Annotated in this window: 50 protein-coding genes, 1 tRNA gene and 2 riboswitches (2 of these 53 only partly in view); of the genes, 28 read left to right on the top strand and 23 right to left on the bottom strand. The window is 60.8% G+C overall.

Features of this window, described 5'->3' with window-relative positions:
* From bcpA to R9B84_RS00955, 4 genes are all read right to left on the bottom strand, one after another.
* A protein-coding gene (gene bcpA / locus R9B84_RS00970) for a contact-dependent inhibition toxin BcpA (protein ID WP_423758930.1) crosses the window boundary here: on the bottom strand, positions 1 to 7,306 show its 5' portion. It extends 2,018 nt beyond the left edge of the window; 7,306 of the gene's 9,324 nt are visible here — the first part of the coding sequence; the start codon lies at positions 7,304 to 7,306; its stop codon lies off the left edge, out of view.
* 690 nt (positions 7,307 to 7,996) lie between these two features.
* A complete protein-coding gene (locus R9B84_RS00965; protein WP_423758929.1) occupies positions 7,997 to 8,917 on the bottom strand; it encodes a plasmid partitioning protein RepB C-terminal domain-containing protein in 921 nt (306 codons plus the stop codon).
* Positions 8,917 to 9,804: a plasmid partitioning protein RepB C-terminal domain-containing protein gene (locus tag R9B84_RS00960; protein ID WP_423758928.1), complete on the bottom strand. Its 888-nt coding sequence runs from the start codon at positions 9,802 to 9,804 to the stop codon at positions 8,917 to 8,919. Before R9B84_RS00960 ends, R9B84_RS00965 begins: the two co-directional genes overlap by 1 nt.
* Positions 9,801 to 11,363, bottom strand: a complete 1,563-nt coding sequence (locus R9B84_RS00955; protein WP_423758927.1) for a recombinase family protein — start codon at positions 11,361 to 11,363, stop codon at positions 9,801 to 9,803. The genes R9B84_RS00960 and R9B84_RS00955 overlap by 4 nt, the downstream gene beginning before the upstream one ends.
* A 605-nt stretch (positions 11,364 to 11,968) precedes the next feature.
* Here R9B84_RS00955 and R9B84_RS00950 point away from each other — a divergent pair.
* The 8 genes from R9B84_RS00950 (at position 11,969) to R9B84_RS00915 (ending at position 18,388) form a co-directional block, all read left to right on the top strand.
* On the top strand, positions 11,969 to 12,445 hold the full coding sequence (locus R9B84_RS00950) for a hypothetical protein (RefSeq protein WP_423758926.1): 477 nt from the start codon (positions 11,969 to 11,971) through the stop codon (positions 12,443 to 12,445).
* Between the two features lie 98 nt (positions 12,446 to 12,543).
* A complete protein-coding gene (locus R9B84_RS00945; RefSeq protein WP_423758925.1) occupies positions 12,544 to 13,512 on the top strand; it encodes a DUF932 domain-containing protein in 969 nt (322 codons plus the stop codon).
* Between the two features lie 272 nt (positions 13,513 to 13,784).
* Positions 13,785 to 14,780 (top strand): YqaJ viral recombinase family protein, encoded by a 996-nt coding sequence (locus tag R9B84_RS00940; protein WP_423758924.1) that lies wholly within the window; start codon positions 13,785 to 13,787, stop codon positions 14,778 to 14,780.
* Positions 14,781 to 14,792: 12 nt separating this feature from the next.
* Positions 14,793 to 15,020: a hypothetical protein gene (locus R9B84_RS00935; RefSeq protein WP_423758923.1), complete on the top strand. Its 228-nt coding sequence runs from the start codon at positions 14,793 to 14,795 to the stop codon at positions 15,018 to 15,020.
* Between the two features lie 54 nt (positions 15,021 to 15,074).
* Positions 15,075 to 15,980 carry a phage capsid protein gene (locus R9B84_RS00930; protein WP_423758922.1) on the top strand — a complete coding sequence of 302 codons (906 nt, stop codon included), beginning with the start codon at positions 15,075 to 15,077 and terminating at the stop codon, positions 15,978 to 15,980.
* On the top strand, positions 15,977 to 17,104 hold the full coding sequence (locus R9B84_RS00925) for a hypothetical protein (RefSeq protein ID WP_423758921.1): 1,128 nt from the start codon (positions 15,977 to 15,979) through the stop codon (positions 17,102 to 17,104). The genes R9B84_RS00930 and R9B84_RS00925 overlap by 4 nt, the downstream gene beginning before the upstream one ends.
* A 65-nt stretch (positions 17,105 to 17,169) precedes the next feature.
* A complete protein-coding gene (locus tag R9B84_RS00920; protein ID WP_423758920.1) occupies positions 17,170 to 17,976 on the top strand; it encodes a DUF4942 domain-containing protein in 807 nt (268 codons plus the stop codon).
* 112 nt (positions 17,977 to 18,088) lie between these two features.
* Positions 18,089 to 18,388, top strand: a complete 300-nt coding sequence (locus R9B84_RS00915; protein WP_423758919.1) for a hypothetical protein — start codon at positions 18,089 to 18,091, stop codon at positions 18,386 to 18,388.
* Between the two features lie 3 nt (positions 18,389 to 18,391).
* Here the strand turns inward: R9B84_RS00915 and R9B84_RS00910 are convergent, their stop codons facing one another.
* Entirely contained in the window at positions 18,392 to 18,649 is a 258-nt protein-coding gene (locus R9B84_RS00910) for a helix-turn-helix domain-containing protein (protein WP_113046623.1), read from the bottom strand.
* A 66-nt stretch (positions 18,650 to 18,715) separates the two neighbouring features.
* On the opposite strand from R9B84_RS00910, the gene R9B84_RS00905 reads away from it, so the two are divergent.
* From R9B84_RS00905 to R9B84_RS00895, 3 genes are all read left to right on the top strand, one after another.
* Positions 18,716 to 19,111 carry a hypothetical protein gene (locus R9B84_RS00905; protein WP_423758918.1) on the top strand — a complete coding sequence of 132 codons (396 nt, stop codon included), beginning with the start codon at positions 18,716 to 18,718 and terminating at the stop codon, positions 19,109 to 19,111.
* Positions 19,112 to 19,330: 219 nt separating this feature from the next.
* On the top strand, positions 19,331 to 19,990 hold the full coding sequence (locus tag R9B84_RS00900; protein ID WP_423758917.1) for a hypothetical protein: 660 nt from the start codon (positions 19,331 to 19,333) through the stop codon (positions 19,988 to 19,990).
* A gap of 76 nt (positions 19,991 to 20,066) precedes the next feature.
* Entirely contained in the window at positions 20,067 to 20,414 is a 348-nt protein-coding gene (locus R9B84_RS00895) for a hypothetical protein (protein ID WP_423758916.1), read from the top strand.
* 267 nt (positions 20,415 to 20,681) lie between these two features.
* On the opposite strand, the gene R9B84_RS00890 is transcribed toward R9B84_RS00895, so the two are convergent.
* From R9B84_RS00890 to R9B84_RS00880, 3 genes are read right to left on the bottom strand one after another with little or no spacing between them, the layout of a single operon-like run.
* On the bottom strand, positions 20,682 to 23,309 hold the full coding sequence (locus R9B84_RS00890; protein WP_423758915.1) for a DEAD/DEAH box helicase: 2,628 nt from the start codon (positions 23,307 to 23,309) through the stop codon (positions 20,682 to 20,684).
* Positions 23,300 to 25,033, bottom strand: a complete 1,734-nt coding sequence (locus R9B84_RS00885; protein ID WP_423758914.1) for a site-specific DNA-methyltransferase — start codon at positions 25,031 to 25,033, stop codon at positions 23,300 to 23,302. Before R9B84_RS00885 ends, R9B84_RS00890 begins: the two co-directional genes overlap by 10 nt.
* A gap of 8 nt (positions 25,034 to 25,041) precedes the next feature.
* Positions 25,042 to 25,236 (bottom strand): DUF1778 domain-containing protein, encoded by a 195-nt coding sequence (locus R9B84_RS00880; RefSeq protein WP_423758913.1) that lies wholly within the window; start codon positions 25,234 to 25,236, stop codon positions 25,042 to 25,044.
* Between the two features lie 473 nt (positions 25,237 to 25,709).
* On the opposite strand from R9B84_RS00880, the gene R9B84_RS00875 reads away from it, so the two are divergent.
* The gene (locus R9B84_RS00875; RefSeq protein WP_423758912.1) at positions 25,710 to 25,901 is read left to right on the top strand and encodes a hypothetical protein; all 192 of its coding nucleotides are present in this window, start codon (positions 25,710 to 25,712) and stop codon (positions 25,899 to 25,901) included.
* A gap of 153 nt (positions 25,902 to 26,054) precedes the next feature.
* The gene (locus R9B84_RS00870; RefSeq protein ID WP_423758911.1) at positions 26,055 to 26,381 is read left to right on the top strand and encodes an H-NS family nucleoid-associated regulatory protein; all 327 of its coding nucleotides are present in this window, start codon (positions 26,055 to 26,057) and stop codon (positions 26,379 to 26,381) included.
* Positions 26,382 to 26,385: 4 nt separating this feature from the next.
* Here the strand turns inward: R9B84_RS00870 and R9B84_RS00865 are convergent, their stop codons facing one another.
* Complete coding sequence (locus R9B84_RS00865; protein WP_423758910.1) at positions 26,386 to 27,117, bottom strand: hypothetical protein; 732 nt, start codon at positions 27,115 to 27,117, stop codon at positions 26,386 to 26,388.
* A gap of 171 nt (positions 27,118 to 27,288) precedes the next feature.
* Between R9B84_RS00865 and R9B84_RS00860 the strand changes: the two genes are divergently transcribed.
* Together R9B84_RS00860 and R9B84_RS00855 are read left to right on the top strand one after the other, a co-directional pair.
* Complete coding sequence (locus R9B84_RS00860; RefSeq protein ID WP_423758909.1) at positions 27,289 to 28,038, top strand: DNA/RNA non-specific endonuclease; 750 nt, start codon at positions 27,289 to 27,291, stop codon at positions 28,036 to 28,038.
* Positions 28,028 to 28,294: a hypothetical protein gene (locus R9B84_RS00855; RefSeq protein WP_423758908.1), complete on the top strand. Its 267-nt coding sequence runs from the start codon at positions 28,028 to 28,030 to the stop codon at positions 28,292 to 28,294. The genes R9B84_RS00860 and R9B84_RS00855 overlap by 11 nt, the downstream gene beginning before the upstream one ends.
* Positions 28,295 to 28,384: 90 nt before the next feature.
* Here the strand turns inward: R9B84_RS00855 and R9B84_RS00850 are convergent, their stop codons facing one another.
* Positions 28,385 to 28,537, bottom strand: a complete 153-nt coding sequence (locus R9B84_RS00850) for a hypothetical protein (protein ID WP_423758907.1) — start codon at positions 28,535 to 28,537, stop codon at positions 28,385 to 28,387.
* Here R9B84_RS00850 and R9B84_RS00845 point away from each other — a divergent pair.
* Positions 28,511 to 28,597 carry a hypothetical protein gene (locus tag R9B84_RS00845; RefSeq protein WP_423759937.1) on the top strand — a complete coding sequence of 29 codons (87 nt, stop codon included), beginning with the start codon at positions 28,511 to 28,513 and terminating at the stop codon, positions 28,595 to 28,597. The genes R9B84_RS00850 and R9B84_RS00845 overlap by 27 nt on opposite strands.
* Before the next feature lie 28 nt (positions 28,598 to 28,625).
* Here R9B84_RS00845 and R9B84_RS00840 read toward each other — a convergent pair whose 3' ends face one another.
* From R9B84_RS00840 to R9B84_RS00820, 5 genes are all read right to left on the bottom strand, one after another.
* Entirely contained in the window at positions 28,626 to 29,261 is a 636-nt protein-coding gene (locus tag R9B84_RS00840; protein ID WP_423758906.1) for a GIY-YIG nuclease family protein, read from the bottom strand.
* Between the two features lie 349 nt (positions 29,262 to 29,610).
* A complete protein-coding gene (locus R9B84_RS00835; protein ID WP_423758905.1) occupies positions 29,611 to 30,582 on the bottom strand; it encodes a DUF2971 domain-containing protein in 972 nt (323 codons plus the stop codon).
* Between the two features lie 129 nt (positions 30,583 to 30,711).
* Complete coding sequence (locus R9B84_RS00830) at positions 30,712 to 31,923, bottom strand: SIR2 family protein (protein ID WP_423758904.1); 1,212 nt, start codon at positions 31,921 to 31,923, stop codon at positions 30,712 to 30,714.
* Positions 31,924 to 32,098: 175 nt separating this feature from the next.
* A complete protein-coding gene (locus R9B84_RS00825) occupies positions 32,099 to 32,668 on the bottom strand; it encodes a hypothetical protein (RefSeq protein ID WP_423758903.1) in 570 nt (189 codons plus the stop codon).
* A 40-nt stretch (positions 32,669 to 32,708) separates the two neighbouring features.
* Positions 32,709 to 33,362 (bottom strand): hypothetical protein, encoded by a 654-nt coding sequence (locus tag R9B84_RS00820; protein WP_152865198.1) that lies wholly within the window; start codon positions 33,360 to 33,362, stop codon positions 32,709 to 32,711.
* 583 nt (positions 33,363 to 33,945) lie between these two features.
* On the opposite strand from R9B84_RS00820, the gene R9B84_RS00815 reads away from it, so the two are divergent.
* Positions 33,946 to 34,179, top strand: coding sequence for a hypothetical protein (locus R9B84_RS00815; protein WP_423758902.1), 234 nt, complete (start codon positions 33,946 to 33,948; stop codon positions 34,177 to 34,179).
* A 75-nt stretch (positions 34,180 to 34,254) separates the two neighbouring features.
* Here R9B84_RS00815 and R9B84_RS00810 read toward each other — a convergent pair whose 3' ends face one another.
* Positions 34,255 to 34,569 carry a hypothetical protein gene (locus R9B84_RS00810; RefSeq protein ID WP_423758901.1) on the bottom strand — a complete coding sequence of 105 codons (315 nt, stop codon included), beginning with the start codon at positions 34,567 to 34,569 and terminating at the stop codon, positions 34,255 to 34,257.
* Between the two features lie 289 nt (positions 34,570 to 34,858).
* On the opposite strand from R9B84_RS00810, the gene R9B84_RS00805 reads away from it, so the two are divergent.
* Positions 34,859 to 35,851: a hypothetical protein gene (locus R9B84_RS00805; protein ID WP_423758900.1), complete on the top strand. Its 993-nt coding sequence runs from the start codon at positions 34,859 to 34,861 to the stop codon at positions 35,849 to 35,851.
* A gap of 230 nt (positions 35,852 to 36,081) precedes the next feature.
* On the opposite strand, the gene R9B84_RS00800 is transcribed toward R9B84_RS00805, so the two are convergent.
* From R9B84_RS00800 to R9B84_RS00780, 5 genes are all read right to left on the bottom strand, one after another.
* Positions 36,082 to 37,254 (bottom strand): hypothetical protein, encoded by a 1,173-nt coding sequence (locus tag R9B84_RS00800; RefSeq protein ID WP_423758899.1) that lies wholly within the window; start codon positions 37,252 to 37,254, stop codon positions 36,082 to 36,084.
* A gap of 875 nt (positions 37,255 to 38,129) precedes the next feature.
* Positions 38,130 to 39,344, bottom strand: a complete 1,215-nt coding sequence (locus R9B84_RS00795) for a hypothetical protein (RefSeq protein WP_423758898.1) — start codon at positions 39,342 to 39,344, stop codon at positions 38,130 to 38,132.
* 11 nt (positions 39,345 to 39,355) lie between these two features.
* Positions 39,356 to 40,420 carry a hypothetical protein gene (locus tag R9B84_RS00790; protein WP_423758897.1) on the bottom strand — a complete coding sequence of 355 codons (1,065 nt, stop codon included), beginning with the start codon at positions 40,418 to 40,420 and terminating at the stop codon, positions 39,356 to 39,358.
* Between the two features lie 157 nt (positions 40,421 to 40,577).
* On the bottom strand, positions 40,578 to 42,389 hold the full coding sequence (locus tag R9B84_RS00785; RefSeq protein ID WP_423758896.1) for a DUF3987 domain-containing protein: 1,812 nt from the start codon (positions 42,387 to 42,389) through the stop codon (positions 40,578 to 40,580).
* 11 nt (positions 42,390 to 42,400) lie between these two features.
* Positions 42,401 to 42,679 carry a helix-turn-helix transcriptional regulator gene (locus R9B84_RS00780; protein WP_423758895.1) on the bottom strand — a complete coding sequence of 93 codons (279 nt, stop codon included), beginning with the start codon at positions 42,677 to 42,679 and terminating at the stop codon, positions 42,401 to 42,403.
* Positions 42,680 to 42,909: 230 nt separating this feature from the next.
* Between R9B84_RS00780 and R9B84_RS00775 the strand changes: the two genes are divergently transcribed.
* A complete protein-coding gene (locus R9B84_RS00775; RefSeq protein WP_423758894.1) occupies positions 42,910 to 43,659 on the top strand; it encodes a hypothetical protein in 750 nt (249 codons plus the stop codon).
* A gap of 165 nt (positions 43,660 to 43,824) precedes the next feature.
* Here the strand turns inward: R9B84_RS00775 and R9B84_RS00770 are convergent.
* A tRNA-Arg gene (locus R9B84_RS00770) sits at positions 43,825 to 43,900 on the bottom strand.
* Positions 43,901 to 44,152: 252 nt separating this feature from the next.
* On the opposite strand from R9B84_RS00770, the gene R9B84_RS00765 reads away from it, so the two are divergent.
* On the top strand, positions 44,153 to 45,055 hold the full coding sequence (locus R9B84_RS00765; RefSeq protein ID WP_423758893.1) for a c-type cytochrome: 903 nt from the start codon (positions 44,153 to 44,155) through the stop codon (positions 45,053 to 45,055).
* Between the two features lie 99 nt (positions 45,056 to 45,154).
* Here the strand turns inward: R9B84_RS00765 and R9B84_RS00760 are convergent, their stop codons facing one another.
* Positions 45,155 to 47,242: a UvrD-helicase domain-containing protein gene (locus R9B84_RS00760; protein ID WP_423758892.1), complete on the bottom strand. Its 2,088-nt coding sequence runs from the start codon at positions 47,240 to 47,242 to the stop codon at positions 45,155 to 45,157.
* A gap of 275 nt (positions 47,243 to 47,517) precedes the next feature.
* On the opposite strand from R9B84_RS00760, the gene R9B84_RS00755 reads away from it, so the two are divergent.
* The 8 genes from R9B84_RS00755 to R9B84_RS00720 all read left to right on the top strand — a co-directional run.
* The gene (locus R9B84_RS00755; protein ID WP_423758891.1) at positions 47,518 to 48,225 is read left to right on the top strand and encodes an SGNH/GDSL hydrolase family protein; all 708 of its coding nucleotides are present in this window, start codon (positions 47,518 to 47,520) and stop codon (positions 48,223 to 48,225) included.
* A 222-nt stretch (positions 48,226 to 48,447) separates the two neighbouring features.
* Positions 48,448 to 49,500, top strand: a complete 1,053-nt coding sequence (locus R9B84_RS00750) for an oxidoreductase (protein ID WP_423758890.1) — start codon at positions 48,448 to 48,450, stop codon at positions 49,498 to 49,500.
* A gap of 160 nt (positions 49,501 to 49,660) precedes the next feature.
* Complete coding sequence (locus tag R9B84_RS00745) at positions 49,661 to 50,023, top strand: hypothetical protein (RefSeq protein ID WP_047901111.1); 363 nt, start codon at positions 49,661 to 49,663, stop codon at positions 50,021 to 50,023.
* Between the two features lie 113 nt (positions 50,024 to 50,136).
* Positions 50,137 to 50,239, top strand: a riboswitch (glycine riboswitch).
* Positions 50,240 to 50,271: 32 nt separating this feature from the next.
* A riboswitch (glycine riboswitch) is annotated at positions 50,272 to 50,405 on the top strand.
* A gap of 84 nt (positions 50,406 to 50,489) precedes the next feature.
* Positions 50,490 to 51,608, top strand: coding sequence for a glycine cleavage system aminomethyltransferase GcvT (gcvT, locus tag R9B84_RS00740; protein ID WP_423758889.1), 1,119 nt, complete (start codon positions 50,490 to 50,492; stop codon positions 51,606 to 51,608).
* Between the two features lie 117 nt (positions 51,609 to 51,725).
* A complete protein-coding gene (gene gcvH, locus R9B84_RS00735; RefSeq protein ID WP_175947367.1) occupies positions 51,726 to 52,106 on the top strand; it encodes a glycine cleavage system protein GcvH in 381 nt (126 codons plus the stop codon).
* Between the two features lie 65 nt (positions 52,107 to 52,171).
* Complete coding sequence (gcvP, locus tag R9B84_RS00730; RefSeq protein ID WP_423758888.1) at positions 52,172 to 55,099, top strand: aminomethyl-transferring glycine dehydrogenase; 2,928 nt, start codon at positions 52,172 to 52,174, stop codon at positions 55,097 to 55,099.
* A 151-nt stretch (positions 55,100 to 55,250) separates the two neighbouring features.
* The gene (locus R9B84_RS00725; protein WP_423758887.1) at positions 55,251 to 56,387 is read left to right on the top strand and encodes an alginate lyase family protein; all 1,137 of its coding nucleotides are present in this window, start codon (positions 55,251 to 55,253) and stop codon (positions 56,385 to 56,387) included.
* Positions 56,388 to 56,417: 30 nt separating this feature from the next.
* On the top strand, positions 56,418 to 57,671 hold the 5' portion of the coding sequence (locus R9B84_RS00720; RefSeq protein ID WP_423758886.1) for an L-serine ammonia-lyase. 135 nt of this gene lie beyond the right edge of the window; only the first 1,254 of its 1,389 coding nucleotides appear in the window; its start codon is at positions 56,418 to 56,420; its stop codon lies beyond the right edge, outside the window.

Here is a 57,671-nt window from a genome sequence, read left to right as displayed (position 1 = left end):
TCAGCGTGTTGCCCGCCGCGATGGTCGTGTTGGTCTGCGTCACGGCACTGCCGTTTCCTTGGCCGTGCGAGTTCGTGCCGTTCGCAAAAATACTGATCCCGGTCTGCTTGCCGACGCCGATCCCAACGCCCGCGTTCCAGCCCGATGAACTATTCGAACTCGTGTCCTGCTCCGTGCTCTGTGCGCTTTGCAGCGTGATCGCATTGTTCGCATTGAGCGACACGTTCTTACCTAGCACGTTTGCGCCGGTCATCGTGATATCGCCGGTTCCAGCTTGTGCGTTGCCGTTCGCGTCGGGCGTGCCCGTCGCTGTCACATGCACGTTGCCGTTACCAATCAGCGATGAATTCTTTGCCTGCGTGATGGATGTCGTCTCGTTGCTGCTGCTGTGGCTCGATCCGATACTGAGCTGAACCTGAACACCGTTCGCGGCTTCGCTGACGTTGCCCTTCGACAGGGCAGTCGCCGCATTCTTCAATCCATCTCGGCTCTGATAAGCCTGCTCGGCTGCCGCCACCCCTTGTACTGCTACCAAGCGCGAATCGCCGGACTGTACGCCCTGACGAACCGTGCTCGCCATCGACTGAGCGAGCCCCACCACACCGCCGTTCACACCGACGCTCAGGCCCGATTGGCTGAAGTGCTGCGACTGCGCGTCGTTGTACGTGTCATAGGCCGAATTCACAACAACGTTTTGGCCGGTCACGTCGAGGTTTTGACCGGCGACCACGGTACTACCGGTGATGGTTGCGTCCTTGCCCGCGCTGATCGACACGTTGCCAGACGATGCGCCGACGACGCTTGCGTTGTTCGTCACCTGCTTGGTCTGATCCGTGTTGCCCATCGCGCGGCTACCGAAGGTCACGGACAGCCCGCCATTGGTCAGCAAGCCGCTTTCTTTCTTGTCGTAATACGACGACGATTGCACCGTGTCCTGCGTCGTGGTGATATTTACGTTGCGCGCCGCATCAAGGCTCACGTTGTCCGTGCCGACAATGTTGCTGCCCGCTACGTTGATATCCCGGCCGCTTCCGATCGTCACCCCGTCCGCTGAAATCGTGCTGCCTTGACTATAGGTCGCCGTCTGGTCCGTACCGCTTGCAACCTTCACGCCGCTAACCACGTTGCTATGGCTATGCGTCTCGTGCGAGTCGAACGTATGCGTTTCGGTCGCCGCGCCGACATTCACATCCCCCTTTGCCAGCAGGTTTGCATTGCCTTTGTCGAGGCTGATCGAACTACCGATCACATTGATATCCTTGCCAGAGGCAACCGTAAGCGTATCGCCACTATGCACAGACGTGCCAAGCAGCGTATCGTCCGCGCTGTGTTGCTGCTCTGCATAGCTGCCGTGGTGATCGCTGCCGGAGCTGTTACTGTTGACGGTCGACGTCGCGCTCGCCGCGCCGAGCGTCACATTGCCCTTGGCTGCAATCGTGCCACCCTGGCCAAGATCGATCTGCGCTCCCTTCGCGGTAAGATCTCCGCCGACGCCGATACTCGATTGCCCGCCGACCGTCACTGAGCTGCCGGTGACCTTATTGATGTCGGTGTTCGACACACCGTTCGCGCGCTGCACGATCTTGTGCTCGCCCGTCTGAACCGCACCGAGATCCCAGTTACCCCCAACATTCATCCCGAGATTGCCGCCAACCGACAGGTTGCCCGCGTTCTGCTGGAAGTTGCCGCCCGTCTTGATCGCCGCATCACCCGTGACGTCGAGTTGCGCCACCGGTCCGAGTGTTGTCGTGACGCTCGTCGCACCATCGCGGCTCACCCGGGTATCGGTCTTCACCGCGCTATTGAGAATGAGGTCACCGCCTGCGTTCAGGTTCAGGCTGCCTGCCTTGACCTTGGCCGAGGTCAAATCAACATTGCCGGTCGTCGTCAGCGACATCAGGCCGCCGCTTTGCAGCGCACCGAACGCGTTATCAATCTGCTTGCCCTGAATCGACAGCGTGTTGTCCGCCTTCACCGTGCCGCTGTTCGTGAAGTTCTGTGCGTCCTTCAGGTCGATGTCGGTGGCCGTAATCAGCGGACCGTTGATATTCTGCTGATTGGCCTTCGCGAGATACACGACCGGCACCAGCACCGACTGCCCGTCAACAACGCGCGTCTCCATCATGATCACGTTGCTCGTGAGCTGCGACACCTGCTCGGCCGACAGGCTCGCGCCCAACGGAAGGTTGAGCGACTTCTCCAGCGAAGCGCCTGCCGCCATCAGCGACTGGTACATCGACTGGAGATCCGTGTACGGACCGAGCACCGCACGGCCCGTCAGCGACGTGACTTGGTTGCGAACCAATTGCTGCTCGTAGAAGCCGTCACCCAGCCTCTTCGGAATGTGGGTAAGGTCGACACCGATCTGACCGAAGAAGTAGTCGCTCGAAATGAAACTCTTCTGATTCGTGAACGCCGGATTCGTCTCGATCACGTAGCTCGCGTTCGGCGACGGGTTCGGTTTGAACAAGCCGCCCTGCGGAATGGTCAGGTTGTTCAGCACGTTCGACGCAGTCGCGCTCGCGATGACCGGATCGACCGTGGTCACACCACCATGCACCACCGACGCACCCGACTTCGTGCCGCTCGCGCTACCGCTCAGTCCACCGATCGTCAGGCCGGGTACGGCTTGCCCGGGCAGCAGGCCCAGCGACGGGATCGAGGCGTTGCCCGCGGTGTTGTTGATGCTCACGCCGGTTCCGGAAATCGTCCCGTTCGAACCCAACGTCGAATGGTAGTCCGGCAGCGAGTACTGCTTGACCGACGCCGGCGCAGCCTGCGTATAACCGCCCGGACGAGAGGTAACGAACGGGGCATTGCCGAACGGCAACTGCCAGTTGTATTCGCTGTTGTCGTAGTTGTTGTAGTGGTACTGCCCGGAGTACGACACGGTCACGCTCGGCGCCTGTTGTCCGGTGGCAGCCCACCCGTTGGCATCGTAGCTCTTCGGCATCTGGACATTGCCAACGGCCGTGATGCTGCTCCAGTAGTTTTGCAGGCTGGCGACCGTTGATGCATTGATACTGCCGCCCGACACGATTTGAGCAGCCGGGCTGATGCTGGTCACGGTCGTCGCGGTCGCGCTATCCGCGTAGTAGGTCGTGTATTGATACGTACTGTTCCACTGACCGCCGTGGGGCGGATCGGTATACACGCCGCCGATGCTCGTCGGGTCCTTAACACCGATCTGCCCCGTTTGGCCCTTGATCGGTACGCCGAACTGCGCCAGCGTCGCGGGATCGACCGAGCCCGTCGAAGTCGTCATCACGCGATGCGTGTTCGTGATCTTGTCGGCATGCAATTCCATGCCGCCGCCGGACTGGATCAACGCCGACGAATTGTTGATCAGGGCCGCATTCGTGTAGTTGCCGCTGGCGTCCTTACCACCGGCCAGTACAACCTTGCCCATACCGAAGATGGCCGTCGTCGCCATCGTGTCGGTCGCCGTCGTATCGTCACGGTTCTCGATGTCATTCGCGAGAATTTCGAGCGTGCCGTTACTGTCCGATGCGCCAATCAGCGCCGTCGGTCCAAGGTTTGAGACCGTGCCCGTTGCATTGAGCGACACGCTGCCGCCGACGATCGCACCCGTGTTGGTCAGATTGCCCGATTGCGTTTGCAGCAGCCCACCGGCCGACAACGCGCCCGAGTTGACGATGTTGCCCGCACTGACGTTCAGGTTGTTGACCGATTGCACATTGCCGCTATTGTTGAACGTGCCGGGCAATGTGAACGCAAGATTGTGACCGACGTTGAACTGATAGTCGGGCGTCACCGAGAAATCGCCCTGCAGGTTCACGTTGGCGTCGTGCGCTGCGCTGTACGTGCCGCCGCCTTGCAGCGTTGGGGCCGTTACCGTCAGGTCATGCGTGGAGCTGATCTGCCCGTTCGTGTTCGTGACCGTGCCGGTCGTCGTCACGTCCACGTCGCCACTCGAATTCGCGACGTTACCGATCTGCCCACCGCTGTTGTCCAGGGTCGTCCCTTGAACGTGGAGGCTCGCACCGCTCAGCTGGCCGCCCTGCGTGTTCGAAATCGATACTGCGCTGACCGTCACGTCGCCGTTACCGGTGATCGCGCCCATGCCCGTGACGCCGCCCGCGTGACTGTTGGTGATCTGGCTGCCGCCCTGCACGGTCATCTTGCCAGCGCCGAGGTCAGCAATCGAGCCATCAGCATTGTTGATCGATGCCGACTGGATGCTGAGCGTGCTCGCATCGCCCGCCGCCGTCTGGCCGGCCTGAATGTGTCCGCCCTGGTTCACCAGCGCGCCGCCGTTCGTCAACGACAGGGATGCGCCTGCACGGACCAGCCCTTGCGCGTTGTTCACGTCGCCCGCGATCGTGCCGGTGATGCTGCCCTGTGCGGCGAGGATACCGCCCGAGTTGTCCCAGGTGCTCGCGTCAACCACCGCTTGGCCCTTGGTGACGATGGTGCCGCCTGCATTGTTCAGCGCGCTAGCGCCGTTGCCGGGCTTGACCGTCAGCGTGCCCGTGCCGGCATGCGTGATCGTGCCGCCCGCATTGTTCAGTTGGGCCGGAGCGAGCGTGAGGTCCGTGCTGTTCGTCTGAATCACGCCGCCCGCTGAGTTGTCCAGCGTGCCGCTCACATTGACACCCATCGCGGACGATCCAAACTGCGTGATCGTCCCGCCGTGGTTCGTCAAGTTCGGCGTGGTCAGTACCATCTGGTTCGCTTCGAGCGTACCGCCGCTGTTGTCGAGTGTCGAATTGGCGGTCACCGACAAGTTCGGCGCGACAATCGTTCCGCCCTGATTGGTCATCGAGCCGGTATGTATTACCGCATTCGTGCTCGCGCCGATCTGTCCGCCGTCATTCGTCAGCGTGCCGCTGGTGATGCCCAGGTCCGTATTGGACAGCAGCTTACCGTTGGTGTTGTTCAACACGCCGCCAACCGCAGCGGTCAACCCGGCCTGGGCATTGATCGAACCCGACGTGTTGTTCAGCGAACCGCTTTGTGCCGTGATACGTCCATTGCTGGCGATCTTGCCGCCGATGTTCGACACCGAGCCCGATCCATTGCCGAGCGTCAACGTACCGGTGCCGGCGTGCGTGATCGTACCGCCGTCGTTCGCAAGTGTCGCGGGCGCGAGCGTCAGATCGGTGCTGTTGGTCTGCAGCGTGCCGCCGCTCGAGTTGTCGAGCGTACCCGTGACATTGACGGCCATCGTGCCGGTTCCGGTCTGCGTAATCGTGCCGCCGTGGTTCACCACGTTGGTTGCGGTCAACGAAACCTGATCCGCCTGCACGGTACCGGAACTGTTGTCGAGCGTGGTGCCGCTCAACGCGGCCGTCTGGCCGACGATGCTGCCGCCGCTATTGGCGAGGTGCGTGCCGGCATCGACCGTCACGCCCTGGGCAGCTTGAAGCGCTCCGCCGCTGTTGTCGACCGATTGCCCGGACACGTGAAGATTCGTGTTCGACGTAATCGTCGCGTGGTTGGCGATATTGCCGCCTTGGACGGTCACATCGCCGTTGCCGCCGATCACGCCGCCTTGCGCGCCGTTCGCGGTCGTGCCCGCCACGTTAGTGAGCTGGCCGGTTGCCGTCAACACCATTCCATCGGTATTGAGCGATGTGATGCGGCCGGCCGTGTTGTCGATCGTCACGCCGTCGACAGTCGCATGGCCGGCGCTCTGGATCGTGCCTTGATTATTCGCGACGGTGCTGCCGCGCAGCGCCATCGTGCCTTCCGACACGAGCACACCAGCCTGGTTGGCGATCTGACCGGCGACCGTCACGGACAACGGTCCTTGCGACGACACTGTGCCGCCCTGGTTCGATACGTTGCCGCCCGTCAGCGTCGTACTACCTCCGCTCGTCAGGTTGCCGTGGTCGTTGATGACCGTTCCTGCGGCGTTGGCCGTCACCGCGCCCTGGGCGCTCGTCGTCGCATTCGTGAGATTCACGTCGCCGCCCGTCGCGTTCAGCGACAGGTTGCCGTTCGCGGCCGTCGTACTGCCGGCGAGGTTCACGCCGTAACCGGTCGCCGACACGTTGCCGCCCGCGACGTTCTTGCCGGTCGCGTTCAGTTGGCCCGTCGTCGTGACTTGCAGGTCGCCGACTTGCGTGACGGTACCGTCGCTGTTCACGCCCGCGCCCAGCAGGCCCGTCGAATTCAGCGAACCCGCCGTCACGCCGACGTTATGTTGCGCCGCCACCGTTCCGGTATTCGTCACATCGGCGCCAGTATTCAGCGATACCGACTGCTGACCGTAGGTCGTGCCGCTGTTCTCGATTCCACCCGCAGCCGATACCGCGACGTTACCGACCGAACTGATCTTGCCCGACTGCACCAACCTACCATCTGTGGTCAACGTCAGGCCCATCGCATCAGCCGCGATCGTACCTGCGTTCCGGACCCCGACACCCCCCTCGGTTCCCACCAGAAAAATTCGATTACTGTACATACCGCCCAATTGACCCACGTCAATTGCAACGGCGGGGGCTGCACCATCCCCCTGAATTCGAGTCGCCTGGAGCGTGTCGTGACTGACCTGATTCGCGCCAGCGATCACGTTCAGGTTCGAGGCATAGATGGCTGCATTCGCCTGTACGGCTCTGGAAATGAGGTCGACCTGATCCACATTCGTGGCGGTCAAGCCGGCGCCTTGTACCGTGATGAGGCCGCGTGTCACGCTGAAACTACCCAGCGACCCGTCCGCATTCAGGTTTGGCGTGCCAGTCGTCAGGATTGCTCTCGAGGTGTTGATAAAGCCACCACCATCGATCACCAATCCCGACGGATTGGAAATGATCATCTCGGCGCGTTGGCCGGCGATCTCGACAAAACCTTTCAGTTGTGAAGGGTTGTTGCTGTTGACCTGGTTGATGATGATCTTGGCTGAACCGTTCGGGCTGAGGTTCGGGTTGCCGTTGATGTAACCCGCCTGCTGTGTGTTCGTCAGCGTGGGTGAGTTATTGACGATAACGCCTTGTTTGGGTACGTCGAACTGCGAATAGGTGTTCAGCGACACGCCCGCCCCAGAGGGCTTGGTGATGTTGACTTGCTGGAGACCGTTTTGCGTCTGGATGACTGACGGCGCGTTGGCCCCGGCGCCCACGACCTGAGCGCTCGCCCAAGTCGGTGCGCCGCCGGCTGCAACCAGTACCGCGAAAGTGGCATGGCGCAAGGCGAAGCTCGCCAAAGCACTCGACGCGCGATTGGCAACGGCACGCGGTGCCTCTCCCTTGCTGACTTTCCCCGTTGCGTGAGCGGTCTCCTCGACCGCCACCAGCATGCCGCGCACGCGGCTGAATACCAGACGATATTGGTTCTTGTTCATGGATACGGCAAACGCTTTTTAGACGTCAAGCAAATGGATCGGAACGCCTTGCACAAGTACAGAGACGCTCTCTAACGTCGAAAGCAACGCTGCCGAACATTTGTCGGTACTTCAACACTTGTGGTTGCGGCGAAATGGCGGCCCCTCAAGCCGCAATCTACCGAAAGGTTCGCCCTCACAATGTCAGAGATTGCCAAGCACGAGTCCGTTCGAGCGAGTCAATGCCCACGTCCCGGTTCGAGAACGAGTCCGATCTAAAATTAGAGCGCTAACCGACAATAAAAATCATTTGACAATTAAAAACATTACTGCAAATACAACCTCACTCAGTCGACATTTCGACAATAAACGCTTGCGCATCCGCCTCAGCGTAGTTCCGGCGTCGAATCGACCTCGATCTTCGCCGAAAATTACCAATTCCCACTATCGAGCGCGGTCCGATTCAGCCCATCTATATTTGTTGGAAAAGCTTTCAATCCGCGAAATTAAAGTCGCCAGATAAGTAACGGGGATGCTCTTCATTGACATTTCGACGCATTCTGCAGCGGCGCCGAAGCACGCTCAACGCTACGATCGCGTTGATCTTGAATGTGTCGGATATGCAACAGTCTCGCGACGCGAATTGCGCTAGCCACGTGCCGACGTGTGGGCGTCTTGCTTACTAAGCTCGCACAAGCTTGCTTCGCGCAATCAGGCCGCCTTGTCGCTTGCGCTCACCGGAGCCAGTGACTTCACTTCGGCAATTGTCTGCAATTGCTTCAGGTAGTCCGGCCGAAACTGAGCCATCCACCGAACAACCCGGGCGTTGTCGAGGAGACTCGTGAGGTAGCTCTTGATGACAACCAGTTTCAGACTGTCGGGGCCGTAATTTTCCTCAATGACCTTGGTATCGGCCTGCAGGACAGCCAACTCCCGCTCGAGACGCTGGATCGCTTCGACCGTTCCGCTCTTCGTCGCGCGCTCCCGCGGCCCATCTACCAACTGATCATCTGGCGTCGTTTCCAGCATCGCCAGCGCAAACTTCCCCGAGTAGTTATCGAGGTTGTTCATCGCATGCGCGACATCGATCTGGCGAAACGGTTTCATCTGCCGCAGGATTGCAAAAACACGGCACGGCACACGTTTATCGGCGAGTAGCCTGATCGCTTCTTCACAAACCCCATCCAACATTCGGAAGCGGGCCCGGATCGTTCCCGCCGATAATCCGAGAGCGGCAGCCAAGCGGTCGATCGGCACACCGCTTTCGTATACCTTGAGGATCATGTTGTGCTCTTGAATCGCCGCAACGCGACTGACTCTCTTGTTGTACGTGAGCCCCTCATCGTCCTTAGCGACCAAGCACCGGGCGTATGCCTTTCCGAGATCCTTCAACGCCTCAACGCGAAGATGGCCGTCGAGAATTGAGAAATGACCGGGGATAGACGAATGCGGGATCGCGACGACAGGCTCGACGAGACCGATCACCTCCACCGATGACCTAATTTGGGCGTATTTGGCGCTCTCTTTGACTTTGGCCGGTAGCGTTTTCGACGGGTGTAGCACCGCAAGCGGGACATCGAACCATTCATGATTGAATCCGCTTTCCACGGCTCTAGTACGTGACTTATCCATTAGATGAGCCCTCCACGATTGGCGGCCTCGGCCAATGGCTGCGGCACCGTCAACAACCCCTCATTCTTCACCAAGCTGACGAAGTCCGAGTCGGCGAAAAGTTCCTTGAATATCTCGTTAACGACGAGCAACGAGGTGCTCACGCGTTCAGCCTTAAGCTGGATCAGTTTGTGTCTATCTGCGTCGCGTTGATACAGGCGCATCAAATCGTCCGGGCTGAGCTTCTTGCGCTTGGCAGGGCGACCCGCTTGTTCGTGGGTTGCTTTACCGATCCGGGCACGCTGCTCGAGAATGCGGCGAATTGCCGAAACCTTTTTCCCTTTGATTTCGCCGCTGTTGACAGCGTCGAGCAACAAGTTCTGCGCCTCTGAGTCAGACGCGCGCGAAATGTCGGCCGCGAGATGCAGGGGAATATGTCCGGCCTCCGCTGCTGCGAGCAGGCGCTTCTCTCCCCTTTCCAGCAGCGTTCCGACCATGTTGACCCAAGACGCGGTGTAGCCGATCTTCTTACCTATTTCGGCATCCGAGTAGCCCTTTTTGCGTAGCGTGTCGACCTGGGCCAGCATTTCGCTTGCAAGAGGATTGCGTCGAGCGACGTTCTCTACGACGCTCATAATCAGACCAGTGTCTTCATCCACATCGAGCACGATCGCGGGTATCTCAGTCTGACCCAGAATTTTGAACGACTCCAACCGGCCCTGACCACACACGAGCGCGTACTTGTCAGGTTCGCCTGCCATGCGCCTCACTTCGATCGGCCGCTTCAGCCCCACGCGCTGAATGTTCTCGGTGATTTCGCGATGCGTTTTTTTGTTTCGGATTCTCGGATTGACAACGACGATCGCATGGACGGGAATCATCACAACCTGCCCCGATTCGCTGTTCATATTGCCTCCTCGAGCGGCACCCGTGCCGCAAGCAGATAGAACACATCAAGCGTCTCGAACTGGTACGCATCGAGCGCGAAACCGTTGCGCTCTGCGTATGGAAGCAGCGCCGACGTGAAATCGATCGCAGGAAGGAGATAAAAATCGTACGGTCCGGTGTTGTCGTGGTTCATACGAACCACAACCGTGATGTCGGGTGCCAAACTTGTATCGAGCCGGATACGCCATCGATAGCTTCCAGCCGGCGTCGGTTTGCAGCGCGCAATAACGAGCGATGCCGTGAACTCGCCATTGACGTCGAGCAGATCGGTTTCACCGTCCCGACGCGAGAACCCGCCAGCCTGATCGATACCCCTCTGGATCTCGTCGAGCACTTCCGGATGTCGTTGACGAAGTGCGCGGTTTATCTCCAGATATGAGTAGTCGCGTCGCGGCAAGAAGCCAACGAGGTTATACGCGCGCAGGAGACTACCAAAGCGGGACCGATATGCTGCGCTCGACGGTACACCGTCTTCCTCGTCGATGATCAAGCCAGACAGTGCGCCGTATTTGTTCAGGATACTCACGAGTACCTTGAGCATTTCGCCGTCGTCCAGGTGGCGGGAGCGATTCGCAATGATCGCTTGCACCTTCAGGTACCAGTCGGTGGGGACAATAGCATCAAACGCACCATCCTTCCGAATCCATTGCTCCGGCGGATTCCGCACATGCTGCATCTTCAGCTTGAACGAGGTCCGGTTGTATACGTTGTTTCCGATGTACTTTTCGTTCGTCAGAATCTGATGAATCGTTCCCCGCGTCCATGGCCGGCCGCAGTGGTTCAATACGCCCTCCCGGTTCAGGAACGATGCAATCACGCGTTCGGGCATGCCTTGCTCGAGAAAGAGTCGATAGATGCGATGCACCGTAGCGACCTCTTCCGCTGGACCCGGCACGAGCACAACACGATCGGTCTGAATGCTCTTTTTCTCACCGTGATGCAGGCGGCCCTTGACGATGTGGTTCTCGTCGATCAATTGCCGTTGTAGTCCGAAACCTGGCATGCCGCCCTGTCGGTAGCCGCGTTGGACAAGATTGCGATGACCGGCGAACACCTTGACGGAAAGCTCGCGGCTGTATTCCGCCGCCATGCTCCGTTTCAAGCTCTTGAGCAACGTGGAACCGAGCGATGTATCGCTTCCGAACTGTTCGGCGCAGTATATGACCTGGACGCCATTGCGCTTGCACGTCTGTTCGTAGACAGCCGCTTCATCCGGGTCGGGGAAGCGCCCCCAGCGACTGACGTCGTAGACGAGCACGGCGACAAAGTCGGTCTTTCCGCTCTGTACGTCCTGAAGCAAATTCCTGAGCCCCTGCCTTCCCTCGAGGTTCAGTCCGCTTTTCCCATCATCCTGGTACGACTGCACGATTTCCATGCCGTGAGTACTGGCGAACTCGGCAATGAACTGCGACTGATTTTCGGTCGAGTAGCGCTGATGCTCTGTCGACATGCGCGTGTACTGCGCGACGGGAATCTTCTTGCCACCATTTTCTTCTTCAACCGTTATCGAGTGCCGCATGATCGCGCTCCAACGACCGACGTTGAATGGCAATCGTTCGCCGAATACATGACAGATTGATGGCAGTGGAAATCAATTATTGAGGTCCCGATACATCGGTTTCCAGAACTATTGGGGTCTATTCCAATAAATTTCGGATCTCTATCACTCTCCTGAGCACGGCCGACGACGGCCGATCCTGCCGATGCAATCTCGCGCCGGTGCATTTCATTCAGGAGTTCACGTGATGCCCCGTCCCACCCCATACAACGCTCAGATGCGATAGTCCGCTGCCCGCGTTGCCGCTCGTTGTAAATCGACATTCTCACCTTCAGCGCATCACACGAGTGATGCCCATTCGCATGCTCTTTGGTCGATTCAAAAAAATTTGAGACACATATGACTGCTGCGAGCCCGGGCCCTTCCTGCGGCTTCGCCAGTACAGCCGCGTGCTGGCGTCGTCATCCTTCTCAGGAGTCAAACGATGCTCCCTCCTTCTCCACTCGACTATCTTGCCGCTTTCGCACTCGCCTTCCTTGGCGGTGTGCTGGTGGCAGCATGTCACTGCCGGTACGTCGGTAAGGTCCGGCGAGATACCTGGACCCGCGCATACGAGGTCCCCGTCCATGCGTGAACGTCCCTCGTTCGATCCATACGAGGACGATGACGGGGACGATACGTGGCAGCAACGTCTGTATGGACTGCGCCAGCCATTGGAGCCCGAGTCGGGCGAAGACGATTCGCCGCGCTATCGGCCCGACCAAGGAGGCCTAGCATGGCCGTGCCCGTCGTGCGAATCGTTCCGCACCGAGCAACGGCACATTGCACAGCGCATTTGCAGCGCGATCGGCGCCGCAGCCGGAGCGACGAGCGGTACCGCTGCAGCGCTATCCGGTGTGGAAACCGGCGCAGCCGTTGGTGCGCTCGGCGGTCCCGCTGGCGTGCTATGTGGCGGCATAGCCGGAGCCATCCTGGCCGGACTCGTCGCGGGTGCCGCTGGCTGCGCAACGGGTGCAGTTCTCGGCGAAGCGCTGGACCAGAAAGTTCTCGACAACATGCTGTGTCTGGCGTGTGGTAGGACATTTACTGTTCGTTCGCGCTGAAGTTGCGCACGAACGCCCTTCCTATCGTCCTCCCATTCTTTCATTCATCTCGCCCGGCACAAGCCGGGCTTTATGCCTCTTTCATAAGGAATCCTCTCATGCATCTCGTCGAAAGCATGGCCTGGACCGGCCAAGAACCGTGGCACGGCCTCGGCAACCAACTCGCCCCGAAACAACCACTCGAAGTCTGGAGGCGCGCTGCCGGCATGAACTGGAGCATCGAAGAGGCCGAAGTGCGCTTCGTCGCCGCCGGCAACAAAAGCCTCGGCTCGATCCACGCCTTCCCCGAACAGAAGGTGCTCTACCGCAGCGATACGAAGATGCCGCTGTCCGTCGTGTCGGCCCGCTATCAGGTCGTGCAGCCCGAACAGGTACTTGAGTTCTATCGAGACCTGACGGAGGTTGGCGGTTTTCAACTCGAAACGGCCGGTGTGCTGAAAGAAGGTCGCAAGCTCTGGGCGCTCGCCCGTACCGGTCAGTCCGGGATGCTCAAGGGCAAAGACGAAGTGAACGGCTATCTGTTGTTGGCGACCGCCTGCGACGGCACACTCGCTACCACCGCGCAGTTCACGTCGGTACGTGTCGTCTGTGCGAATACGCTTGCGATCGCGCTGGATCACAACGTTGGCGCGGTCAAGGTACCCCATCGCTCGCAGTTCGATGCGGCTGCCGTGAAACGTCAGCTCGGTATCGCCGTGTCGTCGTGGGATGCATTCATGGTACGGACCAAGGCGCTCGCCGAACGTAAGATCACCGACTCCACGGCTGAAGCGTTTCTGCGACGCATACTGACGTACTCGACCGCCAACAACACCGACCGCGAAGCCATCGCCGTCAACGAGCGCGCGATCAAGGCGGTCAGCCAACTCTACGCCGGTCGCGGCAAGGGTGCGGATCTGCCTTCCGCATCGGGTACGGCGTGGGGTTTGCTGAATGCGGTGACCGAGTTCGTAGATCACCATCGCCGCGCCCGTACCGACGATCACCGTCTCGATGCGGCCTGGTTCGGCGCGGGCGCGGCGCTCAAGCAACGGGCATGGGATGCGGCAATGCAACTTGTCGCATGACCAAGCCCATACCGCGTCTGGCCGTCGACATGCGGATTCAGATCCCGCGCGGAGTCGGATTACGGTTCGGTGGCCGTTACGCCACGATCCTGCAAATCAAACCCCAAGGCACGACTGCCCACCTCGGAAACGGAAAACTCGTGACCTTCGCCTACGACGCGTTGCAAGACGCATTGCGGCGCTCCAACTCAACGTAGCGCCCTTCCCCCGTATCGACTCACCTTCGGCCCGATCAGATTCGTCTGCCGGGCCGCTTTGTTTCTGGAGGTCTCTTGAACACCCCTCACGCTGAGCCGCCGCGCACACGAAAGCCTGCGCTGAAGCTCGTCAAGACCAGCGAACTGTCGCGCGACGACTGGCTCGCCGTTCGCCGTACCGGCATTGGCGGTTCCGACGCCGCCGCTGCTGTCAACCTCAATCCCTACATGAGCGCGCTGGAGTTGTGGCTCGACAAAACCGGACGCGCAGAAGGCATGCCCCGTCCCGATCCTGCCGATACGACTTCACCCACGTATTGGGGCACGTTGCTGGAGCCGATCGTTGCGGCCGTCTATACCCAGCAGACCGGCAACAAGGTTCGCAAGGTCAATGCCGTGCTCCGTCATAGCTCGATTCCGTGGATGTTGGCAAACATCGATCGCGAGATTGTCGGTGCGCACGACGTTCAGATCCTTGAATGTAAGACCGCTGGAGAGTATGGCGCCCGACTCTGGCGGGACGGCGTGCCGGAATACGTACAGATACAAGTACAGCATCAGTTGGCCGTTACCGGCAAGACGGCGGCGCATGTCGCGGTCCTGCTTTGCGGTCAAGCACTCGAAGTTCACCGAATCGAGCGCGACGACGCACTGATTGGGCGGCTCATCGAGCTGGAAGCGCGGTTCTGGCGGTTCGTGGAATCTGATACACCGCCGCCCGCTGACGGATCTGAATCGGCCGATCGCGCGCTACGCCATCTGTATCCCGGCAACGGCGGAGCGATTGATTTTACCGACGACCGCGGCCTGTCATCCGTGTTTGCCGATCTGGTCGCCGTGCGGGCCGAGATCGAAGCGCGTCAGCAGCTCGAAGCGCAGTTCAAGCAGACCATTCAGCAGGCAATGGGTGACGCAATCCGGGCTGTATTCGAGACCGGCTCCGTGTCGTTCAAGCGCAGCAAGGATTCGTCGTCGGTCAATCTCGATCGTCTGTTGGCCGATCACCCGTCGTTCGAACAGCAGTACGCCATCTCCAAGCCGGGTTCCCGGCGCTTTCTCGTTTCCACCTGACTCCCACCCACCATGACGAATCTCGAGTGTCTGTCGGACATCATGACTTTTTCGCGATACGGCGCGCTCGCACAGGCGTTCGTGATGGACGCACTCAGCAAGCACGCCGAGCGCGTTGCCACTATACCGCTCGAAAAGCTGCAAGAGCAGTTCGGCGTTCATCCGCTCATCAGCGCTCGCGCCTGGCACGGCGTCGCCCAGGAAATCCACACGAAGCTCGAAGCGCACTTCGCGCGGTAGTCAGCGCAGTTCGGTGCTCGCCATTCCCCTCCCCTTTTCTATTCAGAGGACCACATGCTCAAAGGCCTTGCTATTACTCCGCCTGTTGTTGGTCGTATCGCAATTGGCAAAATTGTCGAAAAAAACGGTAAGCGTCTCCCGGAAAAAGACGACGCTTTCACCCTCACCACCCAAGTCCAGCAGCGTGGCGAGTGGATGCTCCACCCGCTGAACGAAACACTGCGCAAGGCGACAGCCGGCAAGTTGCGCGCGATTCCGGTTCGGGTGCTGTTCAACGATCCCGACTTGAACCTGCGGGCCGAATACTCACTGTTCGACCGCGATACCGGGCGACCTGTCTGTGTCGGCAATGGAGAACAATGTCGACGCGTCACCGATACTGGTATCGAAGCCCTTCCCTGTCCGTCGCCGGACGGTTGCGTGTTCGGTCGTCAGGGCGGCTGCAAGCCCTACGGTAGGCTGAACGTGATCGTAGGTGACGACGACGAACTTGGCTCGTTCATCTTCCGCACCACGTCGTATAACAGTATCCGGACGCTCGCCGCACGCCTGCACTACTTCCGTGCGGTGTCCGGCAATCTGCTGGCCTGTTTGCCGCTGGAACTGAAGTTGCGCGGCAAGTCGACCACGCAGAGCTACCGATCGGCCATCTATTACGTCGACCTGGGCGTACGTTCGGGAAGCAAGCTCGAACAAGCGTTGATCGAGGCGAAGGAACTGGACACTCGCCGCCGGGATGCCGGATTCGATCAAGCCGCGCTCGATGCCGCCGCACGGCTCGGGTTCGCCAACGGTGCATTCGAGGATAGTCCGGACGAACGGGCCGCCGTTACCGAGGAATTTTATCCACCGGATGCGCCGCAATCGGACACCGGCGATGGTGGTCCCACCGACACACCTGCCACGCTTCGCCAGAAACTCGAACGCAAAGCCGTCCTGCTCGGCGGCAAAGCAGCATGAGCGTTCGACGCTGGGCGCTCGCGCTGGCGACGCTGGCAACGGTGACCGCACTCAGTCTGTCGATTCTGGCGGGTTGGCAGCGCGGCGGCACGTTGCCGGAACGGCTCATCTGGATCGCCATCGGCACGGTGCTCGTCACGAGTGCGCACCTGTTGCCGGCGCTGATCCGCGATATGCCGATCCGGGTTCGTACCGTAGGTAGTCTGCTATGGGGCGCATGTCTGGTCACGGCGTGTTTTGGTCATACGGTCTTCTTCGCTTTCGCCCAACAGCATGCAGGCGAGCAAAGGGCGTCGACGGTACAGGTGGGTTCGGGTCCGTCGCCCATTCGCAGTCTCACCGCCGTTATGGCGGAACGCGCCGCCGTGACCGCTCAGCTCGCGACAGCCAACGCCCGTTACTGCGTCGGCAACTGCGTGACGCTGGAAGGTCGGCGCGTCACGCTCGCGGCCAGGATCGATGCGCTGAACGCGGAAGCTGATGACATCCGCCGTCAGCAAGTCACGGTGGATCGAGTCACGGCGCGGCGTGACGCGTTACTCGCCGATCCCGTCACGTCACGAGTCGCTGCGTTACTCGGCACGACGACAGCTCACGTCGATCTGCTGACCGGTCTGATCTTCGCTGCGGTACTCGAGGGGGTCGCATGCCTGTTGTGGACCGTCGCGCTTCGGTCGCCGTTACCGAAGCCATTGCCGGCCGTGACTGGCGTTACCCCGGCAACAGTCACGGTGATGCCCGCAGTGACTCAACCCGCAGTCGTGCCAGTCACGGGCACGCCGAACGTGACTCAGCCGGTAGTCGCGCCAGTAACGGATACGGTCGGCATGACTCGATCGGGAGTCATGCCCGTCACGGCGAGTCACGACGACGAGACTGTTAGTCGCAATTCCGTGATGCCGAGTCACGACTATACGACCGACAGTCATGCGCCGCGCGACGACCCGGTTACGCCGTTACCGATCGTCGATCCCACTGACGACCACCTATCGCAGCTTGTTCGAGATGTCGCGGCCGGTCTCGTCCGGCCCACCGTCGCCGACATACGCCGTCATCTGGGCTGCTCTCAATCTCGGGCAGCCGAACTACGCCGTCAACTCGCCGAACACAACGTTACGGCATAAGCAGCCGGGCCTCGCGCCCGGCTGTTTTCCGTCCGTCTTCCCTCACTTTCACATCGTCATGCCACATGGACACTACCGATCTCGTCAAAAGCATCAGCATTGTGAACCTCGCCAATCAGCGCGTCGCCGTCGTCGAACACGTGCGCACCGCCCTCGATCTGCTCGGCGAAGCCCAGGCGCTCGCCAAGGCTGCGCATCTCGGATTTCCCCGTCTCGTGCTCGATGAGAGCTACGGCTGTCGTGGCCGCCCCTCCGTCACCGGAGAATATGCCAAGCGCGACGAAGCCGAGGCCGCCATGGTGCGCCTCATCGATGTTCGCGGCTGGGATTACCTGCTGTCGGAATCCGGACTGCGCACCTTCATGGACGCCAAGGCCCGCGAACAGTGGAGTAACCAGATCGCCGAAGGCGACGTGCCCGAATTGACGGCCGCCAACATCGAAGCCACCTTCGCGCAACTCTACGGTGCGCGGGGCGATATGTTCGAACGCGGCGTGCTCCAGTGCTTCCGGAGGCTGTCCTGGGATTACAAGACAAATCAACCCTTCAAGTTCGGCCGACGCATCATCGTGCGATACCTGCTCAGTTCCGGTTCCCCTAATCACAGGGTCACCAACGAGCTGGACGACTTGATCCGCGTGTTCTGCATCCTCGACGGCAAGCCTGAGCCGGATCATCGGAACGGCGCGTACTGCCTCGTCTCTGATAACCGACAAGCCCGCCGCAGCGAAGCCGAGAACGACTACTTCCACCTGCGCTGGTTTAAAAATGGTAACGGGCACCTGACGTTCAAACGGCCCGATCTGGTCGACAAGATGAACTTGATCCTCGCCAAGCATTACCCGAACGCGCTCGCGTCGGAAGCACGGTAGTTTCCCTTTCATCCGTCACGCGCACTTCGCGTCGCATCTTTCCCTGTCTCTGCGACCACGTATCCGGTTCCGCCGGAAGCCTGCGCTCGACCGCTCTCAGGAGAACATCATCATGAATTTGCCGTCCACCCGTCACGCCGGTCCACGCTTCAAGCTCGGTCGAATCTTCGCGACGCCGGCCGCGCTGGAGGTCATCGCCGACGCGCGCGTCTCGATCATCGACCTGCTGATCCGTCATATGCGCGGCGACTGGGGCGAATTGTCCGAATCCGACCGCGAGCAAAACGAGCTGTCGGTCGACACCGGGCTGCGCCTGCTGTCCAGCTACGTGCTGCCGAACGGACAAACCGTCTGGGTCATCACGGAGTGGGATCGCTCCACTACCACCTTCCTGTTGCCGGGCGACTACTAGCGCTCAGCGGGGCAAGGACGACATCGGCTGGTCCAACAGCGCGTCAATAAAGGCGTGCGGGTCAACATCCAGCACCCGCAGAAAGTCCAGCAGTTCAACCACATCGAGGCGGCGGACACCGCTCTCGACCTTCGACACGAAGGCCTGCGGCCGTCCGAGGCGATCCGCGACGTCCTGTTGCAACAGGCCGCGCTGCTTGCGCAAGTCCGCGAGTAGCGTCGCAATCCGCTGATAGCGGGGATCGTGGATCGGATGGGTCATGAAGAAATTCTAGATACACATAGAGGATATTCTTTATCCGTATACGGTATATTTAAGGAGGATTACATGTTTCAACTCATCTGGCTGTCCAGCATTGCCGCGACGGCGCTTGGCATCGTGTTCGACATGCACCGGCTGCGCGCCAGCCGGGTAGGCCTACGGCCGGTCGGTTGGGTCGTCACATCGGTCTGTGTCGGACCCATTGCCGCGGTCGCTTACATGATCCGGAGGCGGTCCGCACGGGCAGCGCTGGTCGACGCGACCTGGCAACTCGTTGGGGACAAGACGCACCCGGTTGCCGTCCGGCGCGAGCGGCTGATCGCACTTGAGCACAGTGGCTTGCTCGGCACGCCGATCTTCCGCGCCTGCCTGGCTGCGCTGGACGCGGAATCCATCAAGGCAGCCACCATGAAGGACGCTCCGCTACCGGCTAATGACGGAGATACGAGCAGATACACGTAAGGGAAACGATGTTGCAACCGACCGCGTTTAACCGCGCTCATCCGAAAACGGAACGTAACCCTGGCCTGAGTCCTGGCAGCAGTCTATCCCTCGTATGCCAGGACCATTCGCCGACAGGCTCGCCCTGTCGGCATTTTTTATTCCGGCTGCCCGGAACGCGCCGGGCACCACGAAGCGCCTGCCATTTCATCAATCACCACTGCAACGGGAAACGAAATCATGAAGAACAAACGTCACATCGGAATCGTCCGCTTCGCGTTGTGCGCCACCACGGTCACAATCCTGTCGGCATGCGGACAGAGCACGCCTTCGGAAAGCGACGCGAAGCAGGTCGTCGCGAGTGCGCTCGGTGACTGCAAATATTTTGAACTCAGGGACTTCCAGAAGGTGAACGGTCTTCCTGGCGACTCCGGCAACGACTACCGTGTGGATGTCAAATACACCATTCGCCTGTCCCCGGACAGCGACATCAAGACCTACGCCAGACAGTGGAAAGACCAGTACGACAAGTATCAATCGCTGAACGCCGACGCGGAACAGAAAGCGAAACAGTACTACGACAACCAACAGGCCTTCACTGCCGCGAATCCCAACGATCTTGACGCGGGACGCACGTTCGAGCAGCAACATCAGGACGAGTACCAGGCGATGTCAAATGCAAAAATTGAAGTGGGCAACGCAGCCGCGGCGCTTAATAACACCGCTCCCGGCCTGGTCTTCCGGCGCGCTATCGTTCAGGCATGTCCCAGCATTGATCTGCGGCTTCTCACCAACTTCTTCAATGGAAAGGGAACCGATTACAGCAATGACGTCGACGTGGAGTTCACCCAAACGCTCGACATGGTCAAGACGGACAACGGATGGCAAGCTGCGCGGTAATGACCGGCATTCCATACTGCGGCGATAGGAGTTCGTTGTCGTTACCCAAGCACAACCATAAAGGACCGCTCAAGTGATGGACTTCCGACGAAGCGACGCTCCTTCCGACGAACTGCTCCACGTCGCCGCCGCAACGCTGCTGTTGCTGGCAGGCGCAACAACCTGCGCGAACGAGACGTCGCCATGGGGACACGAATGCGCGCACAAACTGATCGACGCATTGCTCGCACTCTCCACGCAACACGGATTTGCGCAAACAGACGTATTGCGCGCAAGGCTAACCGCCGGCACCCGCTCCAAGCGTACGTGGCTGCTGGCTGAAGTGGCGTTCAGTGCGGTACCCGCGTCAGCCCTTCTCAAAGTCGTCCGGCGTTCGGGATTTCATACCGCCCCGCACGAACCCCGCCGCGCTGGAAAGGCGTAAGGCCAATGCCACTGACAGGGGCAGATTCATGACGTAAGAGGCAGGTGCGCAACGGCGCACCCGCCTTCGCTCCTTCATTCTTTTTTTTGGGCAGTTTGGGTGCCACGAGTGATCGTGGAGTCTCCCGCTCGACCTGCAAATCGCCCCCGCCAAGGGCGCTAGCCGACCGTGGATGTGCGACTCTCCACGGCCTCCGGGTAATGCAGCGCAAAGAATTGATACGTGAGGATTCTACTATCGCACCTTATCTCGATAGAAACACATCAGTCACTTCACCGCATCCTTAATGGCTTGCCAATTTTTATTCTCGACCCACACGAAACGACAACGTCCGCCACTACGTCGGGCCCACAGCTCGCCGATACGCCGCTTTTCATCGCTATCTCGCCCGTCGGCAATATGCGCCCCCTTATATTCAACAGCTATGATAACTCCGCTTTTCATCTTGACGATGAAATCCGGGTAGAACTTATCGGAGGCGGTTTGAAGCCAGAACGACGAATGCTTTTGTTCGACATTACGGACCCACCACTCAACATCATCGAATTGGTTCGCAATGAACTCAGCACACTCAAATTCTTCGCCGTTGCTCTTAAGGTTTCCGATTACCCGAAAAAAATGGCGCTTGAGCGGTAATAAACCGGTGTACGGGGTATCGTAGGCATATCTACCTTGCTCGAATACAACAAAGTGCTCATCACGGATCTCAAATTTGGATTCGTCGCCAAATAGCTCGTCGAAGACCGTCTGTTTAGCCAGAACCAAACCGCCGACGAGCTTCCGCTCGAGCGCACCACGTAGCCGAAATTTCCGGTACGCCAATTCGTCCAGCTCAAATTTGCGATCTTTGAGCAAGTATGTCACTGCGGCATTCAACCACGCTGCCTTCCGACCACCGTCGGAATAGGGAAAGCGCAGGTTGCTGTCCAACCAATGAACAAGGTCGGTGACCTGCCATCCTTCCTCATGTCCAAATAGGGCAAACTGACTATCCAATTTGTCGTAGACATCACACTCGATTTTCTCAAGTTGCGAGATTGTGAGAGATGCTCGACGCATTGCTTCCACGTCATGTGCAAACTCGCTTTGCGTAAGCTTATAGTCGAACTCATCTACCTCCCAGTCGGCATCTAACAAGGGAGTTTCGTCAAAAACATCGAAAAATCCGTGCTGCTTAATGGCGAGCAGTGGAATCTTGCCCGACTCGCCTTTCTCTGCGGGGGTCTTCTCGTGTGCAACTGGAGCAACGCGTATAGCTACCATAGTGTCCAGCTGCTCTCGCACTGCCTTTGCAATCAGCGGCTCCTTAAACGTCTCGGCGATCTGTTTGAGTTGCGCTGCGTTCACCCCCCCCTTGACGGTCAGCGTTCCAGATTCCGGCGAAATCTCGATTTTTTCCCGTAGCACTTTCGGCAGCGCCGCCACTGCCCCCAAGTCAGGCAGAACAACGACATTGTCGGCTTCCGGTAGAGGAATTGTGAGGTCGTCCTGCGGTGAGAACAAATCGCCCATCGGCTCATCGCCCATCTTGGTATGGATGAGATCCTTGGTTTCAAACCGCTCGAAGCCGCTCTGCACGAGACCGTCACGCAAGCCGTGAACTGTAGCTGCGAGTTCTCCGGACACTACATACGCGTAACTGCAATTCAAGGCTTCTCGATGCTTGCGAATCACATGCGGCATACGCAGAATACGACCTAGTACCTGTTCAACCGCAGTTGCAGACGTTGTGTTTCGAAAAGAAAATAGCACATAGGCAAACGGGCAGTCCCAGCCTTCGCGCAATTTGTCCACTGTAATGATGAATTGCGGGTAATCTGGATCACCGAGCTTCTTACCTGACAATTCATCGACTGCCCCGGTGGCAATGGCGATCGACTCAGCTGATATCTGGAAATCATCAATCAGGTGCTTTCTTACACGCTCAGGAGTAAACGTCTCCTTGTCTTGAGCGCTTCGCTCAGCCTGAATCAACATGACGACAGGGTTGATCACTTCCCCGGACAAATTACGCTCTTCCTCTGCATCCCTTTCCAATTGCCGCACGCGAGCGATTGCTTCAGCGAGCGAAACGCGCCACTCAGGGTGTATCGCCAGTTCCAGCGGGAGCTTCAGCATATCTTCCGCCTGCAAGGTCGCAGCAGACACACTGCGAAGCACATTGGACGGCTGACATGCTCGGTCAGGTGTGGCTGTAAGTTCGAGGATGCAGGATGGGTCTAGACGGACAAGGGTATCGACCGCCAACGGCGTACCCTGATTGTGAGCTTCATCCACGATCACGAAAGGACGGCGGAGGCGTATAACATCCAGCAACGAGCCCTCACCCTTTTGCGTGCTGGATACTCCGGTGAAATGGGATAGCAGCGCCCCATTTTTCCTGTACACACGCAATCCGTCTGCGGTGTCGCGTTTGAAGCTCTGCATCGTCGCAACAATGATGGTTGTGCCGGCGTTAAGTGTCGCCGGTTCGACGTGCAGCGCGTCATCTATATCGAGAACATGCACGGCTCCGAGTAAGTCGCGCATATCCTGATTCAGCAGCTCGCCTTTCGTCTTGAGCGCATGGAGGGTTTGCTCGCGGATCGGGTCCGACGGCACCAACCACACCGCCAGCAAATTGTCCGTCGCGAGAAACGACTCTCGAACCTTTTTGATGGCTTGCCCAGCGATGCGCGTCTTGCCGCCACCAGTTGGAACTCTCAAACAAACGTATGGAGTGGACTCAGCACCCGGCAAGGGGTGATATGACAATGCATGTCCAAAATGAGCGGCCGTACTTTCGGCGAAAGCTTCTGCAGGACTCTTCAACTCTCTAGTACGCGCCAGGAAGCCCGCAAAAGCTTCCAGCAGGCTCTCCTGAAACTTCTTCAGTCCACTATTATTCAAAACCATGTCTTGGCCGCCAATTCGTAGGGAAGTTGATGGAAAGCAATCTTGAGCTTCGCCAACTTTAATTTATCGAAGCGCGTGCGAGCACCATAGACAACTGTCGGTCCATCGAAGTCTGGCAGCGCCTCTCGCAAGTGCTGCAAAGTCCGTGTATTCAATACATTGCCACCGCTTTCTGCCTTATCCCCCAGAATTCCGTTATATAGGAGAAACACTGCCCGACCTTCGTGGATTCCAAGCAAAGGAGACTTCGTGGTTCCGGTGAAACCAGTCCCCGTCTCCGCAAACCACACGAAATCGGCCAACTGGGCAAACGTCACATCGGGGCGAATCTGTCCATCAGCGGCGAATAGCGGTTCGGCGGATAAACGACAATATTGAAATCCGCCCCCCAATCCTTCGATCGAATCACCCTTACCGTTTGCATATCCTGTCACAACACGCTTGACACGCTCGGCGGTGACTGTTCGAGCGATCGACTCTTTCATTTCGGTCAAGATAAATCGTCGCTTATGGCCGTCAGCGCGATTCAGCTTCAGCACCGCGTGAGCGGTCGTTCCAGAACCAGCAAACGAATCGAGAACGAGATCCTCGGATGTTGTCGTAAAGCTCAGGAGTTCCTCAATTAGTTCCGTTGGCTTGGGGAAGTCAAACGGTCGCCGGTCTTCGGAGATGATCGCCTTTAATTCGTTCGTACCGATCCGTCCGTCGAGTTCAAACAGGCTCGACAGCTTTGCACGGTAGTCTTTCGCATAGACCTTTAATTCGACGAGTTTTGTTTCGTCACTTCCAAACAAGATTCGCCCTTCCCGAATGAGGCGCTGCATTGTTTCCTCTGGAAAGCGATATCCCATCATGGGCTGCTGGCAAGGACGCTTAGTTTCAGGATGAATAACATCGTATCGGTAGCCCTCCTTGCCCGGGTTGTGAACAGCGCGCATACCCGTATAGACGCCACCGCCATCGATGAATTTGTAATCCTCAAATGGCCAAAGTTGCGACTTATTCTCTCGATACCATCGGGTATAAGCCGCTTGTCGATTTTCCGAATCTTGATATTCTTCGATAAATCGATCGCCAACTTCCAACAGCTTTGCTTTTACCTCAAGCGTCGATGACTTCCATTCACTGGCAATATTCCGCTTGTCTCTTGCATAGCAAAGCACGTACTCGTGCTCGGTTGCAATTTGCGTAGGGTTGTTGTCAGTTGCATTTTTCCAGACAATCATGCCGATGCGATTGGTCATGCCAAAAATTTCGTCGAGCAACAGACGAAGATTTGCAACCTCAACGTCATCGATGCTGACAAAGATGACCCCATCATCGCGGAGAAACTCCTTCAATAAGCGCAGACGGGGGTACATCATGCACAACCACTTATCGTGCCGACACAAATCTTCGGCTTCAGCACCAACAACTTTGCCAAGCCACTCGCGAATTTCCGGACTGTCAACCCTGTCGTTATAGATCCAACCCGCGCGTTTTCCATCGTCCCCACGGTCATCTTGCCCCGTGTTGTAGGGCGGATCAATATAGATGAACTTCACTTGACCAGCATATCTCGGCAGCAGCGCCTTAAGAGCAAGCAGGTTGTCCCCTTGGACTATCAAGTTGCCACTTTCGGGATCACCGCAAGACAGTTCCGGCACCGGCTCCAACAAGCGAAACGGTATGTCCTTGTGATGTGTTTCAACGGCTTCTTTGCCGATCCAGTTCAACGTTGGCATTAACTATCTCAAATTGAATTTTTATTGTGCAAATCCGCGTTTGAAGCATCGACTTGCAGGCCATGCTGTTTCGCATAAGTAAGGATGAGCACTTCCATCATCGATGAAACGGAACGATGTTCTCGCTCAGCGGCCATTCGTAACAACTGCTTGATGTCCGTCGAGGTTCGAATTGAGAGGGTTTCGTCTTTCGGGCGCTTCATGAGGCGGTCTCGAAATCAATGTGCTGCAAATGTACTGCATTTTGCAGCTTTCTGCCAGCGCATCCGACCATGCTATGGCCCAAAATTTTCTGGCGTCGATTTGTGCACTAACGATAGGCGCAATGCAGGCGATGTGGGTTGCTACTTCAGCATGTTCCTCTGAACGGAAATGCAACGCCCCACATCAACATGCAGTCGGGTTACGAATTGCCACGACGGTCCAGCGAACAAGCCCCCCGACGCCTGAGCCATCTCTGAGACAGCCGTCCCACACATATTTGGGGACACATATTGCCGCCGATCTGACGTCGCGCAAGCAGCGGCATACGCGGGTGCGCATTGGCGCACCCGTTTGCCTCGGCAATCACCTTTTTTGCTCTTTCGGACGGTAACTCGCAGCAGCGATCCCCGGTCGCTTTCCGGCGCGACGCCAATATAATCGTCCACAGCAGTCAAGGACCGTCAGGAACACCATGGACTATCGCATCAGTTTCGAATACAGCCTCAGGAACAACCCGGACGAATTCATCGTTCATGTTCCATCGCAACTCGCTGAGGGAGTGCCAGCCAATATGCGACGCGCATTATTACCCGAATACATCACGGAGCTGATTCTGAAGCGCTCGCCGCAGATGGGGAAGGTTCGTCATCTCCTGATTCTCTGATGGCGAGAATCAGGCTATTCTCCCTCCCGTCGAAAAAAGGGCGAAGATCGGACAACGCATGTTCGAAGCTCGCGAGCTTCGAACATGCTGCTATGCGCCGGCCGTCTTGGTACGAGCCACTTTGCGTCCGTCGACTCACCACACTTTGGAAAAATGACTGATACGAACCTACTCGAGCTGCAAAAACAACTCGGCCATCTCAATCTGCTTGTAGAAGATGCCAAGCAACGAGAAAAGCGAGCCATACTCGTCGACATCGGCGAACACGTAAAAGAGTACGGCATCACCGAAATCGAGCTACTACGCGCCGCTGGCTTCATCAAATCCAAGCGGCAGAAAGCACCAGCCAAGTACTACGACCCGAACTCAGGAAACTCCTGGACCGGTAAAGGCCCGCGACCGAAATGGCTGGAGGACAAGAATCTTGATGACTATCTTATCCGCGAGGCCCCACAGCCGTGGTGGCCAGAACGCACCTGATCGATCACCCGATCTTGACGATCGATACGTAGCCCTGTAACGCGAGCGGCGTCTGGTTCTGTGAGCCGAGCACTTTCGCGAAGCCCATCCAAAGTGCACTTCCGCTTCCCCAACTTGCCTGCACGCCGCAGACGCGCAACGAACCGAGCACGCCGGACATTGAGGCACTGCCCACCGGAGCGTCCGGGTACTGCTGTACGGCGTATTGGTAGATGCCTGGGAATGCATAGTTCTGTCCGACTGCGAAAGCAATCTGCGCCGGCAACTGATACGTGTCCGTTGCCGGCGCGAGGATCTTTGCGCTACCAGATACGAGGTAGGTACCAGCCGGGATGGTAATCGTGCCATCGGCATTAGTGGTGTATTGAAAGCCGTTGGCGGCCGAGACGCCGATATGAAAATCGGGCTGGTACCAGTTCCCCATGTCGATGCCCCGGCCACCATTGGCCTGCGCGCCATGGCCGAGTTCGATCGTCAGCACAGGTAGGATGCCATGCGGGGCCGGCAAGTTGGTGAGCTGACTTCCGTCGACAGCCGGCAATTTACCATTTGGGTCGAGCACGACAACATCGCCGGGCGCGGTACCCTCCTGCGATTTAGGGATCGCGGCCCCTGCCGTCGCCTCCGCGCTCGTGGCTGTTGCTGCGATCGCCTGAAGACCCGGACCGAGGCCAGTGATGGCATTCCCAAGTGCGGCAAGTGCCGAGGAAAAGGGCTGCTGAGAGCTTATTGTCACGATGTACTTTGGATACGAAGTTAGTCCATAGGATTCAGTTTCCCCATCGCCGTCGCGTCACAGCTGCCGTATCGCCGTCGCCGAATTGCCCAAGGGAAATTGCGCGCCGACAATGCGATCGGCGGACGGTTCGGCCGTATACTTCGCGGCCCCACACTCGACGCGGTTTCTATGCGACAAATTCTCATCTGCGCGCTGATGGCCCTCGCCACGCACGCCTTTGCTTCCAACTCGTGCCCGCAGTTCAGTCCGAAAGGTAAATCTCCGGTCGTCGTCAATCCTCGGATAGCCGCGAAGACGCGCCTCCTGTGCTATTCAGACTTTGAGGTGTTGCACTCGAGCATCACGCACGGACCGCTTTGGTCAGCCGAACACCTGACCCGTTCGCACCTGGCGGCGGCGAAGAACGAGATCCGCACGAACCGATTCTTCGAGGAGTCGCGGTTGCCTAACGGGGAAGGCGCGCGACTCACCGACTACCGCAAGAGCGGCTACGATCGAGGACACATGAGTCCGGCTGGTGATCGCTGGAATGATCGGGCAATGGCCGAATCGTTTACTCTGGCGAACATGGTGCCGCAGAATCCGACAAACAACCGTCACCTGTGGGCACACATCGAGGAAGCGGTTCGCCGGGTTGGTCTGCGCGCGACGGACACTTATGTCGTCACCGGGCCGCTGTTCAAGGGGGCAGAATTGACGACGATCGGCAAATCCGGCGTCATCGTCCCAACCCAAATTTTCAAGGTAGTCTATATACCTCAGAAGCGGCTCGCGTTCGCGGTCGTCGCGAACAACACGGCAACCAAGCGCTACACGATCGCGACGGTACATGAGCTCGAGGCACAAAGCGGCTTGCGATTCCCCGGGATACCGGAATCTCTGAAAGACACGCGTATTGGAGGTCTGAATGGAGTTTAGGGCGTTTGCAGATGACTCGACCGTCGTGAACATCCACGGCGACGAGTTCACCGTCACCAACGATCCCGAGCGCATCGTATTGTCGGGTACGTTGGAACTGACGCGCGACAAAGTAGGCCTCGCCGCCGCACTTGCGCTACAACAGACCATCGCAAGCATCGTGGAAGTGCTTCAGCATGATCCGGCGCTTCCCCAACATGTCTGCGAGGAGCCTGCTGCACCCACGGGCAAGATTAAGAATCCGTTCGCGGGCTGAGCGAATCCGTCACCGCTCTCAATGCGATCAGATCCCGAACACACGCCCCGGCTTCGGGACGCACTGGTTCCGATCGCAGTCGTACTCCTTCTAAAGCGTGATTAAGCTGCCGCCGCAGCTGCCCGCCGTCGTGCCAAGCAATCCGGGCGGATTCGACAACGGCCCCGCGCGTACGAGCTCGGCCGAAAAGGTGGTGGAGAGCCCGGAGCGGAAGCCATCTGGCTTGGACTTGAAGAGGTTCATGTCGCTGCTGAAGCTTTACGAGCACTACGCGGCCGCAGTAACGCCGACACTTCTGTATAAGCCGATGCCCTTACCTACGGTTTGCCCGCTAGACGGACTGATCGGCAGTCCCATACTGTTCCGCTTCGAGCCGACGGCGACGTTCCTCCAGTAGCTCGCCTTCGAACATCCAGTACCCTGGCCCGCTCGCGGCCGGCGTCTTATAACCCATGGCATGAAGGGATTTCAGTGCCGCTGCGGAAAGACTCGTGACCTCGCCGTCAAACAACAGCTTCCCGCCGTCCACTACGACACCCGTGACGGACTCGTCACGCGAAAACATCAGGACATCACCCACCTTGATGCCGATCGCGTCCAGATTGAGTTTCGAACGACGTGCCTTGATTTTGTCGAGGGCCTGCTGCTCCTCTTTGTCGATCTCTGCAACGCCCGGCGTGATCTCCTTGAAATCACCAATACTGATAGCTAGGACCGCCTTCTCTGGGTCCAGCTTGAAAAATTCACGCTTCGGATTCAGACGCACGTCCCCAAATAGCTGGTGAAGTGTTTTCTCCAGTTTCACGCAATCTGACACTTCAGCAGCGAAATAGCATTCGAAAGGAAGTGGAACACCAGCATGTGCACTCAACTGCGAGGCGCGTGCTTCAACACTGTCTGTTGTCATGCCGATCTTGATTAGGCCGGGCATAGCCTCGTTTGTCAGAACGTAGACGATCTGGGGCACTCTGAGCCTCTATATTGTCGTGTAGGTGTGGATAAGTACTTGCCAGACAAATATAACGCAAGTCGAGCACACCTCTCGCGGCTCACCACAGGCCCTTAGCGGACTCCGCAAAGCGTCGTCCACATCGCTCCAGTCTCCGCACACATCTACTCCCCCATCGCGGGTTGTAGCTGTTCGGGCGATTTGACGGACAACGCCAGTTGCAATTGCAAGAAATTCGAGCCGTGCCGTGTAACCAAACGCAAACCGATTTCCGAATGTTCGCTGATACAGCAGGAGCGGCGACCAATCCGAATCGTCTCGTGCCGGTCGCCATTGATCGGCCTGCCGCGTACTGTTGACTCGCGGTCTACTTCGCTCTATATGGCGTGGACGATGTCACAACACGCTCGGCCAGTGCGGGCATGCCAAGCGTTTCCAGCATTCGTCGCACGGCCATGGTAGAACGAACTGATGCACCGTTTGGACCGAGGATGATCTTCACTACCAGTTGCTCCAGCGTGACGCCTCCCGCCGCCGCACCTTCGAGTGGCGCGATCCTGAATTTCAGCTTGGGCTCGACCGTTCCGCCATTGATGAAGTAACCGAGCATGCCCGTCAGAATCTGGTTCGGATCGTAGTGCCGTGAGTACACCACCCGCCATTCCTTTTCCTCTCGAAAACCGCGATGCTTGGTGAAAACCGAGAACATGAGAAACCGCTCGAAAAGCGCTTCCGCGCACACGCGAAAGGCAGCGTCGGGGATGTCACGTGCGCCAACCAGTTCGGCGAACTTCTCCAGTATCTGGTCGATCCAGGCAAGCCGCTCTTCGCTTGTCCCATAGGTAACGGGATCAACGCGTAACGGCGAATGAGGAATCTCAGTCAGCGCTGCCGTGTTAAATACGAGCGCCGCACCGCTGCCATTTGCTCCGTATCCCCGCCACATTGACAGAAGACCGTCGTTGTCGGCCGGATCGTGCTCGGCAAAACAGGCAATGTAGATGTCGAACAACAGACCCTTGTCGAACTGTTCGTATATCCACAATACCTGTTCACGGAACTTGTCGTATCGCTCCGGGGTCTTGAAGGCGTTCCTGACGGAATTGTTCTGCAGAAACCGGTTGCGACTATTTACCAGACCGAATACCAGCTCTTCGTAGTCGTTCATGTACAGCGGATTCGAGAACCAGAATTGCTCGTTCTTGACGACCGCCTCCAGGGTGGCGATCGAGCAATAGTGCGCAATCAACGGTCGGAAGGCCGGAAAGCGCTGGTCGACTGAACGATAGTCCTCCCAGATAGGTTGCAAGTACGCGTTGTAATCGAATTTGTCGCTCATGAACTTTTGACCTTGTGTCTTCACGCTATTGCGCTGACTTGGTGATCTGCTGTGTTGACAATTACTCCCCCGAGTCAGTCGCCCGCGACCGGGCCTTCGCGGACTCGGTTCATCACACGCACCTCGCCGTTATGCGCCGATCGCCCGCATCGCGTCGCACATCGCTTGCGGCTGATTCAGGAACGACTGAAAGCCATCGGCCCATATCGCTGCCGTTTTATTTGCATCGACCGTCCAGCCGTTCAGGGCTTTCAGCGCGCTGCTCGGCAAGTCGTACAGCTTGATTCGCAGATCGTGGATGAGCGAAATCTCCCGATCCTCGTAATCAAAATGGATGGCGTTGTACAGGTCGTCCACGTCCCCCTTCCAGTAGCCGACGTAGAGAATCGGCACCCGCGGTTTGGCACGACGCGCGGCCTTGAGCCACGTGTTCAGATGCAGATCCGCCAGACCGCTGCCGAGCACGAAGATCACGTCCGCTTCCATCGCATCCCGACTCAATGCCGAGTAATAAAACGTGTACGGCGTGCGCTGAAGCCGACCCAGCTTGTCCAGACCGGTGATGATGGCGCTACGAGCAATCTGCGTGCCATCCATTCGAGCATCGCCACTCCCGCTGAACGTCGCATACTCGAGCGCGTCCTCGCGTGCTGAATACCACCCTATGTCGCCGATCTCATGCTGATCATCGGGGTGGGGAAACCCCATGTGAATCGAGCCGTGCACGTGAAAGAGGGCTGGCGCACTCCAATGCGACCAGAAGGCCGTCGCATCGAAATCGGCACAATTGCCATGCGATTGCGTGAAGCCCGTGAAATAACGGTCGTTCGTCGATTGCCCAATGAAATCGTCGTAATTTGTCGAATAGACGCGGGGCAGATACGCCATCTCCTCAAGCCCGGCAAAGAACCGCTCAAGGGGCCCAAGCGGTTTCTTTGGCGTTTGACAAACTGCCGACACTTCGCGGTAGATGCAGTCGATCATCGTCCGGGCAGCGGCACGCAATGCCAGCGGCTCGTACGATCGAGTCGCTTCCAGAAACGGCGCCATGACAGGTTTGAACTTCGCGACGGCGCCCGGCGTGACGTGCAGCGCATCCAGCTCGTGTAGCACGTGGTAAATCCGCTCGAAGTGCGCGTCGAGCGGATTCTCGTAGTAGGCGAGCAGTTTGCCCGCGACATCCAGGTACGCGTCCGTGCCGCCGATTCGCTGACAGTATTCGTCGTCGCGCACCGCCGCCTCAATGATCTTGCCGAAATCGGCCGTCACAGGAATGCCATACTCGACTGATGCCCCTGCGCCGACGACGACCAGTGCCCGGCGTTTTTTCTGCTGCTCCATGCGATCCCCGTTGTTAACTATGTGGAGGCCGATTATCACAAAAATACTCGTTGGACCAAGCGAGACAAGCTACAGCCTCGAGTACGACCACGTATATGAAATCGCGCAAAAGTGCCAGCCGCGCTGCAGTTGTGCCCAACCGATCATTGCAGTCGCGGGATTAGCACAATGCGGCTCATGAATTGTCGTTGAGAGCAACGCCGAACTCATGAACCGCATCGCGGCTTAGCCACTCCTGAATCTGGTGATGCTTTATTGGGCCATGGTGATTGAGCGTGAATCGAAGCAAGCGCGCGCAGTATTCAATTGCGAACGGATGATTTGTTTTTGTGACTTCTCGGAAAGAGTTACAGTCATCAGTTCCCGCAACCTTCCTGGCAAAGGTGCGCAATGAACCATCGAAGTTCATTGAATCGCCTGACACCTGAAACGCACCGGCTTCCATTGTGCAGGGCTTATCTGAGTCAGGGTTAGTTGTATCCCTGCCAGCGTCCCATTTCCATGAACTTTCGAAGCCAGCGAGCACGCGCAAGACCTCCAGCATCACCGCTTTCCGGTATTCGAGATTCTCCGGCGGGTACGGCCCGAGTTGAGCTTCGACATCCGAGTAGATTTCGTAAATTGGTTTTGGCTGAAATATGACTGGATCGGCCGTCTTACCCCAAGTTACCAGTTCCTCGAGAAAGCTGTATGGCGCAGAACCTCTGTTGAGGACCGGCTTTCTGCACGCGACAAAATGGGACATCGCAAGTCTCCTTATCCGCGAAACATTAGATCAGGCAAGATCATTTGGAGCCACCCTGCACCTGGGTTGACGGTGATTGGATGGCATAGCTGACACAGGCCACTGCGGCCTTCTGCAGGGCTGCAATACGTGCGTCCTCGCCGTTCTTCGGATCGAAATAGGCGGCCATGGCATCTTCGAACCTAGTCCGTATCTGCTCCCTGGTCTTCACCACGTCCTGGGCGGATAGCCCTTGCTGGTTCAGTATGTTTTGGGCCGAATTTGCCGCACCGGATAGCCCGCCCCATGCAGCGATGGCGACCTTATGCGCTGCAGCACTTGCAGCCAAGGCCGGCACAATGACGGCCCCCGCTACCGTGCCTACCATGGCAATCCCGAACGATGTCCACTTCAGGTTGCTGGCCTGATTCTCGTAACCCGCAAAAACCTTGTTGCACGCGGCAAGGGTGTCGGCAAAGTCTTGTGCCAATGCCTGATCTACCTTCATCTTGAGGTCGCTCTTTTTCGACTCGGACGACTCAGTTGTAATAAACGCGTCAACTCCCCCCGTCACGCCTTCTGTTCGTAACACGGCACGTGTTGATGGGATGCCGCCCTCTCCAAGCACACTTCCTTTTCCAAGATCGACTGGAACACTGCATGCTTGCAAAGAAGAAATCCCGATCAAAAGTACGACGGTCTTTACTTTATTCATTGTGGTCTCCGTCTGTATAAGCCCAGCGCCTTGCGCGCGCCATTTCTTCCGGCCATTTTGAGCAAGGCAAACGGCTGACAGAATCCCCGCGTCGCCGATGCCTACTTGATTCTATCGCCCTTCAAAAATCCATTGTCAATAGACAGACACTTACTCTCCGCACGTACTGCGACCGGTGAGGCGGCCTATACGTCTTTCTACCCGCAAGGTTGTCAAGGAATTAACGCTGTTTGATCACTGAACGGTTATACGACCATCGAATTGGCGAGATTACGCACGGCGAATCAGTCAGATCTTCCGCGCAACTAGGCGGTCGCCAATCCAGTACTGTTCGGACGCGCAATGCTTCACCATCGCCGTCACTGAGAACCGGGACCGCCAGTTGACCTTACGGATACGCAGGGCTCCACAAGCATGCGTCGAGCGGCTGACGTCGACGAGCTTAAGCACCGGTCAGCGTTGCGTCACCGATATGTCAACGAGATGGCGAGCATGAAGAGGTTGGCGTCGGCCGGCAGTCGGTCTAACATAGTGACGTCGATTTGCGCCTGCTCGCTGGGTTGCCGACAACGGAGAGACTGCCATGCACGCCGATCCCTTGGAATACAAAGCAACGACCATCATGCCGTTGGCCTCGCTTTCAATGCCAGGCTACGCAGCAACCGCACTGGTTACGCGCAAGGGCGGCAAGCAGGAAGCGTTCGGCATCCTCGGCTATTTCGCATCGGAGAAAGCTGCCTGTCAGTTTGCGGTTGAATACGCGAAAGCTCACATCGACGGCCGGCGCTGCCCGAAGCCGCCATTCTCCCTTCGCTAGTTCCTCGCTGAGCGCGTAGCCGATCCACGCGCCACGCTCATGGCTCTCGCAATTGCATAAGACTTCGCGGTCTGTTCAGTCCGAATACGGACGCGGTCGAGTGAGGGCGACGAGTAACGGCCCCAGGTGCTCCATAATCTGGCCAAGGTACCGCTCGAGTACCCTCGGCTCAATAGCCGGCATTCGGGCAAGTTGCTCAATCTGAATATCGATCTCACGCAAGACAGTCTGCCGATCCTGATGCGTGGCGCTCAGCCCCTCCAGTACCATTTGATACGTATCGAGACGCCGGATTTGCCTGATCACCTCATCAAAGACAATATCCAGCTCGTCGCTCAACGACATTACGAGACGTCTGAGGTCGGCAACTTCGTCCGAGTCTTTGTTCATTGGACCCTCCGTCCGCGGGAAGATACGCGGCGCCGATCATCTTCTCATTGGCGACCACATCAGCCAACCTAGTTACTTTGGGAGGGTCGCTGCTGTCGAATCCCGTGTCGAACGCCAGTATGTCCGTCGGTAGGCGGGCGCATCAACTGTAGAGAGGTGGACTTCGTCGGACAGACGATGTCAGATCGTCAGGCGCTGTTCGGCCAGGAGCGGTCGGTGGCGGGCGTCGGGTTTCGAGTAAGCTATCCTCATCAGCCGAGCATCTGCCGCTCAACAGACATCAAAAGACATGACGCACAAGAATTTTCAGGCGATGCGCAAAGACATTGACGCCGCAATCCTTGGCGGCGAAGGTCGTCATTTTTTGGACTTCCATTTCGCCAACCATAACGAGTTCGCCCAGGAATTCATCGAACTGATGTGCGTTCTGGAAGACCTCTGCCCTGGAGCGGGCGGCGCTACGGTGAAAAAGGTTTCATCCCTGCGCGGGACAGATCGAGCAACGTATGACCAGATCGTTCAAGCGCTTTGCGAGTTAATCATCGGAAAGAGGTTTATCGAAGCGTTCCCCGCAGATGAAGGGTTCAAGCTCCATTGGGAGCCCACGGACATGGGCAAAGCGAATCCCGAATTCATGCTCGAGGGGCCCAAAGGGCGCGTGTTGGTGGAAGTTAAGTGCCCCTCGCTGTATGAGTACGAGACTAAGAACCGCACGGCAACAACTCAACTCGCGGCCAGGCTTCCCGGAGTCAAGGACGTTATCTCCGACATCTCCGGCACCGAGCCGGCGCTCCCGCTGGACAACAAATTGAAGGACTTCCTCGTCAGTGCTGAAAGGAAGTTTTCCAGTTTTCGAGATGTTTCCGTCCCGACCTACGGCTTGCTCGTAGTCTGCTGGACGGAGCGAATGTTCGAGGCTGTGTCACCGCTGTCGAATGAGGGATGCGGCCTGCTAACCTCGGCCAGCTTCTATCGCAAGGATGAGAAAGCGGTGCAGTTTACGCACGTCTCTGGCGTTATCACAACTCAGCAACAGAGCTTCTTAAAAAGAGCACTTGCCGGGTATCGCCCCAGCCACCTAGCATCTGATTTGGATTACGGCTCATATTGGAAGCCAGACACGCCGGCGAATCCCGTCTTCTCTCCCAACGAGTTTGCCAAGAGACAGTTGCCGCAGGAGATCATCGATGCGCTAGAAGCTGTGATGGTCGGGGAGCATCTAGATCCAATCGCAAGTGAAATGGATTTCGTCATTTGGCTGCAGCCACGGCTGAGACGCTGAGAAGGCCACACGCTTCGCTTCTTGCGGTGCAGATTGCCGCGGACGTTGGGCGACTGCTTCGCGGCCCCTTGTTTTCTGAAGCAAAGGACCGCTCCGGGTCGATTACCGCCCCTTGTCTCAAAAATGGCCGCACACGAGCAGATCTGACCGCGACTGTCAGGTCGCGTCTCGGCAGCGTATGCGCCTGCCGTCTCGTGCCGTCTTGGAACCCCGACCATGGAACTATTGCGCTACTCTTTTTCGAGCCCCTTCGTCAGCATGCGCGACTTCGCGGTCGGCTTGACGCGCACCATCTGCCCGGCATCCTTCGCGAAGTACCAGAGCACGTACGCTTTCAGCGTCTCGAACTGCTCGCTGTTGCCGCCCAGAACCGGATCAAGCGACCAGCGCCCCTTGCGTCTCAACTGAGCTTCGTAATCGGGATCGTGGCAGTCGAAAACGATGCCGAGGCCGTTCGTGACGCGCGTCCAACGCTCCCGCGCGAGCACTCTCATCCGCTCCAGACTTTTCACCAGCATCGCATCGAACAGGAAGAGGACGTGGATGTGATACGCGCCGTGCTCCTCTCCCTGCTCGACCTTCGCGATGTAGCCCACCAGGTGCTCGAAAAGTTCGCGATCCGCTCCACAGCGGTTCTCGAAGAACAGCTCGCGAAACTGCATGGCGACTGCCGGATCAATCCGAGCTCGTGTCTCCCATCCGGTTCCCGATGACCGTTCCCTTGATTCCACTTGGCTCCAACGGCCTGACGCATCCATCTGCCAGCTCGTCCGCAGGCACGCATCGTCCGCAACAGCGACCGTCTCAACAAAGCCAAAATCACTACGCATAGGCAGGATGTCAGGATGGTCAGCGACGAGCCCTTCCAGATACTCGCCAATCGACTTTTCCTGCACTCTTAGACCACGCTTCCAATCTGACAGCTTCTTCGCTACGCGTCTCACTCGCGCCTGATCACGCATGTACGCAACGAAGGCGTTGAATCGTTCTGCCAAAATAGAACCGTTCAGGCAGCACATGTTCGGATCGTAGAAGGCTGCTTCAGCCTTACTCTCCCAAAGAGGAGTTGCACGGTAGCAATCAAAGAACAGCCCAAGATCAGCGCTGTAGTAATAATCTGGCCAATACAGATCCATGTATGCGTGACACCACCGCAAATGACGAGTCAGTGTAGATCTACTCGCCACGGCGTATTTGATTCCTCGGTCATATCGGATCTCGTATGGAACATGGACAGTGTTCAATACACTATCCATGAATTCGACCAATCCGTTGTACAGCTCCTGGTACTCGCCCAGTTCCCATCCTCGCAAGTTGGCATCACTCTCCGACGAGAGAGCATCGACCTGCTCTTCAAGCAACAGCTCGCTAATCCCTTCGATCATCCCAAACTTCTCGACCACGACGTTCTCCATTGTTGTCGGTTCAAGTCATTCGGATGGCAGGTATTAATTTACCTGCCCGATGATCTCTTCGTATGCTCCCACCCTATCTATGATTATTAAAAAGAGAGTATTGATTGAAAGACAATCCTATATTAGGAACGCAATAGCCCAATGACAGCAGCAGCCACGGCTACACGATACAAATGAGCATGGCATCCCCGCTATCACGGGGAAATCGAGCGGACAGTCCTTTTCGGAGTTATCTCGCCGAGAACGGTATCTACGGACACATCTGACCTCAGTCAAACTACACCGAAGTGACAACCGACTGCCTTTGATCGAGTGCCGCGCCGGCTCGGCGTACGTGCCCCGACCTCGAGGAAAACAAGGGCGCCGCCGCTTCCCCTCTTCTTCACCACGCACAGCTCAGTCGATCCCTCCAACCTTGATACCGTGAACCGAAGCCTTCGGCATGCCCGGGTCCCGTGCGGTCGCACACGCGGGCAGCTTACGCATAGATGCTACCGATCAGCCGAACACGCACGAATGCGGCCCCGCGTGCGAGCGTACAAAGGGCGAAAAACACGCCCTACGAAATGTGCGATCTCCTTGCGGGACAAGGGTCTTCAGAAAACGCCGGTTCGTCTTGAAATTGCCCCGAACGGACCGGAAAATCGAGCTGATTTGCGCGGTGTGACGGATGCACATCAGCACGTATTGTTCGCGATGCAGGCAAACGGAGAACGTGGCGCGGGGAATATTTACGCGGAGCGCATATGTACTGAGCGCGGACGATCGAGCATCCGAACGAAGGCCACAAACGAAAAGCGGGACACGACGCCTGAGCATCGTGTCCCGCCTGAGCCCGTCGACTTCAAGGCCGATATCGAGCGCTACGATTTCGAATCGTCAACCTCGGCCGTGTCAACCATGACTGCGCCCTTGTCCTCGGGCATAAGCCAATCCCACGTCCGCGTCCTCGGTTTTCGCCTGATGCACAGGAATTGGTCTTTGTGCGCGAGGTAGCGAATGACGGAGTCGACGAAGATCCCAAGTTTCTTAGGGTTCTCGTTCAGGTCAATCATGCCCGTGCCGGCCTTGAAATCGCCAACTTCGTTGAGCAAATTCGTGCGTCCCGCCTTCTTGGGCACGATCGATTGCCACAGATCGGAAATGAGTTCCTCGTATTCCCACGTCCCGTGCACGCGCTCGCCATCGAACATAAACACCCAGCGGAAAAAATGCCCCTTGGCCTCGCTCCAATCGAACTTCCAAATCGCGCCAATCAAATTCTTCTTGATTGCCGCTCTCCCTCGAAGGCGATTCACGAACGTGGCGTGATGATCTCTCGCCAATTCAGCTGTCACGTCATTCGCCCATTCGGCGCGATAGCACACGTCCATGCCGACGACGAAGATACGGCGGCGCTTCGTAAAGCAGCGTTTCACAACCGCCATCATGCCGTCGAACGCCCGTTTCGACCGGAAGGCGTTCGCGATGTCCAGCTTATCGAGCCCGCGCGCATCGGCCTCGGCCCGGATCATCGTGATCAGCTTGTTGTACGACTCCCACAGGAACTGCGTGCCGTCGGGCGTCCGGCTGGCGGGATGCGCAGCGAAATACTGCGCCCCGTAATGGCCGATGGGATGTCGCGCGCACACATCGAAGAAGAGCTGGGCCTTCGGGCGGACCCGGTAGCGACCGAGAGTATCCTCATGATCCTCGTCGGTTACCTGGCCCATCAAGAAGTTTTCATCGTGGTAGAAGCGTCCAACGCCGTATTCGGTGAGCTCGGCGATGCGGCCGAAGGCGTCGAGCTTGCTCGCAAAGCCTGGCTCGTCGATCAGCAGAATCTCCGTCACGATCTTTTCGATCTCGGTCAGACGGAACACGCGTTTCGACTTGAGCAACAGATCTTCCTCTGCATCGCCCGCAACAAGGTGATCGTCACGAACGATGCGCTGCAGATAAGTACGCACGCCGCTGCAAACCATGAACGCCTTGCGTGGAAGGCGGAACTTGGTATTCGCGTGCCGCACATACGTCGCGTTCGGAGCGATGTTCGGGGACGACAGCGCCAGGGGCGACGTCTCGAACCTGTAGTCCATGTCGGCTCCCATCACTTGCTGTTAGCGCTGAGCCGGGCCATGTAAAGACGGCCCATGCGGATCACGGCAGACCGGCTGGACTCCCAAACGCGCGCAACCGCACCCAGGACTATGGCCAGATCCTCATCGACGGGTACCACATGCCGAGGCTTCGCCGCCGTGTTAGCGTCGGCCTGCGCTTCGTCCAACTTGTGTGCCTCGGCCGCAACGGCAGGCGCGACCGTCTCGGGCTGATCACCGCATGTCTCAGCCGCGCCGAGAACCACACGCCTCTCGCCCGCGAACACCATCGCCCAGAATAGCCCGGGCAACAGTTCGAGCATCACCGCCGGAAGATACGTCCTGAGCATTCCGACGCTCGCCGGCCTCCAACCGAACAGGATCGCAAGCTGCGACGCGATCGGATCAGCACGACGCGACTCGCGCAGCGCCTGCGCCTCGTCCACCAGCTTTGCCGCACGATCTTCCTGGGCCTCGCGGCGCGTAGCTTCATTGGCCTCAATCTTGAGTGCCGCGAGCTGGGCCGCCAGCGCATGTTCACGGGCATCGCGCCACCGACATTCACTGCCGAGACAGCGTGCGACCTTCGCACGTCCAAGTTTTGCAACCACGGTGGCTTCGTCTTGTGCAATGACCGTCAGACTGCGTCCCGGCGAAACGTCGACGCGCTCCGGTGTACCCGGCACGTTGACCGCCATCGCGCGAGCATCACTGGCGTCTTGCCGCGCCAACGCAAAAAACGTCGATTGCCCGAGCAGCGCGTACGACACGCATCCGGTCCACGCCGCAAGGATCACGACCCGGAGCATTCCGTCGAAACGACCAGCGAGCGCCGGCAACACGCTCGAGCTCGAGACGATCAGGAAGCCCATCGCCGCGATCACAAGCCGATCGCGCAGGCTGCCGCCGCTTTCCCAGCCCGCGCATGCCGCGGTGAACTCGCCCAGGAGTGTCAAGCCGATGGCGAGTGCCAACACGAGGTAGCGCTGCACGGGCGACGGGTTGGTGGCAACCGTGCCCCTGGCAGAGATGAAGTCCGGCATGCAGGCCGGAGAATTGAAGAACTGAAAATTCATTTTTCGATCCTTTCGTGCGCAAACTGCACGACTACGGAAGATTCACGGCGCACCACGCCTGACGCATGCCAAAGATCGGCATGCGCGGTAGGTGTGCGAACCAAGAGGAGAACCGGGGCATATTGCCCACGGGCGACCCCGTGGGCGTTCCGGTGATTCAGACGGGACGGTTCATCGGGCTGAAGCGGTGCGGGTCGAGATCGAGCACCGTATCAAGGCCATCCTGACGAACCTTGATCCAGCCCCACGCCACCAGCACATTCAGGGCGCCGTTGACGCGTGCTCGTGTCAGGCCGAAATTCTTCGCCCTGGAATGCAGCGTGCTGAGCTTGATTTCGAAGGGCTTGGGCTTGGGCTTGGGTTTGTCCTTGTCCAGATCCAGGTCCTTGCTCTTCTCCATCTGCTGGTCAACATGGCCGCACAGCGCGTAGACCAATGCTTTGGCATCAATCTCTTCAGCGGGCACCTCGCGCGCCATCGCCACAGTGCGCCCCATCTCGTCGATCAGGAACCTGCCGACCGTGATCGCATCCTGCATGGTGCGGACCGACAGCGACCACACCTCACCGCGCCACAGGTGCAGCAGGCCTGCAATCACGTAGAAAGTCTGACGCACTCGCATCATCAGGAACGCATCCATGACCAGAAGCTGACGCCCGGCGATGCGCTGGTTGCGCCATTCGGCGCACTCGGCCTCGACGATTGCGGCAGCCTCCGGCGACACCCTGATCGGCGGCGGCACGAAATCGCCGGCCAACAGTTCGCGCACCGATGCGGCACCGATCGCCCGAACCTGCGCGTCGAACGCCGCCAGGCAGTCCGGGTTGGACGGCTTCTGCTGCACGCCGCGATCATGCTGCGGCAGATCGCCCAGGATCAGGAAATTGCCCAGCGCCGCCGCACCGTCAGCGCCCGCTGCGGCCACGTCGCATACATACACTTCGGGCGTCGTCGCGGCGAAGATGCCGAGCTGCACCCGGCCGGGCGCGTGCGGGGACAGCAACCGGCCGCTGCCCGCCGCGGTCATCGCTTCCCCGTGCCGGATCAGCGCCTTGATCGCTGACGCACCGGAGTAGAGCGCGCTGGCGACCGGCCACTGCGTCGTGATCGCCTTATGCACTGCGGACACGGCGACGTTCACGAAAGCGAGCTTCGGCTTGGCAGGTTGCGCCACGCGAGCGTCCTCTTCCAGAAGTGCCTGGCTTTCAGCGCTCAGGTGCGCCACTTCTCCGTCGGCCCCGTGAAGCAGCACGATCTGGCTTTCGACTGCCGCGAGCTTGAGCGACCAGATACGATAATCGGCCTCGAAGCTCGACGGCGGCGTCGCCAGCAGCGCGTTCAGAGCCTTGCACAAGGCCTTTGCCGTATCGGGCTCACCTTCCAGCTTGGCCTGCGCGACCGAGATTTGCAGCCCTTCCTTGCGCTGGTTCCACGCGATCATTTGGATCTGGTGATCCGGATAGTCCGCAGCTTGCGGCTCGCCGGCTTCGAGTTCGCGGCGTTGTGCGAGCAACGCGTGCAGACGAACCATCTTCCGCGCCACGACCTTGATCTCGGCGTCAATCTGCCTACGCTGTTCGAGACGCAACTGAACTGCTGCCTTGAACATCGCCTGCTTTTCGATTGCGTCGGGAGCGGTTTCAATCTCGATCGCCGTCAAATCCGCAGCCAGAGCCTGCGTGATGATCGGCCCGGTGGCGGCCGGCCCGATCAGCATGCAGTTCAGCGTTAGCGGAATGCGGTTACCGCCCTCGTCTTCGATATGGTGTGCGCCCTGGTTCGCGCCGCCGAGCTTGAAGAACATCAGCGCAACAGCTTGTGCGGCAGTCTGCTGGTATTTGTCGCCCAGCCCGAGGACAACGTCGCGCAGTTCCGAGCCGAGAGCGTTGAGCACCGTCGTTTGGCTCAGCGAACCTTGCGTCCACGCGGCCGGCTGGATGGACGTGCCAGAGTTACGGGGGTTTGTCATGACCGGCCCCATTACTTGCACACGCGCGACGCGATCCAGCCATCGACGTCGCTTTCCAAAAACCCGATAGCTCGGGCGGACAATTTCACCTTAGTCGGAAACGTCGGATCGGTGGCCATCAACACGTACAGCGTCGCGCGCGACAACCCGGTGCGTTCGGGCATCTGCTTCATGCGCACGATGCGCAGTGCTTTTTGGACCTGACGCACCATCGGGCTAGCGCTAGTAGGTGCGCTATAGTGCGGCGGACCGAGTTGCTCGACAGCAACCGTTTGATTTTTGTTCAGCATCGAGATCTCCTTTCAGTGGATGCCGATGCATGTTTCCCGATCTTCCTGGATGGCAGTAGACACTGCTTCGAGTAAAAAAATACTTCCTGCCGCGCCCAGCACTCAGGATACCCAGCGGGCATGGTCGTACTTGGGAGCAAACTTCAGGTGTACGCCAGCAAAGCCAATCGGAGCTAAGTTGCTGACTGGCTGCAGTCGAACAGTAGTGTCCATCGCAAAGAGAAACGCAGATGCAGAAGCCGGAAGCTATTACCTCGCGGACCACCGAGACCCTAGACCGGATCAGGTCTGCCCAATGGATGAGGCAATCAACCTGTTTTCCGCAAAAGGACGTTCTTGTGTCCGGCCTCGAACATGAGATCAGTCGCATGCGCGACTGTCTAGGCGCACCATTCGAGCACGTAGGCAAGCCATTCGCTGCATACATGGATCGCGTTGCGGGCCTCGCCCGCCTGCCTGATCCGGTCGATAACACTGCGGCTGCTGACCTGAGCCGACAGCGGCATGCGCTTGTCGAGGACTACCCCGCCCCGGACCCGTATTGTCTCGACCGTGAGTACCGCATACACCTGCTCGATGCCTGTCTGTATCTAGCCCAGGCTGAGGAAGCCTTGAACCAACGAAATTCCGAAGAAGGATGGTTTTTTGTTTCTGAGGCCAAGAAGTGTTTCGGTCGCTCCGAAGGCTACTATCAGACTGCATCTGAAAGGAATATGAAGGTTTCCCGCGCTACACGTGGCGGGCAGCAAAAATCTCGAAATGAGAAAGATAGAGAGCGGCAGCTTTATATTTACCTACTGGGAAGTCTGGCGCCCAGAGGAGGCTGGAAGCAGGAATCGGCGGCCATAGCGGAAGTGTCTCGTGTGGCTACGGGCATTCTCGAAACCTTCGGCGCAACGATAGGAGATTCGTATGCGAAGTTGTCGGATTTGCTGCGCGATGACCGCGATGTGAGAGCCGCGTTTGAACGACAGCGATAATTGTTACACACAGCAGCAAATGGCTCGCCGAACACACTTACGGAAGAGGACGACCAGATCACGAAGAGGGGAGCAGCCGACGGGATGATTTCCGTATAGTTTCCGTACGGAACTAGAGCGCGGGAATGATCAGGCTCTCAACCCTTTGTTTTTATTGTATTTTCTTGGCGCGCCCGGCTGGGATCGAACCAGCAACCCCTGCCTTCGGAGGGCAGTACTCTATCCATTGAGCTACGGGCGCGTGTGACAGTGAAACGACCCCAATATACAGGCCGCCCACAATTGGCAAGACGGCAAGGATACCCGGTTTCCCATGACGCGTCCACCTTGCCCGCCGAATCGCCGCCGGGCCCCGCTGCGTGCGGGTAAACACGCGCCATCGTGCCGCTCGCCGTGATGTAAACGTTCCGTCTATAATCGTCCGGGCTTCATTGAACTGCCATTTTGCCGTTGCACCGCGCTCACAATTCCTATTCACGGAGACGAGGCAAGCATGAGCGAAGCACCCCACGAATCTCCCGTCAAAACTCCCGGGCAACTGATTGCCGTCATCATCGCGTCGTTCGCGATCCCGATCGTCCTGATCATCCTGTTCGCCACCTATGCGAACCATGCGTTCCGTTCCGGCGCCGGCACGGATGCGCTATCCGACGAACAGGTCGCCGCGCGCATCGCACCGCTTGCGAAGGTCGACGTGAAGGACGCCAATGCGCCCCGCACGTACAAGACCGGCGAAGCAGTCTACAAGGCCGTCTGCGTGACCTGCCACGGCACGGGCGCCGCCGGCGCGCCGAAGGTCGGCAACAAGGACGACTGGGCGCCGCGCATCTCGCAAGGCTTCGACACGCTTCTGAAAACGGCCCTCGCCGGCAAGGGTGCGATGCCGGCGCGCGGCGGCACGAGCCCCGACGACGTCAGCGACTATGAAATCGCCCGCACGATCGTCTACATGGCGAACAACGACGGCGCGAACTTCCCCGAACCGGCCGCGCCGGCCGCCAACACGGCGCAGCCCGCCAGCGGCGCGGCAGGCGCAGCAGGCGCGTCGGGTGCGACCGACGCCGCAAGCGCGCAAATCGCCGCGGCGCAGGCCGCGATGGCCGCGATCCCGAAGGCCGGCGAACAGCCCGCGGCCGCACCGGCCGGCGCCGATGCGGCAACCGCCGGCAAGGCGCTGTACACGTCGACCTGCCAGGCCTGCCATGCGGCCGGCGTGCTCGGCGCGCCGAAGTTCGGCAGCAAGGAAGACTGGGCGCCGCGCCTGAAGGAGTCGATGGATACGGTCTACAACTACGCGCTGCACGGCAAGGGCGCGATGCCGCCGAAGGGCGGGTCGACCGCATCCGACGCCGATGTGAAGGCGGCCGTCGACTACATGGTCAACGCGTCGAAGTAACGCCGGCCCACCCGTAAAAAACCCCCGCGACGCACGCGCATCGCGGGGGTTTTGTTTTGCCGGAGCGCCGGCCGCCGTGCGCCCGACGGCGCCGCCGCATCACTTCTGCAGCAACGCCTTCAGGCTCGCGAGCCGGTCCTTCGGCGACATCGGCGCTTCTTCCGCCGTGGGCGGCGGCGCTTCGTCGAGGCCCATCTCGGGGATGAAGCGCGACGGCTCGCACACGACCGTCTCGCGCGCCCGCTTGCGCTTCTTGCACCAGTTCAGGTGCAGGCTGCGCTGCGCGCGCGTAATCGCGACGTACATCAGCCGGCGCTCTTCCTCGATCCGTTCGCTGTCGATCGGGCCGTCGTCCTCGCTGCCGCCGCGGTGCGGCATGATGCCCTCCTCGACGCCGACCAGGAACACGTGCGGATACTCGAGCCCCTTCGACGCATGGACGGTCGACAACCGCACGGCATCCGGGTCCTCGTCCTTGCCCTCGAGCATCGACATCAGCGCGACGGTCTGGATCAGGCCAAGCAGGTTCTTGCCCGTATCGGCGAGCCCGTCCACGTTGTGGAAACCTTCCGCCTCGCCGTCGACGGCCTCCGTCTCGGGCTTCGTGCCCTTGCGCTTCAGCCATTCGAGGAATTCGAGCACGTTCTGCCACTTCGACTGCGCCTGCCGCTCGTCGAACGCGTCGTACAGGTAAGCCTCGTAGTGGATCGCCTCCATCATGTCGTCGAGCACGACGGTCGCGGGCTCCTTGTCCGCGCGGTCGGTCAGGCGCTGGATGAAGTCGCAGAACATGCGCAGCGGCTCGACCTGGCGCGCGGACAGCCGCGCCTCGATGCCGCCCATGTACACGGCCTCGAACAGCGACACCTTCGCCTGCCCCGCGAACGAGCCGAGCGCTTCGAGCGTCGTGTTGCCGATCCCGCGGCGCGGCGTCGTGACCGCGCGGATGAACGCAGGATCGTCGTCGGCGTTCGCGATCAGCCGCAGGTACGCGCACAGGTCCTTGATCTCGGCCTTGTCGAAGAACGACTGGCCGCCTGACAGCACGTACGGAATCCGCTCGCGCCGCAGCACCTGCTCGAAGATGCGCGCCTGGAAGTTGCCGCGATACAGGATCGCGTAGTCGCGGAACTGCGCGCGCCGCTCGAACTTGTGCGCGGACAGCCGGAACACGACCGATTCGGCCTCGTGCTCCTCGTCGTTGCACGGCGTGACGGTGATCGAATCGCCCATCCCGTGCTCGGACCACAGCTTCTTCTCGAACAGCTTCGGGTTGTTCGCGATCACGTTGTTCGCGGCGGTCAGGATCCGCACCGTCGACCGGTAGTTCTGCTCGAGCTTGACCAGGTGCAGCTTCGGGAAATCCTTGCCGAGCTGCGCGAGGTTCTCGAGCGTCGCGCCACGCCAGCCGTAGATCGCCTGGTCGTCGTCGCCGACCGCCGTGAACGCGGCGCGCGGGCCCGCGAGCTGCTTCAGCAGCTCGTACTGGCACGCGTTGGTGTCCTGGTATTCGTCGATCAGCAGGTAGCGCAGCTTGTTCTGCCAGCGGTCGCGCACCTGCTCGTTCTTCGCGAACAGCTCGGCGGGCAGGCGGATCAGGTCGTCGAAGTCGACCGCCTGGTACGCATGCAGCGTCGCGACGTAGTTGCGGTAGACCAGCGCGGCCTGGTGCTCGTCCTCGTTGGCCGCGATCGCCATCGCCTCGTCGGGCATGATCAGGCCGTTCTTCCACAGCGAGATGATGCTCTGGATCTTGCGGATCAGCCCCTTGTCGGTGGTGCCGAGCTGCTCCTGGATCATCCCGAAGCAGTCGTCCGAATCCATGATCGAGAACTGCGGCTTCAGGCCGACATGCTCGGCCTCCTGGCGCAGGATCTGCACGCCGAGCGAGTGGAACGTGCAGACGGTGAGCTGGTTGACGGGTACCTTGCGGCCTTCCTTGCCGGGCGTGGTGAGCGTCTTGCCCTCGAGCAGCTTCCCCACGCGCTCGCGCATTTCGGCGGCCGCCTTGTTCGTGAACGTGACGGCGGCGATGTGGCGCGGCTCGAAGCCTTTCGCTTCGATCAGGTGCGCGATCTTTTGCGTGATCACGCGGGTCTTGCCGCTGCCCGCGCCGGCGAGCACGAGACAGGGACCGTCGAGGTAGCGCACCGCTTCGTTCTGGGCGGGATTGAGGCCTGCGGACATGATGGCGGATGGTGTTGCGGTTGACGGCGGGACGCCGGGAGGATGCCGTGCGCGGCAGGCTGGCGAAGCAGGCGGACACGCGGGCAGGACGCGCATGTTAACACGTCGGCGGCGCGCATTTCGGGAGCGCCGCCGGACGGGGCCGCGCGGGCCGATCGGCCGGCCGCACCCTGTCCGTCCGGCCAATCCGGCCCCGTTCGCGCGTCGATCGGCCACAATATGCCGACCCCGGCACCGCCCCGCGCCGGGCCCTGAACCGCCACCGGATCGACATCATGGGATACCCGTTCGCCACCGCCGCCCTCGGCCCGCTGCTGTTCGCGCAGGGGCGCTACGTGCGTCGCGTCACGCCGCGGCTGCCCGAGGCGGCCGGCCCGCGCGCCGGCGTGGCCGGCGACGGCCCGCCGCTGCGCGTGCTGGTGGTCGGCGATTCGGCAGCCGCGGGCGTCGGTGTCGCGACGCAGCGCGACGCGCTGTCCGGGCAACTGGCGCACGTGCTGGCGGCCACGCACCGCGTGAGCTGGAAGCTGCTCGCGCACACCGGCCTGACCACGCAGGATCTCGTCGACTGGCTCGCCGCCGAGCCGGTCGAACCGTTCGACGTGGCCGTCACGTCGCTCGGTGTCAACGACGTGACGGGCGGCGTGCCGCCGGCCCGCTGGCGGGCGCAGCAGGCCGAACTCGTCCGGCTGCTCGCCGCGCGCTTCCGGGTCGGGCACGTGATCCTGTCGGCGGTACCGCCGATGGAACGCTTTCCGGCGCTGCCGCAGCCGCTCGCGTGGTATCTCGGGCGGCGCGCGAAGCGGCTCAACACGGCGCTCGCCGGCTGGGCCGCCACGCAGCCGCATTGCACGTTCCTGCGGGTCGCGCTGCCGCTCGAGCGCCACCTGATGGCCGCCGACGGCTTCCACCCTGGCGAAGCCGCGTGCGCCGTGTGGGCCGCACAGGTCGCTGCCGCCGTGCGGCAGCGGGTGGCCGCATGACACGACTCAGCGCCCGCGCGCCGGCCGTTTACCGCGAAGCCGGACAGGCAGCGGCGCGCGGTCCCGTGCAAAATGCCGGCTCCCTTTGCGCACGCGCCCCGTCGCATCGCGCGTTTCGCCCAACGCGCCAGTACAAGCGGCGGCGCCATGCCAAAATAGCCGGTCGTCCTCGCGCCGTCTCGGCGCGCCATCCTTTAGTTTCCTTCGTAGCCAGGGATTGCCATGTCGTCATTGCTCAGGATTGGTTTGATGGGTTTCGGTTTCGCCGGCGCGACGTTCCACGCGCCCGTGATCGCCACGAGCGGCCGCACTGAAGTCGCCGCGATCGCGACGGGCCAGCCCGATCGCGCGCAAGCCGCGTATCCGGGCGCGCGTGTCGTCCCCGACCTCGACACGATGCTCGGCCTCGACGACATCGAGTGCGTGGTGATCGCCACGCCGAACGACACGCACTTCACGCTCGCGCGCCAGGTGCTCGAAGCCGGCCGTCACGTGGTCGTCGACAAGCCCGTCACACTCACGGCCGACGAAGCGCTCGCGCTCGCACGGCTCGCGAACGCGCGCAGCCGGCTGTTCGCGCCGTTCCACAACCGCCGCTGGGACGGCGATTTCCTCACCGTGCGCGACATCGTCAAATCGGGCGAGCTCGGCCGCCTCACCTATTTCGCATCGCACTTCGACCGCTTCCGGCCGACGCCGCGCACGCGCTGGCGCGAGGAGCCCTCACGCGGCGGCGGCCTGCTGCTCGACCTCGGCCCGCACCTGATCGACCATGCGCTCGCGCTGTTCGGCGTGCCGGAAACGGTGAGCGCGACCGTCAAGACGCGCCGCGACAACGGCACGGCGCCCGATTTCGTGCACCTGCTGCTCGGCTATCCGGACAAGGACGTCGCGCTGCACGCGAGCGCGCTGTCGGCGATCGAGCCCGCGCGCTTCACGCTGCACGGCACGCGCGGCAGCTACCAGAAGTTCGGGCTCGACACGCAGGAAGACCAGCTCAAGGCCGGCCTCACCGCGGACGACGTCGAGTTCGGCGGCGGCAACCCGCCCGGCCTGTTGCGCGTGCTCGACGGCGAACTCGAAGTCGAGCGCCCGGTGCCGACGCTCGACGGCCAGTACGCGGAGTACTACCGCGCGCTCGCCGCGTCGATCCGCGACGGCGCACCGTTCCCGGTCACCGCGCAGGACGCCGTCGACGTGATGACGATCATCGAGCTCGCCGCGCAGAGCGAGCACGACGGCCGCCGGCTGCCGTTCGTGCGCCGCACGGTCTGACACCGCGTTCAGGCCGGTTGCGGCCGGCCGGCACGCGTACACGCTTGGGTCAGCCGGAACATTCGGTTACAAATGCCGGGGGAACGAAAGTCAGCGGGTGACCTGTCTGACGCGTTTCTCAAAAAAGTCGATCCGACACCAATCCGACAGGAGAATGTTGATGCAACGGTTGATTCGCGCAGCAGTGTGCTGCGTGCTGGTTTCCTCGCTCGCGGCCTGTATCGTGCAGCCGCAGCAACCGGTCCGTCAGGCGCCCCCGCCGCGGCCGAATCCGCAAGTCGTCGCGAACGAGCGGACGCAACAGATCCAGGGCCGGATCGACAACCTGCACCGCCGCATCGATGCGCGCGTGAACGGCGGCTACTATCCGCCGCCGTACGGCGCGCAGCTTCATCACCGCCTCGACGTGATCCGCCAAGAAGCGAACGACATGTCGGCGCAGCACAGCGGCGGCCTGTCCGGCGACGAGCAGCGCGTGCTGAACCAGGAACTCGACACGGCCGCGCGCGCGATCGGCGAGTAACGCACCGGCGCCCGCCGGAGCGGAAAAAGCGGCGGCACCGGCTGCCGCCGCTTGTCGCGAAGCGACATTCTTTTGCTCAAATTGACAAGGCCCACCCGCTCGCGTACAGTCGCCCGCACGCGTCGGGAGAGCGTGTGACCGCGTTGCTGAAACGCCGGTCGCGCCGCCGAAGGGGCACACCCGCAAACTCTCAGGCAAAAGGACCGACCGCGTCGGGGAATCCCGTCCGCGCATTGCGCGGGCCGCACTCCCCGCACTCTGGAGAGCGGCAGTAGCCCGCTGCGCACATGCTGCGCGGGCAAGCTGCCCACCGAAGGGGCGCGCGCTCGCCGGGCTTTGCCCGCAGTGCAATCTCTCAGGTATCGAGGACAGAGGGGCATGTATCGAATCGCTCGCAGCCCGTCGGCCGCGGCGGTCGGCACATGGCCGTTCTGATCCGCGCGCAAGCGCCTTGCCTGAGGCCTCGATGACTGCACTGAATCACACCCCGCTCAACGCCGCGCACCGCGCGCTCAATGCCCGCATGGTCGATTTCGGCGGCTGGGACATGCCCGTCAACTACGGCTCGCAGATCGAAGAACATGAAGCCGTGCGCACCGACGCCGGCATGTTCGACGTGTCGCACATGTGCGTCGTCGATTTCACCGGCAGCCGCGTGCGCGCGTTCTTCGAGCACGCGATCGCGAACAACGTCGGCAAGCTCAAGACCCCCGGCAAGGCACTCTACTCGTGCCTGCTCAATCCGCAGGGCGGCGTCATCGACGACCTGATCGTCTATTACTTCACCGAAGAATTCTTCCGCGTCGTCGTCAACGCCGGCACCGCCGAGAAAGACATCGCGTGGTTCAACCAGCTCAACGAGCAAAGCGGCTACGGCGTCACGATCGCGCCGCGCCGCGATTTCGCGATCGTCGCCGCTCAGGGCCCGAACGCCCGCGAAAAGGTCTGGACGACCGTGCCCGCCGCGCGTGCCGCGACGAGCGAGCTGAAGCCGTTCAACGCCGCGCAGGTCGCCGGCACGCCGTTCGGCGATCTCACGGTCGCGCGCACCGGCTATACCGGTGAAGACGGCTTCGAGGTGATCGTCCCGGCCGTGCATGTCGAAGCGCTGTGGAACGCACTGCAGCAAAACGGCGTGCGCCCGTGCGGGCTCGGTGCGCGCGACACGCTGCGCCTCGAGGCCGGCATGAACCTGTACGGCCAGGACATGGACGACACCGTCTCGCCGCTCGACGCGGGCCTCGCATGGACGGTCGACCTCAGCGCGCCGCGCGACTTCGTCGGCCGCGCCGCGCTCGAGCGCGACGGCACGCGCGCCGCGTTCGTCGGCCTGATCCTGCAGAAGGAAAACGGCAAGGCGGGCGGCGTGCTGCGCGCGCACCAGAAGGTCGTCACGCCGCACGGCGAAGGCGAGATCACGAGCGGCACGTTCTCGCCGTCGATGCAGGAATCGATCGCGTTCGCGCGCGTGCCGGCGGCCGTCCAGGTCGGCGACACGGTCCAGGTGCAAATTCGCGACAAGAATCTTCCCGCGCGCGTGGTAAAACTGCCGTTCGTGCGCAACGGCAAGGTCCTCGCTGCGTAACGGCCGGGGGGCCTGCCTCCCGGGAAGCCGGGAGATGGCGCCCGGCGCAACCACACCCGGCGCGCCCCGGCGGCGCGCCAGCAGAACGAATCACACCCTTTTATCCAGGAGCATCCGATGAGCAACGTCCCGGCCGATCTGAAATACACCGACGAACACGAGTGGATCCGCACCGAGGCAGACGGCACGCTGGCGGTCGGCATCACCGATCACGCGCAGAGCACGCTCGGCGACATCGTCTTCCTCGAGCTGCCGGCAGTCGGCAAGCAGGTGAAGGAAGGCGACGCCGTCGGCGTCGTCGAATCGGTGAAGGCTGCATCCGACATCTACTCGCCGGTGTCCGGCGAGGTTGTCGCCGTCAATACGGAAGCGACCGACGCGCCGGAAGAAGTGAACAGCGACGCGTACGGCGTGTGGCTCTTCAAGATCAAGCTCGCGGCCGGCGCATCGACCGACAAGCTGATCGACGCTGCCGCCTACACCAAGCTGATCGACTAATTTCCTTACCCGAACCGCGCGGGGCCGGCCAGCCGCCCCGTCCCGCGCGGGACCAGAGTCACGCCATGAAGCTCGAACACCCGGACCGCCTGATGAACCGCACGCCCCTCTCGCTCGCCGCGCTCGAAACGCACGACGCGTTCGCCGAACGCCATATCGGCCCCGACGCCGCCAGCCAGCAGGCCATGCTCGACACGCTCGGCTTCGCGTCGCGCGCCGCCCTGATGGACGCCGTGATCCCGGCCTCGATCCGCCGCGCCGAAACGCTGCCGCTCGGCCCGTTCGCGCAGCCGAAGAGCGAGGCCGAAGCCCTCGCCGCGCTGCGGGTTCTCGCGGACAAGAACCAGGTGTTCCGCTCGTATATCGGCCAGGGTTACCACGACACGCACACGCCGGCCGTGATCCTGCGCAACGTGCTCGAAAACCCGGCGTGGTACACGGCCTACACGCCGTACCAGCCCGAAATTTCCCAGGGCCGCCTCGAGGCGCTCCTGAACTTCCAGCAGATGGTCGCCGACCTCACGGGCCTCGCGATCTCGAACGCGTCGCTGCTCGATGAAGCGACCGCCGCGGCCGAAGCGATGACGCTGCTGCAGCGCACCGGCAAGCCGGCATCGAACGTGTTCTACGTCGCCGACGACGTGCTGCCGCAGACGCTCGAAGTGATCCGCACGCGCGCGCTGCCGATCGGCATCGAGGTCAAGACGGGCCCGGCCGCCGACGCGGCACACTCGAACGCGTTCGGCGTGCTGCTGCAATACCCGGGCGTGAACGGCGACGTGCGCGACTACCGCGCACTCACGGAAGCGATCCACGCGGCCGGCGGCCACGTGGTCGTCGCGGCCGACCTGCTCGCACTCACCGTGCTGACGCCGCCTGGCGAATGGGGCGCGGACGTCGCGATCGGCAACACGCAGCGCTTCGGCGTGCCGATGGGCTTCGGCGGCCCGCACGCCGCGTATCTCGCGGTGCGCGACGAATTCAAGCGCCAGATGCCGGGCCGCCTCGTCGGCGTGACGGTCGACGCGCAGGGCAAGCCCGCGCTGCGCCTCGCGCTGCAAACCCGCGAACAGCACATCCGCCGCGAGAAAGCGACGTCGAACGTGTGTACCGCGCAGGCGCTGCTCGCGATCATGGCCAGCATGTACGCGGTCTACCACGGCCCGCATGGGCTGAAGACGATCGCGCTGCGCGTGAACCGCATCGCGGCGCTGCTCGCCGCCGGCGTGAAGCAGCTCGGCTTCGCGACCGTCAACGACACGTTCTTCGACACGCTGACGATCGACACCGGCGCGCGCACCGCGCAGGTTCACGAATTCGCGAAGGCGAAGCGCATCAACCTGCGCCGCGTGAGCGACACGCAAGTCGGCGTGTCGGTCGACGAAACGACGACGCGCGACGACCTCGCCGATCTCCTCGCCGTGTTCGCGCAAGCCGCGGGCGGCACCGCGCCGGCCGTCGACGCGCTGGACGCGGGCCTCGCCGGCGTCGCCGCGCTGCCGGCCGGCCTCGAGCGCACGAGCGCGTACCTGACGCACCACGTGTTCAACCGCCACCATTCCGAAACCGAAATGCTGCGCTACCTGCGCAGCCTGTCGGACAAGGATCTCGCGCTCGACCGCTCGATGATCCCGCTCGGCTCGTGCACGATGAAGCTGAACGCGACGTCGGAAATGCTGCCCGTCACGTGGCCCGAGTTCGGCGGCATCCACCCGTTCGCGCCGGCCGACCAGACCGTCGGCTACCGCGAGATGATCGACCAGCTCGAGCAGATGCTCGTCGCGGCCACCGGCTATGCGGCCGTGTCGCTGCAGCCGAACGCGGGCTCGCAGGGCGAGTACGCGGGCCTGCTGATCATCCACGCGTATCACGCATCGCGCGGCGAGAGCCACCGCGACATCTGCCTGATCCCGGCGTCCGCGCACGGCACGAATCCGGCATCCGCGCACATGGCCGGCATGAAGGTCGTGGTCGTCGCCTGCGACGCGCAGGGCAACGTCGACATCGCCGACCTGAAGGCGAAGGCCGACGAGCACGCGAAGGACCTCGCGGCGATCATGATCACGTATCCGTCGACGCACGGCGTGTTCGAACAGAACGTCCGCGAGATCTGCGAGATCGTCCATGCGCACGGCGGCCAGGTGTACGTCGACGGCGCGAACATGAACGCGATGGTCGGCCTGACCGCGCCGGGCCAGTTCGGCGGCGACGTGTCGCACCTGAACCTGCACAAGACCTTCTGCATCCCGCACGGCGGCGGCGGCCCGGGCGTCGGCCCGGTGGCAGTCGGCGCGCACCTCGCGAAGTTCCTGCCGAACCAGCGTTCGACCGGCTACGCGCGCGACGAAAGCGGCATCGGTGCGGTGTCGGCCGCGCCGTACGGCTCGGCGTCGATCCTGCCGATCTCGTGGATGTACATCGCGATGATGGGCGCGAAGAACCTGACCGCCGCGACGGAAACCGCGATCCTCAACGCGAACTACATCGCGAAGCGCCTCGCGCCGCACTACCCGGTGTTGTACTCGGGCCCGGGCGGGCTGGTCGCGCACGAATGCATTCTCGACCTGCGTCCGATCAAGGATTCGAGCGGCATCAGCGTCGACGACGTCGCGAAGCGCCTGATGGACTACGGCTTCCACGCGCCGACGATGAGCTTCCCGGTGCCGGGCACGCTGATGGTCGAGCCGACCGAATCGGAATCGCAGGAAGAACTCGACCGCTTCATCGCCGCGATGATCGCGATCCGCGAGGAAATCCGCGCGGTCGAGGAAGGCCGCGCCGACCGCGAGGACAACCCGCTGCGTCACGCACCGCACACGGCGGCCGTCGTCACCGCGAACGAATGGCCGCACGCATACTCGCGCGAGCAGGCTGCGTACCCGGTCGCATCGCTCGGCACGAACAAGTACTGGCCGCCGGTCGGCCGCGCGGACAACGCCTATGGCGACCGCAACCTGTTCTGCTCGTGCGTGCCGATGTCGGAATACGCATAACGCGCGCCAGGCCCGGAGCCGTCCGATGGCCATCGCACCGCACGCAACTCCGTGTTGCGTGCGGTTTTTGCATTCGCCGCCCGAACCGGTGCGCGCTCGTCCGCCAATCCGGCTAACATCACACGCGATCCAGCCAATGAAGGAGTTCCGCATGGTGCGTCCGATGTTTCCGGGCCATGGTGCAACGCAGAGGCGGCCGCGCGCGCGCCGGTTCGTGCCGATGCTCGTCGCGTCGCTGTCGTTTGCCGCTGCAGGCCTCGGCGCGGCCGGCAGCGCGCGCGCGGCGATGAATTTCTGCGCGGCGCCGGCACTTCAGGCGAGCGAGACGACCCAGGCCGAGCCGGGCGTGCAGGCGCTGATCCGCAGCGTCGACGCGCGCATCGGCGAGCAGCCGAAGGCGATGGCGCGCGTGCACACCGAGGGCACGCTGCCGCACGAAGGCATCTACGATCAGAGCGCCGCCGCGCTGAAGGACCTCGACCTGATGCGCGACGCGGCGCTCGCGTGGCGCGTGACGAACGCGCCGCGCTACCTGCAGCTCGTCGACCGCTTCCTGTCCGCGTGGGTCGCGACCTACCAGCCGGGCTTCAACCCGATCGACGAGACGCGCTTCGAAAGCCTGATCGTCGCATACGACATGACCGCGAGCGCGCTGCCGGTGAAGACCCGCAACGCGACGGCGGCGTTCATCGCGAAGCTCGGCGCCGGTTATGTCGCGCAGATCGACGCGCAGAAGCGTCCGCTCACCGGCACCTGGCGCAACAACTGGCAGAGCCACCGGATCAAGCTGATCGCGCTGTCCGCGTTCACGCTCGGCGACCGCAAGATGATGAACGCCGCGCAGCGGCTGTTCGTCGAGCATCTCGCCGACAACATCGGCCCGGACGGCAAGACGTGGGACTTCGAGGAACGCGATGCGCTGCACTACGCGGTGTACGACCTTCAACCGCTGGTGACAGCCGCGCTCGCCGCGCGCCGCTTCAACCGCAACTGGCTGCGCGAGCGGGGCGCGAACGGCGCGACGCTCGCGGCCGCGCTCGACTGGCTCGTGCCGTATGCGCTCGGCGAGAAAACCCACGAGGAATTCGTGAATTCGCCGGTGCCGTTCGACGCGAAGCGCCGCGAGGCCGGCCTGCCGGGCTACACCGGGCAGTGGGACCCGAAAAACGCCACCGAACTCTTTCATCTGGCCGCGCGGCTCGACGGGCGCTATGCCCGCGTCGCGCAGCAGCTTTCCCCTACACCGCCCGCATGGCTCGCCGCGTGCCTGCCATTGCAGGCGCGCTAGCACTACTCTTAAAGCAAGGCAGGTATCGAAATGGCAGTCAGCGTGTTTGACCTCTTCAAGATCGGCATCGGTCCGTCCAGTTCGCATACGGTCGGACCGATGCGCGCGGCGCTGATGTTCGTGCAGGGCCTCGAGCGCGACGGGCTGCTCGATGCGACGGCCCACGTGAAGGTCGAGCTGTACGGCTCGCTCGGCGCAACCGGCAAGGGCCACGGCACCGACCGCGGCGTGATGCTCGGCCTGCTCGGCGACGCGCCCGACACCGTCGATCCCGAAACCATCGACGCGCGGCTGGAAGACGTCCGCAAGTCGAAGAAGCTCGCGCTGCTCGGCACGCATCCGGTGCCGTTCGTGCTGAAGGAGAACATCGCGTTCTACCGCCAGGCGCTGCCCGAGCATCCGAACGGAATGAAGCTGCGCGCATCCGACGCGAACGGCGCGGTGCTGGTCGAGCGCACGTACCTGTCGGTCGGCGGCGGCTTCGTCGTGACGGCCGGTGCACCGAACACGAAGGTGCTGAGCGCGGCCGAGCAGATGACGCACCCGTTCCGCACCGGCGCGGAGCTGCTCGCGCTGACCGAATCGACCGGCAAGTCGATCGCGCAGCTGATGTGGGAAAACGAGCGCGCGTGGCACACCGAGGAAGAGACGCGCGACGGGCTGCTGAAGATCTGGGCCGTGATGCAGTCGTGCGTGTCGCGCGGCTGCGGGATCGGCAACCCGGAAGCCGACGGCAACCTGCCCGGCCCGTTCCAGGTCAAGCGCCGCGCGCCGCAGCTGTACCGCACACTGACGGGCAGCCCGGAGCGCGCGCTGCAGGACCCGCTGTCGATGATCGACTGGATCAACCTGTATGCGATCGCGGTCAACGAGGAAAACGCGGCCGGCGGCCGGGTCGTCACCGCGCCGACCAACGGTGCGGCCGGCATCATCCCGGCCGTGCTGCACTACTACACGCGCTTCACGCCCGGCGCGAACGAGCAGGGCGTGATCGACTTCCTGCTGACGGCCGCCGCGATCGGCATTCTTTACAAGCTCAACGCGTCGATCTCGGGCGCGGAAGTCGGCTGCCAGGGCGAAGTGGGCGTCGCGTGCTCGATGGCGGCCGGCGCGCTCGCGGCCGTGCTCGGCGGCACGCCGCACCAGGTCGAGAACGCGGCCGAAATCGGGATGGAGCACAACCTCGGCCTCACCTGCGACCCGGTCGGCGGGATGGTGCAGATCCCGTGCATCGAGCGCAACGCGATGGCGTCGGTGAAGGCCGTCAATGCGGCACGCATGGCG

Origin of the sequence: Burkholderia sp. NLJ2, from assembly GCF_049487195.1 — a bacterium.
Taxonomy (GTDB): Bacteria; Pseudomonadota; Gammaproteobacteria; order Burkholderiales; family Burkholderiaceae; genus Burkholderia; species Burkholderia pyrrocinia.
This window is presented reverse-complemented; position numbering and strand designations above follow the sequence as displayed.

What these genes read in the sequence shown, in the direction of transcription:
- R9B84_RS00965 (WP_423758929.1), bottom strand. Translation starts at nt 8,917, where the DNA reads ATGGATAAGTCACGTACTAGAGCCGTGGAAAGCGGATTCAATCATGAA.
- R9B84_RS00960 (WP_423758928.1), bottom strand. Translation starts at nt 9,804, where the DNA reads ATGAACAGCGAATCGGGGCAGGTTGTGATGATTCCCGTCCATGCGATC.
- R9B84_RS00955 (WP_423758927.1), bottom strand. Translation starts at nt 11,363, where the DNA reads ATGCGGCACTCGATAACGGTTGAAGAAGAAAATGGTGGCAAGAAGATT.
- R9B84_RS00950 (WP_423758926.1), top strand. Translation starts at nt 11,969, where the DNA reads ATGCGTGAACGTCCCTCGTTCGATCCATACGAGGACGATGACGGGGAC.
- R9B84_RS00945 (WP_423758925.1), top strand. Translation starts at nt 12,544, where the DNA reads ATGCATCTCGTCGAAAGCATGGCCTGGACCGGCCAAGAACCGTGGCAC.
- R9B84_RS00935 (WP_423758923.1), top strand. Translation starts at nt 14,793, where the DNA reads ATGACGAATCTCGAGTGTCTGTCGGACATCATGACTTTTTCGCGATAC.
- R9B84_RS00930 (WP_423758922.1), top strand. Translation starts at nt 15,075, where the DNA reads ATGCTCAAAGGCCTTGCTATTACTCCGCCTGTTGTTGGTCGTATCGCA.
- R9B84_RS00925 (WP_423758921.1), top strand. Translation starts at nt 15,977, where the DNA reads ATGAGCGTTCGACGCTGGGCGCTCGCGCTGGCGACGCTGGCAACGGTG.
- R9B84_RS00920 (WP_423758920.1), top strand. Translation starts at nt 17,170, where the DNA reads ATGGACACTACCGATCTCGTCAAAAGCATCAGCATTGTGAACCTCGCC.
- R9B84_RS00915 (WP_423758919.1), top strand. Translation starts at nt 18,089, where the DNA reads ATGAATTTGCCGTCCACCCGTCACGCCGGTCCACGCTTCAAGCTCGGT.
- R9B84_RS00910 (WP_113046623.1), bottom strand. Translation starts at nt 18,649, where the DNA reads ATGACCCATCCGATCCACGATCCCCGCTATCAGCGGATTGCGACGCTA.
- R9B84_RS00905 (WP_423758918.1), top strand. Translation starts at nt 18,716, where the DNA reads ATGTTTCAACTCATCTGGCTGTCCAGCATTGCCGCGACGGCGCTTGGC.
- R9B84_RS00900 (WP_423758917.1), top strand. Translation starts at nt 19,331, where the DNA reads ATGAAGAACAAACGTCACATCGGAATCGTCCGCTTCGCGTTGTGCGCC.
- R9B84_RS00895 (WP_423758916.1), top strand. Translation starts at nt 20,067, where the DNA reads ATGGACTTCCGACGAAGCGACGCTCCTTCCGACGAACTGCTCCACGTC.
- R9B84_RS00890 (WP_423758915.1), bottom strand. Translation starts at nt 23,309, where the DNA reads ATGGTTTTGAATAATAGTGGACTGAAGAAGTTTCAGGAGAGCCTGCTG.
- R9B84_RS00885 (WP_423758914.1), bottom strand. Translation starts at nt 25,033, where the DNA reads ATGCCAACGTTGAACTGGATCGGCAAAGAAGCCGTTGAAACACATCAC.
- R9B84_RS00880 (WP_423758913.1), bottom strand. Translation starts at nt 25,236, where the DNA reads ATGAAGCGCCCGAAAGACGAAACCCTCTCAATTCGAACCTCGACGGAC.
- R9B84_RS00875 (WP_423758912.1), top strand. Translation starts at nt 25,710, where the DNA reads ATGGACTATCGCATCAGTTTCGAATACAGCCTCAGGAACAACCCGGAC.
- R9B84_RS00870 (WP_423758911.1), top strand. Translation starts at nt 26,055, where the DNA reads ATGACTGATACGAACCTACTCGAGCTGCAAAAACAACTCGGCCATCTC.
- R9B84_RS00860 (WP_423758909.1), top strand. Translation starts at nt 27,289, where the DNA reads ATGCGACAAATTCTCATCTGCGCGCTGATGGCCCTCGCCACGCACGCC.
- R9B84_RS00855 (WP_423758908.1), top strand. Translation starts at nt 28,028, where the DNA reads ATGGAGTTTAGGGCGTTTGCAGATGACTCGACCGTCGTGAACATCCAC.
- R9B84_RS00850 (WP_423758907.1), bottom strand. Translation starts at nt 28,537, where the DNA reads ATGAACCTCTTCAAGTCCAAGCCAGATGGCTTCCGCTCCGGGCTCTCC.
- R9B84_RS00835 (WP_423758905.1), bottom strand. Translation starts at nt 30,582, where the DNA reads ATGAGCGACAAATTCGATTACAACGCGTACTTGCAACCTATCTGGGAG.
- R9B84_RS00830 (WP_423758904.1), bottom strand. Translation starts at nt 31,923, where the DNA reads ATGGAGCAGCAGAAAAAACGCCGGGCACTGGTCGTCGTCGGCGCAGGG.
- R9B84_RS00825 (WP_423758903.1), bottom strand. Translation starts at nt 32,668, where the DNA reads ATGTCCCATTTTGTCGCGTGCAGAAAGCCGGTCCTCAACAGAGGTTCT.
- R9B84_RS00820 (WP_152865198.1), bottom strand. Translation starts at nt 33,362, where the DNA reads ATGAATAAAGTAAAGACCGTCGTACTTTTGATCGGGATTTCTTCTTTG.
- R9B84_RS00815 (WP_423758902.1), top strand. Translation starts at nt 33,946, where the DNA reads ATGCACGCCGATCCCTTGGAATACAAAGCAACGACCATCATGCCGTTG.
- R9B84_RS00810 (WP_423758901.1), bottom strand. Translation starts at nt 34,569, where the DNA reads ATGAACAAAGACTCGGACGAAGTTGCCGACCTCAGACGTCTCGTAATG.
- R9B84_RS00805 (WP_423758900.1), top strand. Translation starts at nt 34,859, where the DNA reads ATGACGCACAAGAATTTTCAGGCGATGCGCAAAGACATTGACGCCGCA.
- R9B84_RS00795 (WP_423758898.1), bottom strand. Translation starts at nt 39,344, where the DNA reads ATGGACTACAGGTTCGAGACGTCGCCCCTGGCGCTGTCGTCCCCGAAC.
- R9B84_RS00790 (WP_423758897.1), bottom strand. Translation starts at nt 40,420, where the DNA reads ATGAATTTTCAGTTCTTCAATTCTCCGGCCTGCATGCCGGACTTCATC.
- R9B84_RS00785 (WP_423758896.1), bottom strand. Translation starts at nt 42,389, where the DNA reads ATGACAAACCCCCGTAACTCTGGCACGTCCATCCAGCCGGCCGCGTGG.
- R9B84_RS00780 (WP_423758895.1), bottom strand. Translation starts at nt 42,679, where the DNA reads ATGCTGAACAAAAATCAAACGGTTGCTGTCGAGCAACTCGGTCCGCCG.
- R9B84_RS00775 (WP_423758894.1), top strand. Translation starts at nt 42,910, where the DNA reads ATGCAGAAGCCGGAAGCTATTACCTCGCGGACCACCGAGACCCTAGAC.
- R9B84_RS00765 (WP_423758893.1), top strand. Translation starts at nt 44,153, where the DNA reads ATGAGCGAAGCACCCCACGAATCTCCCGTCAAAACTCCCGGGCAACTG.
- R9B84_RS00760 (WP_423758892.1), bottom strand. Translation starts at nt 47,242, where the DNA reads ATGTCCGCAGGCCTCAATCCCGCCCAGAACGAAGCGGTGCGCTACCTC.
- R9B84_RS00755 (WP_423758891.1), top strand. Translation starts at nt 47,518, where the DNA reads ATGGGATACCCGTTCGCCACCGCCGCCCTCGGCCCGCTGCTGTTCGCG.
- R9B84_RS00750 (WP_423758890.1), top strand. Translation starts at nt 48,448, where the DNA reads ATGTCGTCATTGCTCAGGATTGGTTTGATGGGTTTCGGTTTCGCCGGC.
- R9B84_RS00745 (WP_047901111.1), top strand. Translation starts at nt 49,661, where the DNA reads ATGCAACGGTTGATTCGCGCAGCAGTGTGCTGCGTGCTGGTTTCCTCG.
- gcvT (WP_423758889.1), top strand. Translation starts at nt 50,490, where the DNA reads ATGACTGCACTGAATCACACCCCGCTCAACGCCGCGCACCGCGCGCTC.
- gcvH (WP_175947367.1), top strand. Translation starts at nt 51,726, where the DNA reads ATGAGCAACGTCCCGGCCGATCTGAAATACACCGACGAACACGAGTGG.
- gcvP (WP_423758888.1), top strand. Translation starts at nt 52,172, where the DNA reads ATGAAGCTCGAACACCCGGACCGCCTGATGAACCGCACGCCCCTCTCG.
- R9B84_RS00725 (WP_423758887.1), top strand. Translation starts at nt 55,251, where the DNA reads ATGGTGCGTCCGATGTTTCCGGGCCATGGTGCAACGCAGAGGCGGCCG.